The organism is Enterobacter sp. SENG-6, assembly GCF_001605945.1.
Taxonomy (GTDB): Bacteria; Pseudomonadota; Gammaproteobacteria; order Enterobacterales; family Enterobacteriaceae; genus Enterobacter; species Enterobacter cloacae.
In genome coordinates this window covers 115,344-173,014 of the sequence record NZ_LOMM01000076.1, presented here as the reverse complement: position 1 = coordinate 173,014, position 57,671 = coordinate 115,344, and the positions used below count along the sequence as shown (strand labels likewise).

General features: G+C 55.2%; 57 protein-coding genes and 1 other RNA gene (2 of these 58 cut by a window edge). 32 read left to right on the top strand and 26 right to left on the bottom strand.

Translation table 11 applies throughout. From position 1 onward, the window contains the following. The 3 genes from AX755_RS22460 to sstT all read left to right on the top strand — a co-directional run. Positions 1-978 carry the 3' portion of a Gfo/Idh/MocA family protein gene (locus AX755_RS22460; RefSeq protein WP_013098856.1) on the top strand. It extends 21 nt beyond the left edge of the window, so only the last 978 of its 999 coding nucleotides appear in the window; its start codon lies beyond the left edge, outside the window; it ends in the stop codon at positions 976-978. Between the two features lie 251 nt (positions 979-1,229). Continuing rightward, a complete protein-coding gene (locus tag AX755_RS22455; protein ID WP_013098857.1) occupies positions 1,230-2,195 on the top strand; it encodes a TerC family protein in 966 nt (321 codons plus the stop codon). Positions 2,196-2,405: 210 nt separating this feature from the next. Beyond that, complete coding sequence (gene sstT / locus AX755_RS22450; protein WP_062857477.1) at positions 2,406-3,647, top strand: serine/threonine transporter SstT; 1,242 nt, start codon at positions 2,406-2,408, stop codon at positions 3,645-3,647. Between the two features lie 91 nt (positions 3,648-3,738). Here the strand turns inward: sstT and AX755_RS22445 are convergent, their stop codons facing one another. Together AX755_RS22445 and uxaC are read right to left on the bottom strand one after the other, a co-directional pair. Further along, a complete protein-coding gene (locus tag AX755_RS22445) occupies positions 3,739-5,226 on the bottom strand; it encodes a UxaA family hydrolase (protein WP_045293610.1) in 1,488 nt (495 codons plus the stop codon). Positions 5,227-5,243: 17 nt separating this feature from the next. After that, positions 5,244-6,656 (bottom strand): glucuronate isomerase, encoded by a 1,413-nt coding sequence (gene uxaC / locus AX755_RS22440; RefSeq protein ID WP_038420676.1) that lies wholly within the window; start codon positions 6,654-6,656, stop codon positions 5,244-5,246. Positions 6,657-7,129: 473 nt separating this feature from the next. On the opposite strand from uxaC, the gene AX755_RS22435 reads away from it, so the two are divergent. The 11 genes from AX755_RS22435 (at position 7,130) to AX755_RS22385 (ending at position 14,453) form a co-directional block, all read left to right on the top strand. Next, positions 7,130-8,428 carry an MFS transporter gene (locus tag AX755_RS22435; protein WP_013098861.1) on the top strand — a complete coding sequence of 433 codons (1,299 nt, stop codon included), beginning with the start codon at positions 7,130-7,132 and terminating at the stop codon, positions 8,426-8,428. Between the two features lie 141 nt (positions 8,429-8,569). Further along, complete coding sequence (exuR, locus tag AX755_RS22430) at positions 8,570-9,346, top strand: transcriptional regulator ExuR (RefSeq protein ID WP_013098862.1); 777 nt, start codon at positions 8,570-8,572, stop codon at positions 9,344-9,346. A 343-nt stretch (positions 9,347-9,689) separates the two neighbouring features. Next, positions 9,690-10,352: a DedA family general envelope maintenance protein YqjA gene (yqjA, locus tag AX755_RS22425; RefSeq protein WP_013098863.1), complete on the top strand. Its 663-nt coding sequence runs from the start codon at positions 9,690-9,692 to the stop codon at positions 10,350-10,352. Positions 10,353-10,354: 2 nt separating this feature from the next. Beyond that, a complete protein-coding gene (mzrA, locus tag AX755_RS22420; protein ID WP_029883512.1) occupies positions 10,355-10,738 on the top strand; it encodes an EnvZ/OmpR regulon moderator MzrA in 384 nt (127 codons plus the stop codon). Positions 10,739-10,880: 142 nt separating this feature from the next. Continuing rightward, complete coding sequence (locus AX755_RS22415; RefSeq protein ID WP_020689388.1) at positions 10,881-11,249, top strand: DUF1090 domain-containing protein; 369 nt, start codon at positions 10,881-10,883, stop codon at positions 11,247-11,249. A 29-nt stretch (positions 11,250-11,278) separates the two neighbouring features. Beyond that, positions 11,279-11,584: a DUF883 family protein gene (locus AX755_RS22410; protein ID WP_013098866.1), complete on the top strand. Its 306-nt coding sequence runs from the start codon at positions 11,279-11,281 to the stop codon at positions 11,582-11,584. A gap of 1 nt (position 11,585) precedes the next feature. Beyond that, complete coding sequence (locus AX755_RS22405) at positions 11,586-11,984, top strand: phage holin family protein (protein ID WP_062857476.1); 399 nt, start codon at positions 11,586-11,588, stop codon at positions 11,982-11,984. After that, positions 11,981-12,277, top strand: coding sequence for a YqjK-like family protein (locus tag AX755_RS22400; RefSeq protein WP_013098868.1), 297 nt, complete (start codon positions 11,981-11,983; stop codon positions 12,275-12,277). The genes AX755_RS22405 and AX755_RS22400 overlap by 4 nt, the downstream gene beginning before the upstream one ends. Before the next feature lie 253 nt (positions 12,278-12,530). Further along, positions 12,531-12,923 (top strand): DoxX family protein, encoded by a 393-nt coding sequence (locus tag AX755_RS22395; RefSeq protein ID WP_013098869.1) that lies wholly within the window; start codon positions 12,531-12,533, stop codon positions 12,921-12,923. A 72-nt stretch (positions 12,924-12,995) separates the two neighbouring features. Then, complete coding sequence (locus AX755_RS22390; RefSeq protein WP_029883513.1) at positions 12,996-13,982, top strand: glutathione S-transferase family protein; 987 nt, start codon at positions 12,996-12,998, stop codon at positions 13,980-13,982. 105 nt (positions 13,983-14,087) lie between these two features. Continuing rightward, positions 14,088-14,453 (top strand): DUF805 domain-containing protein, encoded by a 366-nt coding sequence (locus tag AX755_RS22385; RefSeq protein WP_029883514.1) that lies wholly within the window; start codon positions 14,088-14,090, stop codon positions 14,451-14,453. A gap of 41 nt (positions 14,454-14,494) precedes the next feature. On the opposite strand, the gene AX755_RS22380 is transcribed toward AX755_RS22385, so the two are convergent. After that, entirely contained in the window at positions 14,495-15,397 is a 903-nt protein-coding gene (locus AX755_RS22380) for a LysR family transcriptional regulator (RefSeq protein WP_014885334.1), read from the bottom strand. A 104-nt stretch (positions 15,398-15,501) separates the two neighbouring features. On the opposite strand from AX755_RS22380, the gene AX755_RS22375 reads away from it, so the two are divergent. Continuing rightward, entirely contained in the window at positions 15,502-16,203 is a 702-nt protein-coding gene (locus tag AX755_RS22375) for a pirin family protein (RefSeq protein WP_062857475.1), read from the top strand. Positions 16,204-16,265: 62 nt separating this feature from the next. Here AX755_RS22375 and AX755_RS22370 read toward each other — a convergent pair whose 3' ends face one another. The 10 genes from AX755_RS22370 to garL all read right to left on the bottom strand — a co-directional run bounded on the left by AX755_RS22370 (position 16,266) and on the right by garL (position 28,912). Further along, positions 16,266-17,567 carry an L-cysteine desulfidase family protein gene (locus AX755_RS22370; protein WP_058681006.1) on the bottom strand — a complete coding sequence of 434 codons (1,302 nt, stop codon included), beginning with the start codon at positions 17,565-17,567 and terminating at the stop codon, positions 16,266-16,268. A 21-nt stretch (positions 17,568-17,588) separates the two neighbouring features. Further along, positions 17,589-18,920, bottom strand: a complete 1,332-nt coding sequence (locus tag AX755_RS22365; protein ID WP_062857474.1) for an amino acid permease — start codon at positions 18,918-18,920, stop codon at positions 17,589-17,591. 270 nt (positions 18,921-19,190) lie between these two features. Continuing rightward, entirely contained in the window at positions 19,191-21,485 is a 2,295-nt protein-coding gene (gene pflB, locus AX755_RS22360) for a formate C-acetyltransferase (protein WP_062857473.1), read from the bottom strand. Positions 21,486-21,500: 15 nt separating this feature from the next. Then, complete coding sequence (gene tdcD, locus AX755_RS22355; RefSeq protein ID WP_062857472.1) at positions 21,501-22,709, bottom strand: propionate kinase; 1,209 nt, start codon at positions 22,707-22,709, stop codon at positions 21,501-21,503. A gap of 30 nt (positions 22,710-22,739) precedes the next feature. Further along, complete coding sequence (gene tdcC / locus AX755_RS22350) at positions 22,740-24,071, bottom strand: threonine/serine transporter TdcC (protein ID WP_062857471.1); 1,332 nt, start codon at positions 24,069-24,071, stop codon at positions 22,740-22,742. Positions 24,072-24,080: 9 nt separating this feature from the next. After that, a complete protein-coding gene (tdcB, locus tag AX755_RS22345; protein WP_062857491.1) occupies positions 24,081-25,070 on the bottom strand; it encodes a bifunctional threonine ammonia-lyase/L-serine ammonia-lyase TdcB in 990 nt (329 codons plus the stop codon). Positions 25,071-25,188: 118 nt separating this feature from the next. After that, a complete protein-coding gene (tdcA, locus tag AX755_RS22340; RefSeq protein ID WP_023621426.1) occupies positions 25,189-26,109 on the bottom strand; it encodes a transcriptional regulator TdcA in 921 nt (306 codons plus the stop codon). 682 nt (positions 26,110-26,791) lie between these two features. After that, positions 26,792-27,170: RNase P RNA component class A (gene rnpB, locus AX755_RS22335), an RNA gene on the bottom strand. 59 nt (positions 27,171-27,229) lie between these two features. Continuing rightward, a complete protein-coding gene (gene garR / locus AX755_RS22330) occupies positions 27,230-28,120 on the bottom strand; it encodes a 2-hydroxy-3-oxopropionate reductase (RefSeq protein WP_062857470.1) in 891 nt (296 codons plus the stop codon). A gap of 21 nt (positions 28,121-28,141) precedes the next feature. Then, complete coding sequence (gene garL / locus AX755_RS22325; protein ID WP_013098883.1) at positions 28,142-28,912, bottom strand: 2-dehydro-3-deoxyglucarate aldolase; 771 nt, start codon at positions 28,910-28,912, stop codon at positions 28,142-28,144. Positions 28,913-29,264: 352 nt separating this feature from the next. Here garL and garD point away from each other — a divergent pair, with 352 nt between their 5' ends. From garD to AX755_RS22285, 8 genes are all read left to right on the top strand, one after another. Next, on the top strand, positions 29,265-30,836 hold the full coding sequence (gene garD / locus AX755_RS22320; RefSeq protein WP_062857469.1) for a galactarate dehydratase: 1,572 nt from the start codon (positions 29,265-29,267) through the stop codon (positions 30,834-30,836). 176 nt (positions 30,837-31,012) lie between these two features. After that, positions 31,013-31,867 (top strand): tagatose bisphosphate family class II aldolase, encoded by an 855-nt coding sequence (locus tag AX755_RS22315; RefSeq protein WP_061771564.1) that lies wholly within the window; start codon positions 31,013-31,015, stop codon positions 31,865-31,867. Positions 31,868-31,887: 20 nt separating this feature from the next. Beyond that, a complete protein-coding gene (gene gatZ, locus AX755_RS22310; protein ID WP_062857468.1) occupies positions 31,888-33,159 on the top strand; it encodes a tagatose-bisphosphate aldolase subunit GatZ in 1,272 nt (423 codons plus the stop codon). Positions 33,160-33,173: 14 nt separating this feature from the next. Further along, a complete protein-coding gene (gene gatA, locus AX755_RS22305; protein WP_062857467.1) occupies positions 33,174-33,641 on the top strand; it encodes a PTS galactitol transporter subunit IIA in 468 nt (155 codons plus the stop codon). Between the two features lie 27 nt (positions 33,642-33,668). Beyond that, entirely contained in the window at positions 33,669-33,953 is a 285-nt protein-coding gene (gatB, locus tag AX755_RS22300) for a PTS galactitol transporter subunit IIB (protein ID WP_058651412.1), read from the top strand. 4 nt (positions 33,954-33,957) lie between these two features. Then, positions 33,958-35,331, top strand: a complete 1,374-nt coding sequence (locus AX755_RS22295; RefSeq protein WP_062857466.1) for a galactitol-specific PTS transporter subunit IIC — start codon at positions 33,958-33,960, stop codon at positions 35,329-35,331. A 42-nt stretch (positions 35,332-35,373) separates the two neighbouring features. After that, positions 35,374-36,417, top strand: a complete 1,044-nt coding sequence (gene gatD / locus AX755_RS22290) for a galactitol-1-phosphate 5-dehydrogenase (protein ID WP_062857465.1) — start codon at positions 35,374-35,376, stop codon at positions 36,415-36,417. A gap of 110 nt (positions 36,418-36,527) precedes the next feature. Beyond that, the gene (locus AX755_RS22285) at positions 36,528-37,301 is read left to right on the top strand and encodes a DeoR/GlpR family DNA-binding transcription regulator (protein WP_020687328.1); all 774 of its coding nucleotides are present in this window, start codon (positions 36,528-36,530) and stop codon (positions 37,299-37,301) included. Positions 37,302-37,434: 133 nt separating this feature from the next. Here AX755_RS22285 and rsmI read toward each other — a convergent pair whose 3' ends face one another. Further along, positions 37,435-38,298: a 16S rRNA (cytidine(1402)-2'-O)-methyltransferase gene (gene rsmI / locus AX755_RS22280; protein ID WP_013098896.1), complete on the bottom strand. Its 864-nt coding sequence runs from the start codon at positions 38,296-38,298 to the stop codon at positions 37,435-37,437. Positions 38,299-38,360: 62 nt separating this feature from the next. On the opposite strand from rsmI, the gene AX755_RS22275 reads away from it, so the two are divergent. From AX755_RS22275 to dolP, 4 genes are read left to right on the top strand one after another with little or no spacing between them, the layout of a single operon-like run. Continuing rightward, positions 38,361-40,529: a penicillin-binding protein activator gene (locus tag AX755_RS22275; RefSeq protein ID WP_062857464.1), complete on the top strand. Its 2,169-nt coding sequence runs from the start codon at positions 38,361-38,363 to the stop codon at positions 40,527-40,529. Further along, on the top strand, positions 40,487-40,882 hold the full coding sequence (locus AX755_RS25510; protein ID WP_013098898.1) for a YraN family protein: 396 nt from the start codon (positions 40,487-40,489) through the stop codon (positions 40,880-40,882). The genes AX755_RS22275 and AX755_RS25510 overlap by 43 nt, the downstream gene beginning before the upstream one ends. 21 nt (positions 40,883-40,903) lie before the next feature. Beyond that, positions 40,904-41,494 carry a DnaA initiator-associating protein DiaA gene (gene diaA, locus AX755_RS25505; RefSeq protein WP_003861754.1) on the top strand — a complete coding sequence of 197 codons (591 nt, stop codon included), beginning with the start codon at positions 40,904-40,906 and terminating at the stop codon, positions 41,492-41,494. Positions 41,495-41,503: 9 nt separating this feature from the next. Further along, on the top strand, positions 41,504-42,079 hold the full coding sequence (dolP, locus tag AX755_RS22260; protein ID WP_038420691.1) for a division/outer membrane stress-associated lipid-binding lipoprotein: 576 nt from the start codon (positions 41,504-41,506) through the stop codon (positions 42,077-42,079). A gap of 49 nt (positions 42,080-42,128) precedes the next feature. Here dolP and AX755_RS22255 read toward each other — a convergent pair whose 3' ends face one another. After that, positions 42,129-43,166 (bottom strand): permease, encoded by a 1,038-nt coding sequence (locus tag AX755_RS22255; RefSeq protein ID WP_062857463.1) that lies wholly within the window; start codon positions 43,164-43,166, stop codon positions 42,129-42,131. 40 nt (positions 43,167-43,206) lie between these two features. After that, positions 43,207-43,851: an NAD(P)H-binding protein gene (locus AX755_RS22250; protein ID WP_013098901.1), complete on the bottom strand. Its 645-nt coding sequence runs from the start codon at positions 43,849-43,851 to the stop codon at positions 43,207-43,209. Between the two features lie 128 nt (positions 43,852-43,979). On the opposite strand from AX755_RS22250, the gene AX755_RS22245 reads away from it, so the two are divergent. Next, positions 43,980-44,498, top strand: a complete 519-nt coding sequence (locus tag AX755_RS22245; RefSeq protein WP_013098902.1) for a type 1 glutamine amidotransferase domain-containing protein — start codon at positions 43,980-43,982, stop codon at positions 44,496-44,498. Here AX755_RS22245 and AX755_RS22240 read toward each other — a convergent pair. After that, positions 44,478-44,912: a YhbP family protein gene (locus AX755_RS22240; RefSeq protein WP_013098903.1), complete on the bottom strand. Its 435-nt coding sequence runs from the start codon at positions 44,910-44,912 to the stop codon at positions 44,478-44,480. The two genes, AX755_RS22245 and AX755_RS22240, sit on opposite strands and share 21 nt — an antisense overlap. A gap of 14 nt (positions 44,913-44,926) precedes the next feature. Between AX755_RS22240 and AX755_RS22235 the strand changes: the two genes are divergently transcribed. Beyond that, entirely contained in the window at positions 44,927-45,256 is a 330-nt protein-coding gene (locus tag AX755_RS22235) for a GIY-YIG nuclease family protein (protein WP_020687335.1), read from the top strand. Here the strand turns inward: AX755_RS22235 and AX755_RS22230 are convergent. Together AX755_RS22230 and ubiT are read right to left on the bottom strand one after the other, a co-directional pair. After that, positions 45,243-45,746: a GNAT family N-acetyltransferase gene (locus tag AX755_RS22230; RefSeq protein WP_020687336.1), complete on the bottom strand. Its 504-nt coding sequence runs from the start codon at positions 45,744-45,746 to the stop codon at positions 45,243-45,245. The two genes, AX755_RS22235 and AX755_RS22230, sit on opposite strands and share 14 nt — an antisense overlap. Further along, a complete protein-coding gene (gene ubiT / locus AX755_RS22225; protein WP_038420959.1) occupies positions 45,740-46,264 on the bottom strand; it encodes a ubiquinone anaerobic biosynthesis accessory factor UbiT in 525 nt (174 codons plus the stop codon). Before ubiT ends, AX755_RS22230 begins: the two co-directional genes overlap by 7 nt. A gap of 211 nt (positions 46,265-46,475) precedes the next feature. On the opposite strand from ubiT, the gene ubiU reads away from it, so the two are divergent. From ubiU to AX755_RS22210, 3 genes are all read left to right on the top strand, one after another. Continuing rightward, on the top strand, positions 46,476-47,471 hold the full coding sequence (ubiU, locus tag AX755_RS22220; protein ID WP_062857462.1) for a ubiquinone anaerobic biosynthesis protein UbiU: 996 nt from the start codon (positions 46,476-46,478) through the stop codon (positions 47,469-47,471). 7 nt (positions 47,472-47,478) lie between these two features. Beyond that, positions 47,479-48,357, top strand: a complete 879-nt coding sequence (locus tag AX755_RS22215) for a U32 family peptidase (protein WP_062857461.1) — start codon at positions 47,479-47,481, stop codon at positions 48,355-48,357. A gap of 78 nt (positions 48,358-48,435) precedes the next feature. Further along, complete coding sequence (locus AX755_RS22210; protein WP_062857460.1) at positions 48,436-49,443, top strand: luciferase-like monooxygenase; 1,008 nt, start codon at positions 48,436-48,438, stop codon at positions 49,441-49,443. 85 nt (positions 49,444-49,528) lie between these two features. Here AX755_RS22210 and mtr read toward each other — a convergent pair whose 3' ends face one another. The 7 genes from mtr to truB form a co-directional block, all read right to left on the bottom strand. Further along, positions 49,529-50,773, bottom strand: a complete 1,245-nt coding sequence (mtr, locus tag AX755_RS22205; RefSeq protein ID WP_038420695.1) for a tryptophan permease — start codon at positions 50,771-50,773, stop codon at positions 49,529-49,531. Positions 50,774-50,914: 141 nt separating this feature from the next. Further along, positions 50,915-52,810, bottom strand: a complete 1,896-nt coding sequence (locus AX755_RS22200; protein ID WP_062857459.1) for a DEAD/DEAH family ATP-dependent RNA helicase — start codon at positions 52,808-52,810, stop codon at positions 50,915-50,917. Continuing rightward, positions 52,803-52,883 (bottom strand): protein YrbN, encoded by an 81-nt coding sequence (gene yrbN / locus AX755_RS25500; protein ID WP_097533792.1) that lies wholly within the window; start codon positions 52,881-52,883, stop codon positions 52,803-52,805. The genes AX755_RS22200 and yrbN overlap by 8 nt, the downstream gene beginning before the upstream one ends. Positions 52,884-52,991: 108 nt before the next feature. Further along, on the bottom strand, positions 52,992-53,876 hold the full coding sequence (gene nlpI / locus AX755_RS22195) for a lipoprotein NlpI (RefSeq protein WP_013098912.1): 885 nt from the start codon (positions 53,874-53,876) through the stop codon (positions 52,992-52,994). Positions 53,877-53,984: 108 nt separating this feature from the next. Next, positions 53,985-56,123 carry a polyribonucleotide nucleotidyltransferase gene (pnp, locus tag AX755_RS22190; protein ID WP_013098913.1) on the bottom strand — a complete coding sequence of 713 codons (2,139 nt, stop codon included), beginning with the start codon at positions 56,121-56,123 and terminating at the stop codon, positions 53,985-53,987. 242 nt (positions 56,124-56,365) lie between these two features. Further along, positions 56,366-56,635, bottom strand: coding sequence for a 30S ribosomal protein S15 (rpsO, locus tag AX755_RS22185; RefSeq protein WP_013098914.1), 270 nt, complete (start codon positions 56,633-56,635; stop codon positions 56,366-56,368). Between the two features lie 156 nt (positions 56,636-56,791). Beyond that, on the bottom strand, positions 56,792-57,671 hold the 3' portion of the coding sequence (gene truB, locus AX755_RS22180; protein ID WP_045902611.1) for a tRNA pseudouridine(55) synthase TruB. It continues 71 nt past the right edge of the window; the window shows 880 of its 951 coding nt (coding positions 72-951); its start codon lies beyond the right edge, outside the window; it ends in the stop codon at positions 56,792-56,794.

Below are 57,671 nucleotides of genomic sequence, written 5' to 3'. Positions count from 1 at the left end.
GGTACGAACTGGATCACGCGCCAGTTCGTCGACGCCGCCCACGAAACCGGCAAACTTAAGCTCACCGCCGTCTATTCCCGCAGCCTTGAACAGGCGCAGGCCTTCGCGAACGATTATCTGGTTGAACATCTGTTCACCTCGCTTGATGAGATGGCGCAAAGCGACGCCATTGACGCGGTCTATATTGCCAGCCCGAACGCCCTGCACTTCCCGCAAACCCGGCTCTTCCTCAGCCATAAAAAGCATGTCATTTGCGAGAAGCCGTTGGCCTCGAATATCGAGGAAGTGGAAGCCGCCATTCAGTGCGCCCGCGACAACCAGGTGGTGCTGTTCGAAGCGTTCAAAACCGCCAGCCTGCCGAACTTCCTGCTGCTACAGCAGTCTTTGCCGAAGGTGGGCAAAGTGCGCAAAGCCTTTATTAACTATTGCCAGTACTCGTCGCGCTACCAGCGTTATCTGGACGGCGAGAACCCGAACACCTTTAATCCGGCCTTCTCCAACGGCTCGATTATGGACATCGGTTTCTATTGCCTGGCCTCTGCGGTTGCCCTGTGGGGCGAGCCGCACGGCGTAACGGCCACTGCCAGCCTGCTGGAGAGCGGCGTGGATGCGCACGGTGTCGTGGTGCTGGATTACGGTGATTTCAGCGTCACGCTGCAGCACTCCAAAGTGAGTGACTCCGTCCTGCCAAGTGAAATTCAGGGTGAAAACGGATCGCTGGTTATCGAGAAGATCTCCGAATGCCAGAAGCTGAGTTTTGTGCCGCGCGGCGGTAAAGCGCAGGAGCTGACGCAGCCTCAGCATATTAACACTATGCTCTATGAGGCAGAGGTCTTCGCCCGTCTGGTGGAAGACAACGAAGTGAATCACCCGGGGCTTGCGATAAGCCGCACCACGGCGAAGCTGCAAACGGAAATCCGTCGCCAGACCGGCGTGGTTTTCCCGGCTGACGGCGTGAGCACAGAAGCTATCGCGTAAAGCTGTGTAATGAATGACTGAGGACCATTGACGAAACTGATGGTCTGACATATTTTGTTACGAGCAAAGGGGAGTAACTTCCTTGCCGGTGGATCGTCATTACGATGCGTGCAAAACCGCATCCGGTCGCCGGGCAACCTTCGTGGTTGTAAGTGAGACCTTGCCGGAAGGCGAGGTCTATGCATAAAAAGCTAACGGCTATCGTCTTCTGACCATGGCCGTTTTTGTTTTTTATGTGTAAGGAAAATAGTATGCATTCTGTCGGCACTCCAATGTTGTGGGGCGGATTCGCGGTTGTCGTGCTCATCATGCTGGCAATCGACCTCTTTTTGCAGGGCCGTCGCGGCGAGCACGGCATGAGCGTCAAGCAAGCCGCCGTCTGGTCGCTGGTGTGGGTATCCCTCTCACTCCTTTTCTGCGCCGCCTTCTGGTGGTATCTGGCCTCGACCGAAGGCCGTGCGGTGGCTGATCCTCAGGCGCTCGCCTTCCTCACCGGTTATCTGATTGAAAAAGCGCTGGCGGTTGATAACGTCTTCGTCTGGCTGATGCTGTTCAGCTACTTTGCCGTGCCTGCTGCCCTGCAGCGTCGCGTGCTGGTTTACGGCGTGCTGGGGGCAATCGTCCTGCGTACCATCATGATCTTCGCCGGTAGCTGGCTGATAACCCAGTTCGAATGGCTGCTGTACGTTTTTGGCGCGTTCCTGCTGTTCACCGGGGTTAAAATGGCGCTGGCGAAAGAAGACGAAACCGGTATTGGTGATAAGCCGCTGGTGAAGTGGATCCGTGGTCATCTGCGCATGACGGACAAAATCGAGAGCGAGCATTTCTTTGTCCGCAAGAATGGCCTGCTGTTCGCCACCCCGCTGCTGCTGGTGCTGATTCTGGTGGAGCTGAGCGATGTGATCTTCGCCGTGGACAGTATCCCGGCTATCTTCGCTGTCACCACCGACCCGTTCATTGTGCTGACCTCTAACCTGTTCGCTATTCTCGGTCTGCGTGCGATGTATTTCCTGCTGGCAGGCGCGGCTGAGCGCTTCTCAATGCTGAAGTACGGTCTGTCGGTGATCCTGGTGTTTATCGGTATCAAGATGCTGATTGTTGATTTCTACCATATCCCGATTGCCATCTCGCTCGGCGTGGTGTTTGGCATTCTGCTGGTAACGCTGATTATCAATACCTGGGTTAACCGCCAGCACGATAAAAAGCAGCAGGCGTAGTGCGTTTTGCCGGGTGGCGCAGCGCCACCCGGCACTTTCGTTAATCAATAGTTAAAAAACATGACGCAACACGTAAAATCCAGCATTTTACTCTTCCGCCTTTCCTCGCTTTCCCTGATACTCAACCAGGCAAACAAATACTTACATCCGGACATAAATGTGCCTTAGAGCACAGCCAGGATGGAACGCAATTTCACTCAGGAATAACGTATGAGCACACAATCACGCGGTCTGTTCGCGCGCCTGGCGCAGGGCAGCCTTGTAAAACAAATTCTGGTTGGGTTGGTACTGGGTATTCTGCTGGCAATGGTGTCAAAACCTGCTGCGGAAGCCACGGGGCTGCTTGGAACCCTTTTCGTTGGCGCACTGAAAGCCGTGGCACCGGTACTGGTTCTGATGCTGGTCATGGCGTCGATTGCCAACCACCAACACGGACAAAAAACCAACATTCGGCCGATCCTCTTCCTGTATCTTCTGGGCACTTTCTCCGCTGCCTTAACCGCCGTGGTATTTAGCTTCCTGTTCCCGTCTACGCTGCACCTGACCAGCGCGGCCGGTGATGTCACGCCCCCATCGGGGATTGTGGAAGTGCTTCGTGGTCTGCTGATGAGCATGGTCTCTAACCCAATCACAGCGCTGATGAACGCAAACTACATTGGCATCCTGGTCTGGGCAATTGGGCTGGGCTTCGCGCTGCGTCATGGTAATGAGACCACGAAAAACCTGGTTAACGATGTCTCGAACGCCGTGACCTTCATGGTGAAACTGGTGATTCGTTTTGCACCAATCGGTATTTTTGGTCTGGTCTCCTCTACGCTGGCAACCACCGGTTTTGACGCGCTGTGGGGCTACGCCCAGTTACTGGTCGTGCTGGTTGGCTGTATGCTGCTGGTGGCACTGGTGATTAATCCCCTGCTGGTGTTCTGGCAGATCCGCCGCAACCCGTATCCACTGGTGCTGACCTGCCTGCGTGAAAGCGGCGTGTACGCCTTCTTTACCCGCAGCTCCGCAGCTAACATTCCGGTTAACATGGCGCTGGCGGAGAAGCTGAATCTGGATCGTGATACTTACTCCGTGTCTATCCCGCTGGGTGCAACCGTGAACATGGCGGGCGCGGCGATCACCATCACCGTGCTGACCCTGGCGGCTGTGCATACGCTGGGTATTCCTGTGGATCTGCCTACGGCGCTGCTGTTGAGCGTGGTGGCCTCGCTGTGTGCCTGTGGCGCATCTGGCGTGGCGGGCGGCTCTCTGCTGCTGATCCCGCTGGCGTGCAATATGTTTGGTATTCCGAACGAAATTGCCATGCAGGTGGTCGCAGTCGGCTTCATTATCGGTGTGCTGCAGGATTCCTGTGAGACGGCGCTGAACTCTTCTACCGACGTGCTGTTCACCGCTGCGGCCTGTCAGGCGGAAGATGCGCGTTTAGCGAAGAACGCATTACGAGGTTAACAGCAAAACGGCAACCCTGAGGTTGCCGTTTTTAGTGTTTGTCCCCTCTCCCGTGGGAGAGGGTCAGGGTGAGGGCATCAGGCCGCACCGATTACAACGTCACACCACTCTTAAAGATCGCCAGCTCGCGGAAGTCGTTTTTCTCGTTGCAGGTCTGCTTGCCGTTGGCAAATTCCACAATACTGTCCACAAACTCCGTCAGCAATTCAGGCATTGCTTTACCGTGAATGAGCTGACCGGCATCAAAGTCGATCCAGTGCTTTTTCTTCGCCGCCAGTTCACTGTTGGTGGCAATTTTGACCGTCGGGACAAACCCGCCGTACGGCGTACCGCGGCCGGTGCTGAACAGCACCATGTGGCAGCCGGCACCGGCCAGCGCGCTGGTGGCAACCGCATCGTTCCCCGGGGCGCTCAGCAGGTTCAGTCCGTGGGTTTTCAGGCGTTCGCCGTAGCGCAGGACATCCACCACCTGGCTGGCGCCCGCTTTCTGGGTACAACCCAGTGACTTCTCTTCAAGCGTGGTGATCCCACCCGCTTTGTTACCCGGCGACGGGTTCTCATAAATCGGCTGGTTGTGAGCGATGAAGTACTGTTTGAAATCATTCACCATGGTGACCGTTTTCTCAAACGTCGCTTCATCACGGCAGTGGCTCATCAGGATACGCTCGGCACCGAACATCTCCGGCACTTCCGTCAGCACCGTCGTTCCCCCGTTGGCGATCACATAGTCCGAGAAGCGGCCCAGCATCGGGTTCGCGGTGATCCCGGAAAGACCGTCCGAGCCACCACACTCCAGCCCAAACTTAAGCTCGCTCAGCTTGCCTGGCTCACGTTTATCGTGGCGCATCGCCTCATACAGCTGGTGCAGTTGCTCAACGCCCGCTTCCACTTCATCATCCTGATGCTGACACACCATAAAGTGCACGCGCTCAGGGTCAAACTCGCCCAGCGTCTCCCGGAAGGCATCCACCTGGTTGTTCTCGCAGCCCAGGCCAATCACCAGCACCGCCCCCGCGTTCGGATGACGCACCATGTTTTGCAGCATGGTACGGGTGTTAATGTGATCGTCACCCAGCTGTGAACAGCCGTAGGTGTGGCTGAACAGGTGCACGCCGTCAATGCCTTCGGCATCGTGAGTCTCTTTCAGGAAACGCGTCTGGATTTGACGCGCGATCCCGTTCACGCAACCGACTGTCGGGAGGATCCAGAGTTCGTTGCGGATCCCTACCTCACCGTTGGCGCGGCGGTAGATCTGCACCTCACGATCTGCCGCCTGCTCCTCTTGCGCATGAAAATCAGGTTGATAGCTGTACTCGTCCAGATCGCTCAGATTGGTGCGGGTATTGTGGGAATGAATGTATTCACCCGGCGCAATATCCGCCAGCGCATGGCCAATCGGTAAACCGTACTTCACCACGTTATCCCCTTTCATAATGGGGATCAGGGCAAACTTATGTCCACGTCCAATGGCCTGGCGCAACGTGACCGATTGATTACCGAAAGTGACCTCTGTTCCTTCGGTCAGATCTGCCAGCGCGACGCCGACGTTATCCAGCGAATGGATTTTGATGTAGTGCATATCAACCTCAAACGGGCTTAGTTCAGTTCAATGGCGAAGTAGTCACGCGCATTGTTAAAGCAGATGTTTCTCACCATCTCGCCGAGCAGCTGGATATCCGCCGGTGCTTCGCCCGCGTGCACCCAGCGGCCAATCATCTGGCACAGAATGCGGCGGAAGTATTCGTGGCGGGTGTAGGAGAGGAAACTGCGGCTATCGGTCAGCATGCCGACAAAGCGGCTTAACAGACCCAACTGCGCCAGTTGCGTCATCTGACGCTCCATGCCATCTTTCTGGTCATTGAACCACCAGCCGGAGCCGAACTGCATCTTGCCCGGCATCCCTTCACCCTGGAAGTTGCCGATCATGGTGCCCAGCACTTCGTTATCGCGCGGGTTCAGGCAGTAGAGGATGGTTTTGGGCAGCAGGTTTTGCTCGTTCTGTTTGCTCAGCAGTTTAGAGAGCGCTTCGGCCAGCGGACGGTCGTTGATGGAGTCAAAGCCCACGTCCGCGCCCAGCAGTTTGAACTGACGCTGGTTGTTATTACGCAGCGCGCCAATGTGGTACTGCTGCACCCAGCCGCGACGGGCATATTCAGCGCCAAGGAAGACCAGTACTGCAGTTTTGAACTGGGCGACTTCATGCTCGCTCAGGGCTTCACCGGAGAGACGGCGCGCCAGAATGCTATCCAGCTCGGCTTCGTTAGATTCTGCAAACAGCACCACATCCAGGGCATGGTCAGAGACTTTACAGCCGTGTGCCGCAAAGTGATCCAGACGTTTGATCAGCGCGCTCTGCAGGTCCGCAAAACGACGAATGTCGGTGTCAGAAACCTCGCCCAGCTTCGCCATATAGTCGCTAAAGGTGTCGAGTTCGATGTTAAAGGCTTTATCCGGACGCCAGCTTGGCAGCACTTTGATATCAAACGCGGTGTCTTTTGCAATGACCGCGTGATGTTCAAGCGAGTCGATCGGGTCGTCGGTGGTGCCCACCATCTTCACGTTCATCTGCTTCATGATGCCGCGCGCGGAGAAGTTATCCTGTGCCAGCAAGTCGTTGCACTGCTCCCAAATCTCATCCGCCGTAGCCGGTGAAAGCAGCTTACCGGTAATGCCAAACGGACGGCGCAGTTCGAGGTGCGTCCAGTGATAGAGCGGGTTACCGATGGTCTGCGGCACGGTAGCCGCCCAGGCATCAAATTTCTCGCGGTCGCTTGCGTCGCCGGTACACAGGCGTTCAGCGACGCCGTTGGTGCGCATGGCGCGCCATTTATAGTGATCGCCCTTCAGCCAGATGTCATACAGGTTTTTGAAACGGTAATTGTCGGCAACCTGCTGCGGCGGTAAATGGCAGTGGTAATCAAAAATGGGCTGGTCTTTTGCGTAGTCGTGATACAGGCGGCGGGCAAATTCAGTGTCTAACAGAAAATCGTCGGTCATAAACGGTGTCATTATCGTCTTCCTCGTAACGGGAGCGGCAGAAAGCTTATGTTCAGATGCTGCAAAGTTATCACACCAATTTCCAGAGCCTGAGGTTTTTTTCGTGAGTTGGATCAATAAACCCGGACAAAAAAATTACCCCGAATGAGGTAAACCCTTCTGCAGGCCGCGTCAGAACTGGCTTCGCCTGCGCCAGATAATGCCCCTACAAAGAATCATACATTTGTGATGTCACTCACCTTTTAAAGTTGTATGACAAGTTATCTTTTCGCCGTCGCAAACACGCAGCCGACGGAATGCATTACCGGTGTCAGACATCGGATTTAACGGTACGGAAACCGACTTATGCACGCTTATTTATGGCAAGGTTCGGGCCGTTCCGGGACGTTCTCCCGGTTACGCCCCTCCCGTTACACAGCCCTCCCCCAAACCGGTGAGAGGTTGCCGTGCCCTGGCACGGAAATAACATAACGATGAGGTTTTAGATGCGTAAAATTAAAGGGTTACGTTGGTATATGATCGCACTGGTGACGCTCGGCACCGTGCTGGGCTACCTGACGCGTAACACCGTGGCAGCCGCCGCGCCCACGTTGATGGAAGAGCTGCACATCTCCACGCAGCAATACTCCTACATCATTGCCGCCTACTCCGCGGCTTATACCATCATGCAGCCTGTTGCAGGCTATGTGCTGGACATTCTCGGTACCAAAATCGGTTATGCCTTCTTCGCCATCGCCTGGGCGGTGTTCTGCGGTGCAACGGCGCTGGCAGGCAGTTGGGGTGGCCTGGCGCTGGCACGCGGCGCGGTAGGTGCGGCGGAAGCGGCGATGATCCCGGCAGGGCTGAAAGCCAGCTCTGAGTGGTTCCCGGCAAAAGAGCGTTCCATTGCGGTCGGTTACTTCAACGTCGGCTCGTCCATCGGGGCGATGATTGCCCCCCCACTGGTGGTGTGGGCCATCGTCATGCACAGCTGGCAGATGGCGTTTATTATCTCTGGCGTACTGAGCTTTGCCTGGGCCATGGCGTGGCTGGTGTTCTATAAACACCCGCGTGACCAGAAAAAACTGTCTGAAGAAGAACGCGAGTACATCATTGGCGGTCAGGAAGCGCAGCACCAGACCAACAACGGCAAAAAAATGTCCGTCTGGCAGATCCTGGGGACCCGTCAGTTCTGGGGTATCGCGCTGCCACGCTTCCTGGCTGAACCGGCCTGGGGCACCTTTAACGCCTGGATCCCACTGTTCATGTTTAAGGTCTATGGCTTTAACCTGAAAGAGATCGCCATGTTCGCCTGGATGCCCATGCTGTTCGCTGACCTGGGCTGTATCGTGGGTGGTTACCTGCCGCCACTGTTCCAGCGCTGGTTTGGGGTGAACCTGATTGTTTCCCGTAAGATGGTGGTGACCATGGGCGCGCTGCTGATGATTGGCCCGGGGATGATCGGCCTGTTCACCAGCCCGTACGTGGCTATCGCCCTGCTGTGTATCGGTGGCTTTGCTCACCAGTCGTTATCCGGTGCGCTGATTACCCTCTCGTCTGACGTGTTCGGCCGTAACGAAGTGGCAACGGCCAACGGCCTGACCGGGATGGCCGCCTGGACCGCAAGTACCCTGTTTGCGCTGGTGGTGGGTGCGCTGGCGGATACCATCGGTTTCAGCCCGCTGTTCGCGGTACTGGCTATCTTCGACCTGATGGGGGCAGTCGTTATCTGGACGGTGCTGAAAAGCAAATCTGCCGACGAACTGGCGAAAGAGTCCCTCGGGGGACCGGCGACGCAGAGTTAGCATTGCTGTGCCGGGTGGCGCTGCGCTTACCCGACCTATAAAACCAGCCGCCTCCGGGCGGCTTTTTTAATGGCAAAATCTGGAGAGTGGCATGCAAAAGTGGTATAACAAATCATCCGCCGTACCCTGCCTGGAGCGCATATGGAAATCACCGAACCACGTCGTTTATATCAACAACTTGCTGCCGAGCTGAAAGATCGCATCGAGCAAGGGGTCTATCTTGTCGGTGACAAACTCCCCGCTGAGCGCTTCATAGCCGATGAAAAAAACGTGAGCCGCACCGTGGTGCGTGAAGCGATCATCATGCTCGAAGTGGAAGGTTACGTTGAGGTTCGCAAAGGTTCCGGCATTCATGTGATTTCTAATCAGCCTAAACACTCTCCTGTTGCGGACGAAAGCCTGGAATTTGCCAGCTATGGTCCGTTTGAGCTGCTCCAGGCCCGCCAGCTCATTGAAAGCAACATTGCGGAATTTGCGGCAACCCAGGTGACCAAGCAGGACATCATGAAACTGATGGAGATCCAGGAGAACGCCCGCAAGGAAAAATGTTTCCGCGATTCGGAGTGGGATCTGCAGTTCCACGTTCAGGTGGCACTGGCAACGCAAAATACCGCGCTGGCCGCAATTGTAGAAAAAATGTGGACTCAGCGCGTTCACAACCCGTACTGGAAAAAACTGCACGATCATATCGATTCACGTACGGTGGATAACTGGTGTGACGATCACGACCAAATCCTCAAAGCGCTGATTCGTAAAGATCCCCACGCCGCGAAACTGGCCATGTGGCAGCACCTCGAAAACACCAAGCAGATGCTGTTCAATGAGACCAGTGACGACTTCGAATTTAACGCCGACCGTTATCTTTTTGCGGATAATCCTGTCGTTCACCTCGATACCGCGTCAAGTCAGGCAAAATAGTTTGCCTCCGTGCTGGCAGGCGCTTCGCTGCGCCTTCCCGCGCTTATGGGTAAGCAAAACATATATAGTGTCAGCCTTTGTAAATCCCCTCGCTCACTTCCAGGGCTTACGCCAAAATCATCACACCCTGCAAATTCTGTGACGCAGAACGTTGGGCTTTGTTACAATTGGATTCAATTCCTTATTTTGTAAGTTAGTGCTTGCTAACCAGCCAATTAACAGGGAACAGTGTTGGCCACACCGCAATGTGTCCGCGAGCGACCATAATGAAATCACAACAATGTCGCCGTGCTGTTTGTCCCGGATAACAGGCGTGACGTTAACCGATTTCCAGGAACACTGAATGGAACTTTTGACCCAACTACTGAATGCCCTCTGGGCTCAGGATTTCGAAACGCTGGCCAACCCTTCCATGATTGGCATGCTCTATTTTGTCCTGTTTATGATCCTGTTCCTTGAGAACGGTCTGCTGCCTGCGGCCTTTTTGCCCGGCGACAGTTTGCTGGTGCTCGTCGGCGTGCTGTGTGCCAAAGGGGCGATGGCGTTTCCGCAAACCATTTTTTTACTGACCGTCGCCGCCAGCCTCGGCTGCTGGGTGAGCTACATCCAGGGACGATGGCTTGGCAATACGCGGATCGTGCAGAACTGGCTTTCGCACCTTCCGGCACATTATCACCAGCGGGCGCACCATCTTTTCCATAAGCACGGTCTTTCCGCACTGCTGATTGGCCGCTTTATTGCGTTTGTACGTACTTTGTTGCCGACCATCGCGGGTCTGTCAGGTCTCAGCAGCACTCGCTTCCAGTTCTTTAACTGGATGAGCGGCCTGCTGTGGGTGCTGATCCTCACCACGCTGGGCTATGCGCTGGGTAAAACGCCGGTCTTCATGAAGTATGAAGATCAGCTGATGTCATGCCTGATGCTGCTGCCTGTCGTCCTGCTGGTCTTCGGCCTGATCGGTTCGCTGGTTGTCCTGTGGAAGAAAAAATACGGAGCCAGGAGCTAACCATGGTTATCTCAGCGCTCTCCCTGCGTCGTAGTGCGTACGCACTGATCGCCCTGGTGCTTATCAGCGCCATGCTTCTGATCTGGAGCGCGCTTTCGCATCAGGAATCTACGCTGGCCATTCGCCCGGTTAATCAGGGTGTCAGCGTACCGGATGGGTTTTCTGTCTGGCACCATCTGGATGCCAACGGGATCCGCTTTAAAAGTATCACCCCACAAAACGATGTGTTACTGATCAAGTTTGACTCTCGTGCGCAGAGCGCGGCCGCGAAAGTGGTGCTTGACCGCACGCTGCCGCAGGGATACATCATTGCCCAGCAGGACGATGACAGCCGGCCAGCGGCCTGGCTGTCGCTGATTCGCGATACGTCGCATCGATTTGGATAATTACCAGGATTCCGAATCTTTTCACTCACTTTGGTGAATCCCCCGTTTACTTACTATGCTTAAGTACGCGGAGCACCCCTCAAATGTTCTCCGCTTAGTCTGGATAGCGGCGTATGCCGCAACACAATGGAAGGTTTCGATAATGAAATTCCGCATTACTCTGGCTTTGGCCCTTTTATCTTTAAGCACTGCCTCCTTCGCCACTTCTCTCTGTCAGGAGAAAGAGCAGGATATTCAGCGTGAGATCGGTTATGCCGAAAAGCACAACAATCAGCATCGTGTTGAGGGGCTGAAAAAAGCGCTGAGCGAAGTGAAAGCGAACTGTTCAGACAGCCAACTGCGTGCCGATCACCAGAAAAAAATCGCTGAACAGAAGGACGAGATAGCCGAGCGTCGTCACGACCTGCAGGAAGCGAAAGAGAAAGGGGATGCGGAAAAAATTGCCAAGCGCGAGAGAAAGCTGAAAGAAGCGCAGGACGACCTGAAAGCGCTGGAAGCTCGCGATTATTGAGTTAACGGAAATCTCAACAGGAGAAAATCATGTCAAAAGATACGACGTCTGAACATCTGCGCGCTGAACTGAAATCCCTGGCTGACACCCTTGAAGAGGTGCTGAACTCCTCCGCCGATAAGTCAAAAGAAGAGGTCAGCAAACTGCGCAGTAAAGCGGAGCAAGCGCTGAAAGAGAGCCGCTATCGCCTGGGTGAAACCGGTGATGCGCTGGCAAAACAGACCCGTGAAGCCGCAGCGCGTGCTGACGAATATGTTCGCGATAATCCGTGGACGGGTGTCGGTATTGGTGCCGCAATCGGTGTGGTACTGGGCGTACTGCTGACGCGTCGTTGATATGGAAGATCCTCGTCACGCACAAGGGCCTGCTAACAACGTCCTCGGCATCGGCCAGCGTATCTTAACGACGCTGGTCGGGATTGCCGAAACGCGCGTCCGGCTGGCAGTGGTAGAGCTGGAAGAGGAGAAAGCCAACCTCTTCCAGATGCTGCTGATGCTTGGACTGACCATGCTCTTCGCCGCGTTTGGTCTGATGAGCCTGATGGTACTCATCATCTGGGCCATCGATCCGCAATATCGACTCAACGCGATGATTGCCACCACCGTCGTTTTGCTGGTTGCAGCACTGATTGGCGGTATCTGGACGATGCGCAAAGCGCGTAAGTCCTCTTTCCTGCGCCATACGCGCCAGGAGCTGGCGAACGATCGCGCCCTGCTGGAGGATGACAAGCCGTGAGCGATAAAGCCGAACGTGAAAAGCGAAAAGCCTTTCTGTTAAGTCAGATCCAGCAGCAACGGCTGGATCTGTCTGCCAGCCGCCGCGACTGGATTGACGCGACGCGTCGGTTTGACCGTGGCTGGAACACCTTCCTGAGCCTGCGTTCCTGGGCTCTGGTTGGCAGCAGTGTGATGGCAATCTGGACGATCCGTCATCCGAATATGCTGATCCGTTGGGCCCGACGCGGCTTTGGTGCCTGGAGCGCCTGGCGCCTGGTGAAAGCGACGATTCGCCAGCAGCAGCTTCGGTGATAAAAGCAAAACGGTAACCATGGTTACCGTTTTTTGTTTTTACGCCCTCTCCCTGTGGGAGAGGGTTGGGGTGAGGGCACCAGCGCGCTCCTGCCCTTACTCAATATCTTTGAAAAAGATTGACAGTTTTCCTTGCTAACAATCGCCAACCGTCACGTTTATGATGCTCTCCATCGACAGCAAAGACGCGGTATCTACCCGAATTTGCAGAGAAATAATGTTCAGCCGCTGATGTGGTTTCCTGGAGAGTAAAATGAAAAAATTAGAAGATGTTGGTGTACTGGTAGCACGTATTCTGATGCCAATTCTGTTCATCGTTGCAGGTTGGGGCAAAATCACCGGTTATGCAGGTACCCAGCAGTATATGGAAGCCATGGGCGTTCCGGGCTTTATGCTGCCACTGACCATTCTGCTTGAGTTCGGCGGCGGCCTGGCGGTACTGTTCGGCTTCCTGACCCGTACCACGGCGCTGTTTACTGCGGGCTTCACCCTGCTGACGGCGTTCATCTTCCACAGCAACTTTGCTGAAGGCGTGAACTCCCTGATGTTCATGAAAAACCTGACCATTGCGGGTGGCTTCCTGCTGCTGGCTGTCACCGGCCCGGGCGCATACAGCATCGACCGCGTTCTGAATAAGAAATGGTAAGCACGCTATACTGAATAAACACAAAGCGAGGAGACCTCTCCTCGCTTTTGCTATCTGACGGAGGAGAAAAAAATGGGACAACTCGTAGACGGCGTCTGGCAGGATGTCTGGTATGACACCAAATCCACCGGTGGACGCTTCAAGCGCTCTGTTTCGGCCTTCCGTAACTGGCTTACCGCCGATGGTGCTGCCGGCCCGAGTGGCGAAGGTGGCTTTGCGGCCGAGAAAGATCGTTATCACCTCTATGTTTCCCTCGCCTGCCCGTGGGCGCACCGCACGCTGATTGTGCGCAAGCTGAAAGGCCTCGAATCCTTAATTCCGGTGTCGGTGGTGAACCCGCTAATGCTGGAAAACGGCTGGACGTTCGACCGTGATTTCCCTGCTGCGACGGGTGATGAACTGTATCATCACGATTTCCTCTACCAGCTTTATCTGCGCGCCGACCCGCACTACACCGGGCGCGTCACCGTACCGGTTCTGTGGGACAAGAAAAACCAGACGATTGTCAGCAATGAGTCTGCGGAGATCATCCGCATGTTCAACACCGCCTTCGACGCCCATGGCGCGCGCGCCGGGGATTACTATCCGGTTGAGCTGCGAGACAAAATCGATGAGCTGAACAGCTGGATTTACGACAACGTTAATAACGGCGTTTACAAGGCCGGTTTTGCCACCAGCCAGGAAGCCTACGACGAAGCGGTCGGAAAAGTCTTTGAATCTCTTGAGCGTCTGGAGCAGATCCTCGGCCAGCACCGCTATCTGACGGGCGATCGTCTGACGGAAGCGGATATCCGCCTGTGGACGACGCTGGTTCGTTTTGATCCGGTCTATGTCACCCACTTTAAGTGTGACAAACACCGCATCAGCGATTATCTGAACCTGTATGGTTTCCTGCGCGACATCTACCAGATGCCGGGAATTGCCGAAACGGTCGATTTTGACCATATCCGCACCCACTATTTCCGCAGCCACAAAACCATTAACCCGACGGGTATTATCTCCATCGGGCCGTGGCAGGATCTGAATGAACCCCACGGGCGCGACGTTCGTTTTGGATAAATATTAAGGGCATCGTGAGATGCCCTTTTTTAATTCACAATCTCCATCTATCCTTACCTCGATCGCTTAGAAAACAAGTGATTGACTGATAAATGAGGCAAGGAAATGGATTGGTATTTAAACGTACTGCGCAATTATTTTGGTTTTGGTGGCCGCGCCCGCCGCAAAGAGTACTGGATGTTCATTCTGGTGAACTCCGTTCTTATTATGGTGCTGGGGATTGTGGATAAAATTCTTGGCTGGGAGGGCTCTAGCGGTGAAGGGATTCTTACAGCCATTTATAGTGTGCTGGTTTTGATACCGTCATGGGCTGTGCTATTCCGACGCCTGCACGACACCGATCGTTCCGCCTGGTGGTTACTGCTGCTGTTGATCCCGATTATTGGCTGGCTCATTATTTTAATCTTCAACTGTCAGAGCGGGACGCCGGGTGAAAACCGCTTTGGTCCGGATCCGAAGATCGGCGCGTAAATTTATGCCCGATGGCGCTTAGGCACATCGGGCTTACACTTTTATTTGTTGTGATGCGCAAAGAGCTTTGGAATTTCTCGCAAACACCACGATTTGGCTTCGCCCATGCTGTCGCGACGCCACGCCATAATGATATCCACTTCGCTGGTGTACTCCGGGCTGACGACGCGCAGACGCCCTTCAGCAATGTCTTTTTCAACAAACGGATACGGCATGGTCGCCACGCCCAGTCCTGCCAGCAATGCCTGGCGCTTATCTTCCAGCGATGTGACCGTCAGACGCGGCTGTTTATCCAGCAACTGCACCGTTAGCACCGGTCGTTCACGCGCGGTATCCGCAACCGCCACGCCCCTGTACTTCACGCGCGTCACTTCAGAAAGCGGCTCCGGCTCCTGGTGAATCGGGTGATTTGGCGCGGCGACGTAAACGTTCATCACGCTGTAGAGTTTGCGGGAGTTGATCTCTGACGATGAACGGAAGTGCATATCCGGCGCAATCACGATATCCGCCCTGCCCGTCTCCAGACGCTCCCACGCGCCTGCCAGCACCTCGGTGATGATCGAAAGCTGCGTGTTCGCTTTGTCTGCCAGCCTGTCCACCAGCGGGAATAACGCCTCGGTAGGCACCAGAGCCTCAGTGACCAGCGTCAGGTGGGTTTCCCAGCCGCGTGCCAGCGCCTCGGCGTCCGTCGTCAGTTTATCCGCCGCTTCCAGCAGTACGCGGCCACGTTCCAGCAGCATCCGTCCAACGTTCGTGAATTTTGTTCGATGACCGGAACGGTCAAAGAGCACCACGTCCAGCTCTTCCTCCAGCTTTTGCATGGTATAGCTGAGCGCAGACGGAACGCGCCCCAGTTCATCTGCCGCGGCGGCAAAGCTGCCACGCCTGTCAATCGCGTCCATGACGCGAAGCGCCTCAAGCGTCAATGCTCTCTCTTTAGCCATCTCGTTCTCATTCAGGAAATTTGAACATACCGGGCAGAATATCTGGCTAACAATGAAGCGTCCATACCTTTACCATTGTTTTAGTGTAAAGAGAGGTCAAGTTTATGATTACGACAAGAACAGCTAAACAGTGCGGACAAGCCGATTTCGGTTGGCTGCAGGCCCGCTACACCTTTTCCTTTGGACACTACTTTGACCCTAAACTCCTCGGTTACGCTTCACTGCGCGTGTTAAATCAGGAAGTGCTCGCCCCGGGCGCCTCCTTCCAGCCGCGTACGTATCCGAAAGTCGATATCCTGAACCTGATCCTGGAAGGCGAGGCAGAATACCGCGATAGCGAGGGCAATCATGTCCAGGCAAAGGCTGGCGAAGCGCTGTTAATTTCCACGCAGCCGGGCATTAGCTATAGCGAGCATAATCTCAGCAAAGACAAAACGCTGACCCGCATGCAGCTGTGGCTGGATGCCTGCCCTGAGCGGGAAAATCCGCTGGTGCAAAAAATCGATCTGCAGAGCGAAAAGCAACAGCTGCTCGCTTCTCCGGACGGGAGCAAAGGCAGCCTGCAACTGCGTCAACAGGTGTGGCTACACCATATCGAACTGAAGAAAGGTGAACAGGCGAGCTTCCAGCTTCATGGCCCACGCGCCTACCTGCAATCGATTCACGGTACGGTGCATGCGGTAACGCACACGGAAGAGAAAGAGGCGCTCACCTGCGGCGACGGGGCATTTATTCGTGATGAAGCGAATATTACGCTGGTGGCCGATACGCCGCTGCGTGCACTGCTGATTGATTTGCCGGTGTAGAGAATGCCCTCACCCTAACCCTCTCCCACAGGGAGAGGGAACCGATCGAGCCCCTGAACTCGCTACACCTTACTCGCCATAATCTCAATAATCTGCCGGTCCGTTGCCTGCATTGAGCGGCACGCTAACGCGCACAGGTTAGAGATAGACTGCTCCACATCGTGCGCCACAATCCCTTCATTGCCCGTCACGGCAGACTCATCCAGCGCCATCATCACCGCTTTCCAGGCACTGCTGACGCTGGTTGAGACTTTCATCGCGCAGCTGTTGGATGCACCGTCGCAAATCATCCCGCTGACGTCACCGATCATACTGCTGATGGCCATCGCGATCGTTTGATAGTTTCCCCCCATCAGCCAGGCCATGCCGGCTGCCGCCCCCATCGCTGCGGTTGTCGCAGCGCACAGCGCCGACAGGCGCGGAAGCTGGGCGTGGATATAGATCGCCGAAAGATGGGACAGCATCAGCGCTCTGGCCAGCCGTTCCTCATCAGCCTGAACGTGCTCCGCCACAACCACTACCGGCATGGTGGCGGTGATCCCCTGATTGCCGGACCCCGAATTGCTCATTGCCGGAAGCGTAGCACCGCCCATTCGGGCGTCAGAGGCCGCGCTGGTGCGGATAACAATGTCCGAGCCAACATCCTTCGCCATCCATCCGCGCATACGCTGCTTATTCAGCGTCGCGCCAATATGCAGCCCCCATTTTCCGCTCAGCCCTTCACGAGAAAGGGCATCGTTAAGCTGCCCCGCCTGCAGAATAAAGCGGATCGCCTCACACGGAACCTGCTCCACGAACGTGAGGATCGCCGACAGCGTGGTGTGAGAGAACACCTCCAGCGGATCGTCACCCGCCTCTCCCGGCTGTTCATCACGGGTGAAGCGTGTTTCGCCCTCACAGACCACCTCCACCACGCGAGTATGCCCGCCTGCGATGGTCACCATGGCCGAGGCCTCTCCGGCATAAACACAGGCGCGCGAATAGAGGATTTCCTCGCACGGCACCTGCAGTTTCACCTGGACCTGACCCGCGTTGAGCAGGGCTTTGGCGCGTTCCAGCGCATCGGCTGACGCCCCTTTTAGCACCTCCAGCCCGGCGCGGGCATTCCCGCCCGTCGCTCCCAGCGCCGCCGCAATGGGTAGCCCGACCATGCCGGTGCCGGGTACCGTTACGCCAAGCCCGTTTTTCATCAGATTGGGCGATACCCATGCTTCAATGCGCGTCACCTCACCGGGCAGGTGCTCAGCGGCTATCGCACAGGCCAGCGCCAGAGAGATAGGTTCAGTGCACCCCAACGCAGGTTTAACCTCTTCCTGCACCGCGCGAATAAAATGATTCCATAAAGGGTTAGTTTGCTCAGACATCGTTACGACCTTAATTGCTCCTCAGGAGAATGCGAGGAAAGGAGAAACACAAAGCAGCAGCCCGGTAATGATGATAATCACCAGTGATACGCCTTTATATTTATGCAGGGCGGGTACCTTGTAGACCAGCCATGCAGGGATCAGACAGCCCACCATGCCGAAGATGGGGCTGCAAATAGACGTGAAGCTCAGCACCGGCGCGTTTAACACAATCGCGCTCCAGGCCAGCAGGATGGCGAACAGCATAATCCCACGCTGGACGGTGTTTTCATTAATTTTCTCTGCCGGCATTTTGCGACGCAGAATGTTCATCACGATGCCCTGCGTGGCCTCGCGAAAGCCAAGATAGACGCCGAAGAACGCCGTCATAACAGCAAAGATATTGAGGATCACGCTGACGATTTTGACCCAGCCCGCACCCTCTCCGCTGATAAACTGCGCCGCAATCGCCAGGGCAGAGATGTTCTGCTCATAGGCTTTTACCGCTTCATCGTGCCCCATCGCCAGTGTGAAGGAGACGGCGTAGAAGAATACCGTCACAAACAGCACGCCAAAGGCGATATTCATGGCCCGCAGCGCTTTATGACGCGCCACCTCAACGGACTTTTCCCGTGAACGGTAGGAGATCACCATCGGGCTTAAGGTCTGAATAAACAGAATTGAGGTTAAGGTAAAGGGAAGCGTAATGATGGCATTTTTAATCAGCAGCCCCATCGGCGGCAGCATGCCTACGTTGGCTAAATGCCAGAGGCCAATCATCGACAAGCCCAGCGCGGCAACCACAAATAGCTTGGTCAACACCATCAGGCTGGAGACTTTAAACAGCAGCTTTTCACCGCGGGAAGAGATGGCCACCAGAATACAGATCAGCACTAACCCGTAGAACGGGTTTTCTGAGAGTAGCCCGTCGGTAACGCCAAAGGTCTGCAAATAAGAGGCGCTGTCGTTGGTAATGGCGGTGGAATAGACAAACATCCAGATGACCAGCATTACAAAATAGAGTGCGCCTAATAAGATGCCCCAGTTTTTCCCGAGATATCCGCTAATGACGCTCGGATAATCTTTGCATTCCGGTGATTCCGCCAGCGTATTAATAAACAGGCGCTGGAATAAATACATCGCCGGATATCCAATCACGGACGAGAGCAAAAAGACCCACAGCCCCATTAATCCGACCTGCACCGGGAGAAAAACAATCCCCGCGCCGATGGCCATCCCGATACTCATGATGACCCAGCCCGTATCGATACTGTCGAACTTGATCGCCTCGCGCCATTCGCTCTCACGCATTCCCGCCCGCCTTGCCGCGGGGGAATCATTCACAATCACACTGCTGTTTGTAGCCGTATCCATAAGGCACTCGCTTTTTTGTAGGGTAACTGATTAATTTTTATAGGTTTCCGTTCGCCAGCGATGGCAAGTCAGAGAGTGCAGGTGCTTGTTGTTAGTGTGAGAAAATCATAGCCGGAGAGAGGGAGAAAAAAGTCACAAAATAAATAGGGCTTTTCTAATGCTGGAGGAAGATTTGCTTTTGAAATACTCAATAAGGTGGATATTTTCTAAACGTGATGGCATTCACGAAATTAAAAGCCTCCCCAAAGGGGAGGCCCGCCTTAGCCTGGATTACATCACCTGCGTAAACGTCCTTGAAATCACATCCTGCTGCTGCTCGCGCGTCAGGGCATTAAACCGCACCGCATACCCCGAAACGCGGATCGTCAGGTTCGGGTAATTTTCCGGGTGCTCAATGGCGTCCAGCAGCATTTCCCGGTTCATGACGTTGACGTTCAGATGCTGCCCGCCCTCGATGGCTGTTTCGTGGTGGAAATACCCGTCCAGCAGCCCCACAAGGTTGGTTTTGCGTACCAGCTCATCCTTGCCCAGCGCCTGCGGCACGATGGAGAAGGTGTAAGAGATCCCATCCTTGGCGTAGGTGAACGGCAACTTGGCAACCGAGGTTAACGACGCCACTGCCCCTTTTCTGTCACGTCCGTGCATTGGGTTGGCACCCGGCGCAAACGGCGTGCCGCCCCGGCGTCCGTCTGGCGTGTTGCCGGTCTTCTGGCCGTACACCACGTTCGAGGTGATGGTCAGGATCGACTGGGTCGGCACCGCGTTACGATAGGTTGGTAACGCCTGAATTTTCTTCATAAAGCGCTCCACCAGGTCACAGGCGATGCTGTCCACGCGATCGTCGTTGTTACCGTACTGCGGATAATCCCCTTCAATGACAAAATCGACCGCCAGACCGGTATGGTCGCGCACCGGTTTCACCGTCGCATATTTAATGGCCGACAGGGAATCGGCGGCCACCGACAGTCCGGCGATACCGCAGGCCATGGTGCGGTAGACGTCCCGATCGTGCAGCGCCATCAGCGAGGCTTCGTAGCTGTACTTATCATGCATGTAGTGAATGAGATTCAGCGCGCTGATGTACTGTACCGCCAGCCAGTCCATAAAGTGATCCAGGCTCGCCATCACGGTGTCGTAGTCCAGCACCTCGTCCAGCAGCGGCGCGGTTTTCGGCCCGACCTGGATCTTCAGCTTCTCATCCACCCCGCCGTTGATCGCATACAGCAGCGTTTTGGCGAGGTTGGCGCGGGCACCAAAGAACTGCATCTGCTTGCCGATCACCATCGGGCTGACGCAGCAGGCAATAGCGTAGTCGTCGCTATTGAAGTCGGCACGCATCAGATCGTCGTTCTCATACTGCAGCGACGAGGTGACAATCGAGACCTGCGCGGCGTATTTCTTGAACGCGATCGGCAGTTGTTCAGACCACAGGATCGTCAGGTTTGGCTCTGGCGCAGGCCCCATGGTGTGCAGCGTGTGCAGGTAGCGGAAGCTGTTTTTGGTCACCAGCGTGCGGCCGTCCAGCCCCATCCCGCCGATCACCTCTGTCGCCCAGATCGGATCGCCAGAGAAGAGCGTGTCGAACTCCGGCGTACGCAGGAAACGCACCATGCGGATCTTCATGATGAAGTGGTCGATCAGCTCCTGGGCCTGTACCTCGCTCAGGCGTCCGGCCTGCATATCGCGCTCAATGTAGATATCGAGGAATGACGCGGTGCGCCCCAGCGACATCGCCCCACCGTTCTGGGATTTCACCGCGGCCAGGTAGGCAAAGTACAGCCACTGCACCGCTTCTTGCGCGTTCATCGCCGGACGCGAGATATCAAAGCCGTAGTTCGCCGCCATCTGCTGGATCTGCAGCAGCGCACGCTTATGCTCCGCCAGCTCTTCGCGCAGGCGGATCGTCGCCTCCAGATCCTCGCCGCGTTCCAGTCTCGGCTGCAGATCCGCGAACTGCAGTTCACGCTCACGCACCAGATAGCTGATGCCGTACAGCGCCACGCGGCGGTAGTCGCCGATGATGCGCCCGCGTCCGTAGCCGTCCGGCAGCCCGGTCAGTACGCCCGATTTACGGCAACGCATCATCTCCGGCGAGTAGACGTCAAACACGCCCTGGTTATGGGTTTTACGCAGGTCGGTAAACAGGTATTCGAACTGCGGATCCATCTCGCGGCCGTAGGCTTCGAACGAGCTGCGGATCATGTTGATCCCACCATACGGATGCAGGGCACGCTTGAGCGGCTTATCGGTTTGCAGGCCGACGATGGTCTCCAGCTCCCGGTCGATATAGCCCGGTCCGTGAGCGGTAATGGTGGTGGCGATGTTGGTATCGAAATCCACCGGGGCGTGGGTGGCATTTTCCTGGCGAATCCCCACCATCACCTTTTGCCACAGCGCCGTCGTTGCTGGCGTCGCCTGCGCGAGGAAAGTTTCGTCGCCTTCATAAGGGGTGTAGTTATGCTGAATAAAATCGCGCACGTTAACGGCGTCTTTCCATTCTTCACCGCGAAACCCGGCCCATGCGTCGCTGTAGGGCGCAACGCGCGTATCAATCATTACTTTCATGAGATTCTCGCTCTGTCAGGCGTAAGCCGCAGCCGGGGTAACCTTCCCAAGACGGAGGGCGTCCAGCGCGATCATTTTTTCTTCATTGGTAGGGATCACCGCACACGCCACGCGGGACGTATCGGCGCTGATGATGCGTTCACCCCCGCTGCCAGGCAGGGCGTTGCGGATCTCGTCGAGGATAATGCCAAAGACCTTGAGATGTTCTGCTACCAGCCTGCGGATGAGCGTAGAGTTCTCGCCAATCCCTCCGGTAAACACCACCCCGTCCAGGCGATGCAGCGACGCCGCGTGGCCGGCGATATGCCGTGCAATGCGGTGCACAAAGGTGTTTATCGCCAGCTGCGCCCGCGGGTTTGCCTCGCGCCAGGCTTTTTCCAGCGTCCTGAGATCGGCGGAAATCCCGGAGATCCCCAGCAAGCCAGATTCTTTGTTAACCACACGCTCCAGATCCTCGAACGACTGGCCGGTTTGCTGGGCAATCCACGCCATCGCGCCAAAATCCACGTCGCCACAGCGCGTGCCCATCATCAGCCCTTCCAGCGGCGTCATCCCCATCGAGGTATCGACGCTTTTGCCATTACGAACCGCGCAAATCGACGCGCCATTACCCAGGTGGGCAATCACTAACCCGCTGTCGTCCGGTGAAAGTCCGAGAAGCGCATGCGCCTGCCCGGCAACGTAGCGGTGGGAAGTGCCGTGAAAACCGTAGCGCCGCACGCCCAGCTCCTCAAAATAGCGGTACGGCAACCCGTAAAGATACGCCTGCGGCGGCAGCGTCTGATGGAAACTGGTGTCAAACACCGCCACCTGCTGAACGTTCGGGAACAGGCGTTCCGCCGCTTCCACACCGCTTAAGTTGGCGTAGTTGTGCAGTGGTGCCAGAGAAGAAACCTGGCGGATCTCGTTGATAACCTGCTCCGTGATAAGGGTCGACTCGCTGAAGCGTTCACCGCCGTGGGCTATGCGGTGGCCAATTAAGGCCACGCTGCTCATCAGGTCACGCTTCTCCAGCTCCAGGGCGATGGCAGCCAGCGCCCCTTCGTAGTCATGGTGAGCCAGTGTGGCTGGCTCACCCCCGTTCACGGAAATAAAGGCTTTTTCAGTGTTGATACCGTCGGCAATGCCCGTCATCAGGGCATCGCAGCTGCTGGCATCGAGCACTGAAAACTTAACAGAGGACGAACCGCAGTTAATAACCAGTACAACCGGAAACTCAATCATGGTGTGACTCCGCTCTTCCTGAGCATTGATTTAGAACAGTTTGTAAACGATGTTCAGAATGGTCAGCAGGCCGACAACGGTGATGAAGATGTTCTCGGGTCTGCCCTTATACTTCGCCATTGCCGGGGCTTTGCGGATGGCATACATCGGCAGCAGGCACAGCAGAGAAGCGATGATGGGTGCTCCCATGGCCTCAATAAGGTCCAGAATGTTCGGGTTGGCATACGCGACAACCCAGGTGGAGCCCATGATGAAGACCATGCTGATGGTGTTCAGTTTGCCCACCGAGACCTTCTTCTTATCGCCCTTGTACCCGAACTTCAGGATCAGGCCGTTCAGCCCTTCCAGCGTGCCCAGATAGTGGCCGAAGAAAGATTTGAAGATTGCGACCAGCGCGATGATAGAGGCGCCGTATTCCAGCACCGTCGCAAACGTCGATTTGGTGCCTGACATCGACGCAAAATGGTTCGCCAGATAAGAGAGCACCGGAATGTTCTGCGCTTTGGCATCAGCCATGTTCTGCGGAGAGAGCGTAAACAGGCAGCTAAAGGCGAAGAACATCACCACGGCGACCATCAGCAGGCTGGCGCGGCCGATGATTCTGGAACATTTCTGCTCGGTGAAGTCTTTACCGAACTCCGGTTCGTACTCTTCGCGCTTGGAGACCACAAACGAGGAGACAATCGGTGAGAAGTTAAAGGAGAAGACCATGATGGAGATCCCCAGCCACACCGTCACCAGAATGCCATCATGGCCGGTGAAGGCGATATCGCTCAGGTTAACCTGGTCGATCACCGCCGAGTTCCAGTAAGGGATCAGCGACAGGGAAATCAGCACCAGACTGGCGATAAACGGGAATACCAGATAGCTCATGACCTTCACCATCAGGTCTTTACCGAACCAGATCACAAAGGCCATCATCAGCAGCAGGAACAGCGCCACCACGCCGCGGTTTAGCGCCGGCATCTGGAGCTGGTTTTCCCAGAAGGTCATAAAGGTGTTGGTAATGGTGACGCCGTAAATCCACAGCAGCGGGCAAATGGCGAAGAAGTAGAGGAACGTGATGACCACTCCGCCTGTTTTACCAAAATGCTCCTCCACCGTTTCGGTGATATTGCCGGAAACGTTGCTACCGGACAGGCACAGACGCGCCAGCGCGCGGTGGCAGTAGAACGCAATCGGGAACGCGAGAAGCAGCATCAGCAGGATAGGGATCAAGCCGCCAAAACCTGCACGAATAGGGAAGAACAGCACGCCTGCGCCAATGGCGGTACCAAACAATCCCAGCGTCCAGGTGGTGTCTGACTTACGCCAGGAGGACGTTTTTGTCTGGCCAACGATAATGCTTTCAGTGTTGCTCATAGGTCATCCTTATGCGTCAACGAAGCCGGTAATTTGGGAAACACGAGAGAGATCGATATTGCCGCCGGAAATAATGCAGACGGTTTTGCGCCCATGAATATAATGGTCGAGCTTGCCGCTCAATAACGCCGCGCAGGCCAGCGCCCCCGCCCCTTCGGTCACCACTTTGTTTCGCTGAATTAACGCAATCATGCTGTTACGAATATCGTCTTCGCTGACCAGCACAATGTCGTCGACTAATTCACGAACAATTTCGAAGGTTAATTTACCCGGTCGAGAAACGTCGCAGCCGTCTGCTAATGTGCCGGTAACCCGATGGTTAATAATTTCACCCGCCTGATACGACGCCGCCATGCCGTGAACGTTTTCAGACTGTACGCCGATAATATTAATGGTCGGGTTAATCGATTTTATTGCCGTTGCGATGCCAGCAATTAACCCGCCACCACCGATGGGCACAATAACGTTATCCACATCGTATAAATCTTCGAGAATTTCGAGGCCGATCGTGCCCTGGCCGGCGATCACTTTCGGGTCATCGTAAGGCGGGATAAAAATACGCCCTTCCATCTCAACGATTTCGCTCACTTTGGCGATCGTGTCGTTGAAGTTCTCGCCGTGCAGCACCACTTCCGCCGAGTAGTCACGCGTGGCGGCAACTTTGGATTTTGGCGCGCCCATAGGCATCACCACTTTGCCGTCGATGCCGAGCATGGCACAGGAAAGGGAGACGCCCTGCGCATGGTTTCCCGCAGAGCAGGCCACAACCCCTTTACGTCTTTCAGCATCGGTCAGCGAGCTTAATTTATTAAACGCGCCGCGAATTTTGAAGGAGCCGGTACGCTGCATATTTTCAAACTTCAGAAAGATTTCACCCTTACAGCGTTCGCTGAGATAATTCGAGCGCGGCATGCCGGTTTTATATATCTTTCCTGCCAGTCGTTTTCTGGCGTCCTGAATATCTTCAATGGTTACCGGGAGATCGTAGGTAATATGCATAATATCCTCGTTATAATAATTCATTCTTTTCGGGCAAAGTCAGGGTATCAGAGCACAGCTAAAATAAGCTCTGGGGTGTTTTTCAAAAACAGGAATTACTTATTTGGAAATTAATTATTCATCGTCGTCGTTCACTGGTCAGTGACGCATATTGTTTCGCCAGCTCAACTAACACTGACGCTGATTTTTTAATTCTGTAATTTTTTGACCACACGGCGGCATAGCGTGCTACCGGTAATTCATCTTCCACTGGTAGCACAATAAACTGGTCTGAACCGAACGGCGCAATCATGTCGCGGGGGATCACCGTCAGGTAGTCGGCATTGAGGACAAGGTTATAAATGGTGACGACGGAATCGGTCTGGACGATGTTTTCAATACTGATGTGGTTGTCTTGCAGGGTGGTCAGAAGTTCTTTGTAGTAGCCCATGTCGGTTTGCGGCATCACCCACTGCTCATGGGTGAGCGATGCCAGTGTCGTCGGGGCGGTGCACGTTCGTGATTTGCTGACCACCAGCACAAATTCAGACTCGAACAGCGGCTCGACATGCAGATCCTGCAGCAGCATTTCATCACTCAGCGTGCCGATGGCAAAGTCCAGCCGCCCGTCACGAATGGCGGGAAGGAAAGAAGAGAGCTGTGCTTCATACATGGAGACCCGCGCTTTCGGGAATACTTCCTTGAATTTTTTGATCATTTCAGAGAGGAACGTGAAGCCAATCAGCGAGGGATAACCAAACGAGACGTCCATGACGGTGCTAAAACTGAGGCTGTTAATCTCGCTCACCATGTTTTTCATCTCACGGGTGATCGACTCTGAGTACGAGAGCAGAACCTGGCCCGCCGCCGTCAGTTTTACACCCGTGTTTTTACGTACCATCACTTCCACACCGAAGTAAGATTCGATGTCACTGATAATTTTGCTGACGGCGGGTTGCGTCAGACCCAGTTGTCTTGCTGCAGAACCTATGGAGCCACTTTTAATGACTTCCTGAAATACCACGAGGTGCTGTGTTTTCGGTAGAATAATAGTGTTCATAATATTCTGCGCTTATTTCCCTATGACGGGGTGGATTCTACTCAATATTGTTTCAGGGGGTATGTGCTGTTACTCACAATTTGCCTTTTCGCACCCTTACCAGGAACTACCAGATCCCATTAAAAACCTTTTAAATCAATAAAATACAACCAACCAAATACGCTATTACGCTGATATTGATCAACAAAAATGGCGGTAATAAATTTATTTTATGGCGATAACCCGGATAAATTTTGCTGCGTTTAAAAAATCAATAAAGACTATCTTTCAGGCAATTAAAGAACAATAAATAGCCATTATTCATGTGAAACATTCTTTCAGTTTTTCGAAATTTACGGGCGTAATTTGACAGAGGTTCGGGAAAGAGTGGAATACGTCACACATTCTTAGGGTGAATGTTTTTAATTTCAAAATATACATATCAAATATGAAAACATTCGGGATCATCCAGTTAACATTCATAACAAATTAATCATACTCAAAACTCAGGATTTTTTAGCGGTAAATTTTGTGATAACGATCAGGATTAGACAGCAGAGCGGAAATGAATGGAGAACACAGTGAAATGTGCTTAATGTCGCAAATATGAGAATTGGTGTCGTTTGGGGGCCGGGTGGCACTGCGCTTAACCTGCGTACATACCCATTAAGCAAAAACCCCGCCGAAGCGGGGTTTTCTAAGAAGTTGAAGCTGACCGATAAGCCGGGTTCTGTCGTGGACAGTCATTCATCTAGGCCAGCAATCGCTCACTGGCTCAAGCAGCCTACCCGGGTTCAGTACGGGCCGTACCATGTGAACCCCTATTTGGCCTTGCTCCGGGTGGAGTTTACCGTGCCACGGACTGTTACCAGCCGCGCGGTGCGCTCTTACCGCACCCTTTCACCCTTACCTGATCCCACTTGCGTGGGCCATCGGCGGTTTGCTCTCTGTTGCACTGGTCGTGGGTTTCCCCCCCAGGCGTTACCTGGCACCCTGCCCTATGGAGCCCGGACTTTCCTCCCCTCCGCCCGTCTCCACCCGAAGGTGGACGACGACGAAGCGGCGACTGTCTGGTCAGCTTCGGCGCGCAGTATAGTGGGTTTGCACGCCGCTGTCACCCTTGGTTGTAGGGAAGCCGAAATTAGCGGGAGACTTCCACCTTCGCCAGTTTTTCGTAGTAGCACGCAATGGCACTGTGGTCAGCGGTGCCCAGGCCATCAGCACGTAGCGCCTGCATCATCTCCATGACGGCGGCGGTCAGCGGCAGTTGGGCCCCTACGCCGTGAGAAGTGTCCAGCGCGTTAGCCAGATCTTTAATGTGCAGGTCGATACGGAAACCGGGTTTGAAGTTACGATCCATCACCATCGGCGCTTTAGCGTCCAGCACCGTGCTACCCGCCAGCCCACCGCGGATCGCCTGGTAAACCAGATCCGGGTTGACGCCCGCTTTGGTGGCCAGAGTGAGCGCCTCCGACATGGCGGCAATATTCAGCGCCACAATCACCTGGTTTGCCAGCTTGGTTACGTTACCCGCGCCAATCTCCCCGGTGTGCACCACGGAACCGGCCATCGCTTTCATCAGATCGTAGTATTTGTCGAAAATCGCCTTATCGCCGCCGACCATGACCGACAACGTGCCGTCGATGGCTTTCGGTTCGCCGCCGCTCACCGGGGCATCGAGCATCTCGACGCCTTTCGCTTTCAGCGCCTCGCTGATTTCCCGGCTGGCCAGCGGTGCGATGGAGCTCATGTCGATCAACACCAGACCCGGCTTCGCGCCTTCGATAATGCCGTTCTCACCCAGCGCGACCTCTTTTACATGGGGAGAGTTTGGCAGCATGGTGATAATGACATCGCACTGCTCGGCAATGGCTTTGGCTGTGGTGGCGGTTTCTGCGCCAGCCGCCATCACTTCGGCCACGGCCTGCGAATTATGGTCTGAAACCACCAGGGAGTATCCTGCTTTGATGAGGTTTTTACTCATTGGTTTGCCCATAATGCCGAGGCCAATAAAACCCACTTTCAGCGTCATAATCTGTTTTCCTCAAGATGGTTATTTTTTAAAAGCGTCCGCTAATTTCTGCGTCGCAGAACGGAATACGCCGAGGTCGCTGCCGACGGCAACGAAGGTCGCGCCCCACTCCAGATAGCGGCGTGCGTCTGCTTCAACCGGCGCCAGAATGCCACACGGTTTGCCGTGCGCTTTGGCGCGGGCAAAGATGTGCTGAATGGCGCGCTGCACATCCGGGTGACCCGCATTGCCCAGGTGCCCAAACGCGGCCGCCAGATCGCTTGGGCCGACGAAAATGCCGTCCACGCCCTCGGTGGCGGCGATGGCATCCACGTTATCGACACCCTGCTGACTCTCAATCTGTACCAGAATGGTGATGTTGCTGTTGGACTGCGCAAAGTAGTCCGGTACGGTGCCAAACATGTTGGCGCGATGCGAAACGGAGACGCCGCGGATCCCTTCCGGCGGATAGCGTGTTGACGCCACGGCCTGTGCCGCCTCCTCCTGCGTTTCGACAAACGGGATCAGGAAGTTGTAGAAGCCGATATCCAGCAGGCGCTTGATGATCACCGGCTCGTTCGTGGGGACGCGGACCACCGGCGCGCTCTGGCTGCCTTTGAGCGCCATCAGCTGCGGAATAAAGGTGCTGATATCGTTCGGCGCATGCTCGCCATCAAGCACCAGCCAGTCGAACCCCGCCAGACCCAGCACTTCGGTGCTGATTGGGTTTGCCAGTGCGGACCAGCATCCAATTTGAATCTGGTGCGCCGCAAGCGCCGCTTTAAATTTATTTGGGAAGATAGCGTTATTCATCGTATTTACCTTTTTAATTCCGCAGCCCTGGTCAGTATATTTATTACCAGCGTTATATTTACTCTCTATTTCGGCGTGATAAAATCGTCATTCAGTATAATCGCCACTTTCCGGCAGCACATTGTTTTAATGCTCAAGTGTTACGCTCTGTTTCAATAATATTTTGAGCATATGCACAAACCACTGGGCGCTGATGCACAGAATCAGCCATTACTGGTTCGGGAGCGATCGCGATCACATTCTCACGCTCTGTCTCCTGACATGCTCTATTTTCGCAAGCTGCGTTTTTATTTTTGCCATAAGAAAATTGGCTGTATTTATTATCAGATTCTTTGCTGGAGAATATTGAACAATGGCCGACATTGAAATTCGACAAGCGTTGCCGACGGCGTTCTATATAAAAGTTCACGACACGGATAATGTGGCAATTATTGTGAACGACAATGGCTTAAAAGCCGGAACCCACTTCCCGGATGGCCTGGAGCTGATTGAACATATTCCGCAGGGGCATAAAGTGGCGCTCGTGGATATCCCGGCTCAGGGTGAAATCGTGCGTTATGGTGAAGTCATTGGCTATGCCGTCCGTGCCATTCCGCAAGGCAGCTGGATTGATGAGTCTCTGGTTGAGCTGCCAGAAGCCCCACCGTTGAACACCCTGCCGCTGGCAACCCGCGTCCCGGAGCCGCTGCCACCGCTGGAAGGGTACACCTTTGAAGGCTATCGCAACGCAGACGGCAGCGTTGGAACCAAGAATCTGCTCGGCATTACCACCAGCGTTCACTGTGTGGCAGGCGTGGTGGATTACGTGGTGAAACTCATCGAGCGCGATCTGCTGCCAAAGTACCCGAACGTTGATGGCGTGGTGGGGCTGAATCACCTTTACGGCTGCGGCGTGGCGATCAATGCCCCTGCGGCCGTGGTGCCAATCCGAACTATCCACAATATCGCCCTGAACCCGAACTTTGGTGGCGAAGTGATGGTGATAGGCCTGGGGTGTGAAAAGCTACAGCCTGAGCGCCTGCTGCAGGGCACCGAGGATGTAAAAGCCATTCCGGCCGACGAGGCCAGCATTGTACGTCTGCAGGACGAACGCCACGTTGGTTTCCGTTCGATGGTTGACGATATCCTTGAGGTTGCAGAGCGTCATCTGGCTAAACTCAATACGCGTCAACGTGAGACCTGCCCAGCTTCCGAGCTGGTGATTGGTACACAATGTGGCGGCAGCGATGCGTTTTCCGGCGTGACCGCCAACCCGGCGGTGGGTTATGCCTCCGACCTGTTTGTTCGCTGCGGGGCCACGGTGATGTTCTCTGAAGTGACAGAAGTGCGAGATGCCATCCATCTACTCACGCCACGCGCCATCAACGAAGAGGTGGGCAAACGCCTGCTCGAAGAGATGGCCTGGTACGATAACTACCTCAATATGGGAAAAACCGACCGTAGCGCCAACCCGTCCCCGGGGAACAAAAAAGGGGGTCTGGCGAACGTGGTGGAAAAAGCGCTCGGCTCTATCGCCAAATCCGGTCAAAGTGCCATTGTAGAAGTCCTCTCGCCGGGCCAGCGTCCAACGAAACGCGGCCTGATCTACGCGGCAACCCCGGCCAGTGACTTTGTTTGCGGCACCCAGCAGGTGGCTTCCGGTATTACGGTGCAGGTCTTTACCACCGGACGCGGTACGCCGTACGGCCTGATGGCGGTGCCTGTGATTAAAATGGCCACCCGCACTGAGCTGGCTAACCGCTGGTATGACTTAATGGACATTAACGCAGGCACCATCGCCACCGGGGAAGAGAGCATAGAAGAGGTAGGCTGGAAGCTGTTCCACTTTATTCTGGATGTGGCAAGCGGCAGGAAGAAAACCTTCTCGGACCAGTGGGGGCTGCACAATCAGCTGGCGGTGTTTAACCCGGCGCCGGTGACGTGAGTTTACTGTAAAACCTCCCATAGCATGGCTTCGGCCATGCTTTTTTTTCTTTCGATTCTTTCGCATTCTTACCTTTCATTTCGATTCTTTCATTTTTAAGATACCAATCACAAAAAACCATTCCGAAACCCTATATTGTCTTTCGCCTATACAAAACGAAAGGTTTCGGAGGAAAGATGTATATCATCTCGTCGAAAGCGATGCTGATAAAGGCACAGCGTGAAGGTTACGCTGTTCCGGCATTCAATATTCATAATCTCGAAACGCTGCAGGTGGTCGTCGAAACGGCCTCTGAGATGCGAGCTCCCCTGATCGTCGCGGGTACGCCCGGTACGTTTAGCTATGCCGGAACCGGGAACGTGGTCGCCATCGCCAGCGATCTGGCCAAAACGTACAACCAGCCACTGGCGATCCACCTCGATCATCACGAAGATTTCGACGATATCGCGCAGAAAGTACAGAGCGGGATCCGCTCTGCAATGATCGACGGATCTCATCATCCGTTCAGTGAAAATGTGGCACTGGTGAAGAGAGTGACGGACTACTGCCACCGCTACGACGTTAGCGTGGAGGCCGAACTTGGGCGTTTGGGTGGTCAGGAAGATGACCTGGTCGTCGACAGTAAAGATGCGCTTTACACCAACCCACAACAGGCGCGTGAGTTTGTTGAACTCACGGGTATCGACTCGCTGGCTGTTGCCATCGGCACTGCGCACGGCCTGTACAAAGCCACGCCAAAGCTCGATTTCGAGCGCCTGGCAGAGATCCGTAATCAGGTTGATATTCCGCTGGTACTGCACGGTGCCTCAGGATTGTCGACAGAAGATATCCGTAAGGCAATTAGCCTCGGGATCTGCAAAGTCAATGTCGCCACAGAACTCAAAATCGCCTTCTCAAACGCGCTGAAAACCTATCTCGCTTCACATCCCGATGCCAGCGATCCGCGTCATTACATGGTACCAGCCAAAAGTGCCATGCAAGAGGTGGTACGCAAGGTGATTATCGATTGTGGTTGTGAAGGAAAACTCTAACGTCCTGACCCGGAGGAATTGTGAAAGATATTATTGCCCGCCATAAGGCGGGAGAACACCTCGGTATTTGTTCTGTCTGTTCAGCTCACCCGCTGGTCATCGAAGCTGCACTGCGGTTTGATTTGAACACCAACAATAAAGTGCTGATTGAGGCCACTTCGAATCAGGTGAATCAGTTTGGTGGCTATACCGGCATGACTCCTGCCCATTTTCGCGATTTTGTATTGAACATTGCCAAACACGTTGGTTTTCCACGAGAGCGCCTGATTCTTGGAGGGGATCACCTGGGGCCTAACTGCTGGCAAAACGAACCGGCGGAAGCCGCGATGGATAAATCCGTTGAGCTGATCAAAGCCTATGTCGCTGCGGGATTTACCAAGATCCATCTGGACGCATCCATGTCCTGCGCCGACGACGCCATCCCGCTAGCGCCAGTGGTGGTAGCACAGCGTGCTGCGCGGCTGTGTAAAGCAGCTGAAGAGACGGCTACGGAGGAACAAAAGGCGGCACTGACCTACGTCATTGGTACTGAAGTTCCCGTACCAGGTGGAGAAGCCAGCAGTATTAACAGCGTGCATGTTACCCGTGTCGAAGATGCTGCACAGACGCTGGACACCCATCGAGTAGCCTTTAGCGAGCTCGGTCTGGAAGACGCCATGACGCGCGTGATTGCTATCGTGGTGCAACCAGGCGTGGAGTTCGACCATACCCAAATTATTCACTATCAGCCCCACGCGGCAGAGGCGCTTTCCGGCTGGATCCGCCAGACACCGATGGTCTACGAGGCGCATTCGACCGATTACCAGACCCGCCAGGCCTATCGCGCCCTGGTACGCGATCACTTCGCGATCCTGAAAGTTGGCCCGGCGCTCACTTTTGCCCTGCGTGAAGCCATCTTTGCCCTTGCGCAAATGGAGAAAGAACTTATCGCTCCTGAGCAGCGCAGCCACGTGCTGGCGGTGATCGACGAAGTGATGCTGAACGAGCCGGACTACTGGAAGAAGTACTACCGCCCGACCTGGAGCCAGGCGATGGTGGATATTCATTTCAGCTTGTCTGACCGCATTCGCTACTACTGGCCGCATCCGCGTATCCGTCAGGGTGTGAAGAAATTACTCGCCAACCTGAGTAACACCCCACTGCCACTTGGGCTGATCAGCCAGTTTATGCCCGTTCAGTTCGAACGATTGTCGATGAATGAGATCGTTGCAACGCCGCAAAATCTCATCATCGACAAAATACAGGATGTATTACGCGCCTATCGATTTGGCTGTACCCCTGAATACGTCTGATGCCCGGAGAGTCTATGAGTCACGTTTTTGTCCGTACCGGAATTGAGTTTGAAAATAGCCAGCTTGCGCTGGCACATATTGGCGAGGAGATGCTGGCGAAAGGGGTTGTGCATGCCACTTACCCAGCCGCACTTCTCGAAAGGGAGCTCAACTACCCCACCGGCATTACCCTCGAACGCCATGCGGTTGCGATCCCGCATTGTGAAGCGGTACATGCCAAAAGCCCTGCGATTTACCTGATTCGCCCGGACAAACCGGTGAATTTTCAGCAGGCGGATGATGATGGAGAGGTCGCGGTTTCACTCATTATCGCGTTAATTGTTGAAAACCCTACGGCGCAAATAAAACTGCTGCGCCGTCTTTTCAGCGAGCTACAAAACCCGGACACGCTGGACATGTTGCTGACTACGCCAGCCGATCGCCTGGCCGAGCAATTCCGGGAGACTATCCTTGAGCCTGCCTCCTGTGCACAGGCTTCATAACATACTGATAATAAAAAGGAGTACCCTATGAAACGTAAAGTTATTGTTGCCTGTGGTGGTGCCGTAGCCACCTCAACCATGGCGGCTGAAGAGATCAAAGAACTGTGTGAAGCCCACAACATAACGCTGGATCTGGTTCAGTGTCGGGTGACCGAAATTGAAACCTATATGGACGGTGCAGACCTGATCTGCACCACGGCAAAAGTCGACAGATCGTTTGGTGACATTCCGGTAGTTCATGGGATGCCGTTTGTATCAGGCGTCGGTATCGAAGCCCTGCAACAAAAAATCCTTACTATCCTCGAGGGTTAAGATCATGTTTACCGAAATCATGCGGTATATCCTCGACCTCGGTCCCACCGTCATGCTGCCCATCGTCATTATTATCTTCTCTAAACTTCTGGGGATGAAACTGGGCGATTGCTTCAAGTCCGGCCTGCATATCGGCATCGGCTTCGTGGGAATTGGGCTGGTCATTGGCCTGATGCTCGACTCCATTGGCCCTGCAGCCAAAGCGATGGCGGAACAATTCCAGATTAACCTGCACGTGGTGGATATCGGCTGGCCAGGTTCTTCCCCCATGACCTGGGCTTCCCAAATCGCACTGGTGGCGATCCCGGTAGCCATTGGGGTCAATGTCATCATGCTGGTCACCCGTATGACCCGTGTAGTGAATGTGGATATCTGGAACATCTGGCATATGACATTCACCGGGGCAATGCTGCACCTGGCCACTGGTTCTTACTGGCTGGGGATCCTTGGCGTGGTGGTTCACGCGGCCTTTGTCTACAAGCTGGGGGACTGGTTTGCCAAAGACACGCGAGACTTCTTCGGTCTGGAGGGAATTGCCATTCCTCACGGCTCGTCGGCGTATCTCGGTCCTGTCGCGGTGCTGGTCGATACGATTATCAACCACATTCCAGGTCTGAAGCAGATCCACTTTAGCGCCGACGATGTGCAGAAACGCTTTGGTCCGTTTGGCGAGCCCGTCACCGTCGGTTTTGTCATGGGGCTGGTCATCGGCATGCTGGCAGGATACGACGCGAAATCCGTTCTGCAACTGGCGGTGAAAACCGCTGCGGTGATGCTGCTGATGCCGCGTGTCATCAAGCCGATTATGGACGGCCTGACGCCAATTGCTAAACACGCCCGCAAACGCCTGCAGGCCAAATTTGGTGGTCAGGAGTTCTTAATTGGTCTTGATCCCGCGCTGCTGCTGGGCCATACGTCAGTGGTCTCCGCCAGTCTCATTTTCATCCCATTAACAATTCTGATTGCGGTACTGGTGCCGGGTAACCAGGTGCTGCCTTTCGGCGACCTTGCAACTATCGGCTTCTTCGTGGCAATGGCGGTCGCGGTTCATCAGGGTAATCTGTTCCGTACTCTCATCTCCGGCGTCATCATAATGGGTATCACATTGTGGATCGCCACACAGACCATCGGCCTGCACACCCTGCTTGCACAGAACGCGGGGGCGTTAAAAGCAGGTGGGCTTGTGGCATCCATGGATCAGGGCGGTTCGCCGATCACCTGGCTGCTCATCCAGCTCTTTACCTGGCAAAACGTGGTGGGATTCATCGTGATTGGTGCGATCTATTTTACTGGCGTACTGCTCACCTGGCGACGTGCCCGGGCGTTTACGGCGGTGGAGAAAAACGCCGATAACCCGCAAAGCCAGACGGTATCTTAATATCCGGGGAGCCATGCTCCCCTTCTTTTTCTGGAGTGAATCATGAAATCAGTGGTAATTCACGCTGAGGGCAACGTGCGCGTTGAAGAACGCCCGGTCCCTCAAATACAGGATGCGGATGATGTTCTGGTACGCATCGTTTGCTCAGGATTATGCGGCTCAGACATCCCGCGTATTTTTGCCAAAGGGGCGCACTACTACCCGATCACCCTGGGCCACGAATTTAGCGGACACGTCGAAGCCTGTGGTACAGATATAAAGGATCTCCAGGCCGGAGATCCTGTAGCCTGCATTCCACTCCTGCCCTGTTTTTCCTGCCCGGAGTGTGAAAAAGGCTACTACTCGCTGTGTAAGCAGTACCAGTTTGTCGGCTCACGCAGTGACGGTGGCAATGCGGAATATATTGTCGTGAAGCGCGCGAACCTGTTCCGCCTGCCAGCAGAGATGGCGATCGAAGACGGGGCATTTATCGAGCCTATCACCGTAGGGCTGCACGCGTTCCATCTGGCTTCGGGCTGCAAAGATAAAAATGTCATTATCGTCGGTGCAGGGACGATCGGTCTGTTGGCGATGCAGTGCGCGCTGGCACTGGGGGCAAAGAGCGTGACTGCAATTGATATCAACGACGATAAACTCGCCCTGGCGACAACCTTGGGCGCGACCCAGGTGTTCAACAGCCGGACCCTTAGCACCGATGACATTCTCAACGCGCTGAAGGACAACCGGTTTGATCAACTCGTGCTGGAAACCGCTGGAACACCACAAACTGTCTCGCTTGCCATTGATATTGCCGGTCCTCACGCCCAGGTGGCGCTGGTCGGTACATTACATCATGACCTGAATTTACCTGCTGCAACCTTTGGCAAAATATTGCGTAAGGAGCTGACGCTTCTGGGTAGTTGGATGAACTACTCAGCACCATGGCCTGGGGAAGAGTGGGAAACGGCAGTCCGCCTGCTCACCGGGAAAAAACTGCAACTGGAGCCACTCATTGCCCATACCGGCGACAGTGAGAGCTTCGCTCAGGCCGTGCAGGCTCTGAACGGCGCACCGATGCAGGGCAAAATTATGCTGCGTTTCGCCTAATCCCTCGAGCCAGCAACCTGAGCTGGCTCACATTTACTTTCGAATATTGCCTTACACCTTTCGCATACCTTCGATTAGAATAGGGACAATTAATTATCAGGCAATTCAATATGAACTCATTTGAGCGAAGGAACAAAATCGTTGACCTCGTCAACGCTCAGGGCAGCGTGATGGTGCAGGATCTATCAAATCTGTTTGGCATCTCTGAAGTGACCATTCGAACCGACCTGCGTCTGCTGGAAGAAAAAGGGCTGGTCACGCGCTTCCATGGGGGCGCCGCAAAGCCGGGCAGTAACCTGGCTGAAAGTGAGAATCAGGAAGTCGTACTGGAGGAACGCTACCAGCTGGCAAGCGATCCGAAAAAACGTATTGCTCAGGCCGCCGCCGCCCTGATCGAAGAAGGGATGACGGTTATTTTAGACAGCGGCAGTACCACTATGCTGATAGCCGAAGCGCTGGTGAGGAAAGCCAATATTACCGTCATCACCAACAGCTTGCCCGCTGCGTTTGCTCTTTCGGAAAATAAAGATATTACGCTGGTGGTTTGCGGCGGCACGGTACGCCATAAAACGCACTCCATGCACGGAACCATTGCCGAGCGTTCGCTTGCAGGTATCAGCGCGGATTTGATGTTTGTTGGGGCTGACGGCATTGATGCAACAAATGGTATCACCACCTTCAATGAAGGCTACTCCATCAGCAGCGTGATGGCCGCTGCCGCCCATAAAGTGATTGCCGTACTGGATGCCAGCAAGTTTAATCGTCGCGGGTTTAATCAGGTGCTGCCGATGGAGAAGATTGACTGTGTGATTACGGATGATGGGATCGGAAAACACGATAAAGACCAGCTGAGCAAAACGGGTACTGAGATCATTACGGTTTAGCGAAAGACGCAGATCGCCGGATGACCTGCGCAATTTTCTTTTCCGACATTTTTACCGACATTTATTCCGACACTCTGGATTTTGTAGGCCGGGCAAGCGCAGCGCCGCCCGGCAAAAACAGGCGGAGTATGACTTACTCCCCCTGCTGCTCCAGCGCATATTTATAGAGCGCATTCTTCTTCACGCCGTGGATTTCTGCCGCCAGTGCTGCTGCTTTCTTAAGCGGCAATTCAGCCTGTAGCAGTGCCAGAGTACGCAGCGCATCGGCAGGCAGTGCGTCCTCCTCCGCTTTATGCCCTTCGACAATCAGCACCATCTCACCCTTGCGACGGTTTTCGTCCTCTTTTACCCACGCCAGCAGTTCGCCGACCGGCGCGCCGTGAATGGTTTCCCAGGTTTTGGTCAGCTCGCGCGCCAGCACCACGTAGCGGCTCTCTCCCCAGACGGTCACCATATCTTCCAGGCTTTCCAGCAGGCGATGCGTGGATTCGTAGAAAATCAGCGTACGCGGTTCAGCTTCCAGCTCTTTTAACACGTCACGGCGGCCTTTGGATTTGGCGGGCAGGAAACCTTCATAGCAGAAACGATCGGACGGCAGGCCCGCTGCGCTCAACGCAGCAATCGCAGCACACGGTCCTGGCAGAGGGACCACCCGGATCCCGGCTTCACGGCAGGTACGCACCAGATGGTAGCCCGGGTCGTTAATCAGCGGCGTACCGGCGTCAGAGACGAGCGCAATGTTCTGCCCCTCTTTGAGCTTCGCCACCAGCGTTTCTGCTTTTTGCTGCTCATTATGATCGTGCAGGGCGAAGAGACGAGCGTTAATCGCAAAGTGTTGCAGCAATAAACCGGTATGCCGGGTATCTTCAGCGGCAATTAAATCAACAGCTTGCAATACGGTCAGTGCACGTTGGGTAATATCAGACAAATTCCCGATAGGAGTAGGTACAATATAAAGCTGGCCTTGAGAATTCTCTGCCGTTTCGTGTTGTTTCATTGTTTCGTCCGTATTGCCGATTTAATATTGAGCATTGCGTAAAAAAAATCACTGGATACAGTATGGTACCGTTAACGTTTCTTCGAAAAAAAGCCACGCGCAGCGTGCCGCTTCTGCTGGCAGCCCTGATCTTTGCAGGCTGTGGCACCCAGGCACCTGACCAGAGCACGGCCCATCTGCAGGGATCCGCTCAGGCTGATTCTGGCTTTTATCTGCAACAAATGTCGCAAAGCTCAAATGATACCAGGATCAACTGGCAATTACTCGCCATTCGTGCACTGCTGAAAGAGGGCAAAACCCAGCAGGCCGCCGAACTGTTCAACCAGCTTCCGCACGAGCTTAACGATGCCCAGCGTCTTGAGCAGAGCCTGCTCTCTGCCGAGCTGAAAGTCGCGCTGAAAGATTATGCCGCCGCGAAAAAGATCCTTGGCGACATCGACGTAAGCGCACTGGATAAAAATCAGCAGGCCCGTTTCTGGCAGGCGGGTATCACCGCTGAGCAGGGACGTCCTTCCCTGACGCTGCTGCGGGCGCTGATCGCCCAGGAGCCGCTGCTCGGCGGTGCTGACAAGCAGAAAAATATCGATGCCACCTGGCAGGCGCTCGCTTCAATGACCCAGGAACAGGCGCAGGCGCTGGTCATCAATGCTGATGAAAACGTGTTGCAGGGGTGGCTGGATCTGCAACAGATGTGGTTTAACAACCGCAGCGATCCAAACATGCTGAAAGCCGGTATTACCGACTGGCAAACGCGCTACCCACAAAACCCGGGCGCGAAAATGCTGCCGACACAGCTGGTGAACGTGCAGAACTTTAAGCCTGCCTCCACCAGCAAAATCGCCCTGCTTCTGCCGTTGAACGGCCAGGCGGCGGTATTTGGCCGCACCATTCAACAAGGTTTTGAAGCGGCGAAGAACGGTACCACGCCAGTGACCGGCAGTGCAGTTCCGGCGCAGGCAGCTCAGGCCGCAAACGTGAACGACGTTGTCAGCCCTTCCGCCGCGGAAACCAGCGACCTGACCACAGCACAAACGCCGCCGCAGGGGACGATGCAGAACCCGGTGACGGCACCGACCGCACCGACCACACCAGCGGCCGCAGCACCCGCGCCTGCGACTCCGGTAGAGACACAATCCGCACCGGCGACGGAGCCTGCAACAGCGGAGCAACCTCAACCGCAGACCACTGAGCCCGCAGCACAACCTGCCGCTCAGCCTGCTGCCCAGCCACAGGCCGCAGCCACCACCAGCGCTAACCCGGGCGCTGAGCTGAAAATCTACGACACCAGTTCTCAACCGCTCGATCAGGTTCTGGCGCAGGTGCAACAGGACGGTGCCAGCATCGTTGTGGGTCCGCTGCTGAAAAACAACGTCGAAGAGCTGATGAAGAGCAACACTGCGCTGAACGTGCTGGCGCTCAACCAGCCTGAACAGGTTCAGAACCGCGCCAATATCTGCTATTTCGCCCTCTCTCCGGAAGATGAAGCCCGCGATGCGGCGCGTCATATTCACGAGCAAGGGAAACAGTCTCCGCTGCTGCTGATCCCTCGCAGTACGCTGGGCGATCGCGTCGCCAACGCCTTTGCCGAAGAGTGGCAGAAGCTGGGCGGCGGCATCGTGCTGCAGCAGAAATTCGGCTCCGTCTCTGAACTGCGCGCGGGCGTTAACGGCGGCGCGGGTATTGCGCTTAACGGCAGCCCGGTGAGTGCAAGCCTGCCACAGCAGCAGAGCGTGACGATTGGCGGTCTGACCATCCCTGCCCCACCTACCGATGCGCAGATTAACGGTGGCGGTAAAGTGGATGCGGCCTATATTGTCGCTACGCCGCAAGAGATTGCCTTTATCAAGCCGATGATCGCCATGCGTAACGGCAGCCAGAGCGGCGCCACGCTCTACGCCAGCTCTCGCAGCGCACAAGGCACCGCAGGCCCGGATTTCCGCCTGGAGATGGACGGCCTGCAGTACAGCGAAATTCCGATGCTGGCGGGCAGCAATCCGGCCCTGATGCAGCAGGCGCTGAGCGCAGTCCGTAACGACTACTCGCTGGCGCGTCTGTACGCGATGGGCGTCGATGCCTGGACGCTGGCGAACCACTTTACCCAAATGCGTCAGGTGCCGGGCTTTGAGCTAAACGGCAATACCGGCGATCTGACGGCCACTCCGGATTGCGTGATTAACAGGAAGTTATCATGGCTCAAATACCAGCAGGGACAAATCGTCCCGGCCAGTTAAGCCGTAAAGAGACCGGCGACGCCTGGGAATTAAAAGCGCGTCGCTGGCTTGAGGGCAAGGGACTGCGCTTTATCGCCGCTAACGTTCGCGGACGTGGCGGCGAAATCGATCTGATCATGAAAGAGGGTCAGGTCATTGTGTTTGTGGAAGTACGCTACCGACAGTCTTCCCGTTTTGGCGGTGCTGCCGCCAGCGTGACACCCGCCAAACAACATAAATTATTACAGACTGCCCACTTGTGGCTTGCCCGCCATAATGGGAGTTTTGATACTGTGGATTGCCGGTTCGATGTGTTAGCCTTCACCGGAAACGAGATCGAATGGCTGAAAAACGCTTTTGGCGAAGACGCATAATTAAGATTTAAAAGGGATAACGTGCTCGAAAGAATTAAAGTGTGCTTCACAGAAAGCATTCAGACTCAGATTGCCGCGGCAGAAGCCCTCCCTGACGCAATCTCTCGCGCCGCCATGACGCTGGTGCAGTCCCTGCTCAATGGCAACAAAATCCTCTGTTGTGGCAATGGCACGTCCGCTGCCAACGCACAGCATTTTGCTGCCAGTATGATCAATCGTTTTGAAACAGAACGCCCCAGTTTACCTGCCATTGCACTTAATACCGATAATGTGGTCTTAACAGCGATTGCTAACGATCGTCTGCATGACGAGATTTACGCTAAGCAGGTGCGTGCCCTGGGCCATGCGGGCGATGTGCTGCTGGCTATCTCCACGCGCGGCAATAGCCGTGACATTGTCAAAGCCGTCGAAGCCGCCGTTACCCGCGATATGACTATCGTTGCCTTAACCGGCTATGACGGGGGCGAGCTGGCGGGCCTGCTGGGGCCGCAGGATGTGGAAATCCGCATTCCGTCTCACCGTAGCGCACGCATTCAGGAGATGCATATGCTCACGGTGAACTGCTTATGTGATTTGATCGATAACACGCTTTTCCCTCACCAGGATGATTAAGGAGTTCTCATGAAGGCTTTATCGACCCTCGCAGTCCTTATGTCTGCATTACTGCTGCAGGGATGTATCGCTGCGGCTGTCGTGGGTACCGCTGCCGTCGGCACCAAAGCAGCGACCGATCCGCGCACCGTTGGCACCCAGGTAGATGACGGCACGCTGGAGCTGCGCGTCAACAGTGCGCTGTCGAAAGACGAGCAAATTAAGAAAGAAGCGCGCATCAACGTGACGGCTTACCAGGGCAAAGTGCTGCTGACAGGCCAGGCGCCAAATACTGACCTCTCCAGCCGCGCAAAACAGATCGCGATGGGCGTAGAGGGCACTGCGGAAGTCTTCAACGAAGTCCGTCAGGGGCAGCCAATCAGCCTTGGTACCGCCTCCAATGATACGTGGATCACCACCAAAGTCCGTTCCCAGCTGCTGGGTTCAGACCAGGTGAAATCATCCAACGTGAAAGTGACGACCGAAAACGGCGAAGTGTTCCTGCTGGGTCTGGTTACCGACCGTGAAGGGAAAGCGGCGGCCGATATCGCCAGCCGGGTGAGCGGCGTGAAACACGTCACCACCGCATTTACCTACATTAAGTAATTCCCACCTGACTGTAAGCCCGGTGAGCGCTCGCGCCACCGGGCTTTTTTCACAGAAGCGCAATACTCCCCACAATCACCCCACTCAACGCCACCAGCCCTGCGGTGAGCCACAGCGCTTTCGCCGGGAATGACTTACGCAGCATGATAAGCGACGGCAGGCTGATGGCAGGCAAGGTAATGAGCAACGCCAGTGCCGGTGCAGTGCCCATGCCGGCCAACATCATGGTCTGCACAATCGGAATTTCAGCGGCCGTTGGGATCACAAACAGACAACCGGCTACGGCCATCGCAATGACCCACATAAGGGTATTGTCAATGGTGCCGTCGGCATGCGGGAATAGCCAGACGCGTGCGGCCCCGAGCACCAGCACCGCCAGGATATACACAGGAATGGTGCTCCAGAAAAGCTGCCACAGAGCATTCCCCCAGCGCGCAAAGAAGCTTCCCTGTGGCTCGCTTACATCAAGCTCAATGGCGGCCGGTTCAACGGCGTTATCTTTCACCCATTTCTGCACCAGCGTTGCCACCACCAGCACCGTCAGCAGACCGGCCACCAGGCGGATAAAGGCGAAATGCCAGCCCAGCACACAGCCCATAAACACCAGCGTTGCCGGGTTTAACAGCGGGTTGCCCATCCAGAACGCCAGCGCACCGCCCATAGAGACTCGCTGACGGCGCATACCGGCGGCGACAGGCGCGGCACAGCACGAACACATCATGCCCGGCAGGGAGAAAATGGTCCCCAGCAGGGTGCCCTGAAAGCGTGGCTGCCCCAGGGTTTTCACCAGCCAGTGACGCGGGATAAGCACCTGAATCAACGAGCCCAGAATGACGCCTAATACGGCGGCTTTCCAGACGGCAAGGAAATAGACCATGGCATAATCCCACGCCGCGCGAAGCGGGCTGGAATCAGCGTGAGCGAGAATAGATTTACCGATGCTGTGCGTTTCGGCGGCAGTGAAGGCTTTACCGTAGTACGGCTGCCATTTCACATACCAGAGGCCGATAATGACCACGAGAAAGAAGAGCGCGGGCTTCCACCATTGGACAGGTGTTGCCGCCTGAGATGAAGACTGACCAGTCATAGCATTCCCCGGAGAGTGTTATTTAATTAGCCGGGGGAGTTTACGCCTCGCCCTGCGCGATTTCACGCAGTTTCGCCGAAGGGATGATATTCACTCCCTCCTGCGATGGTGACAGCCCCTCTTTTAACATCGCACGCGCCACATCGCGCGCCTCGATGGATTTCCAGTTACCGGGGAGAATGCGGAACAACGGGGCAAACATCGACTCGTTAAAACGACGCTCGTCGCGATGCCCCAGCAGCATGGAGGGACGGACTATTGTCAACCGCTCCCACTTCTGGGCAATCAGGGCCTCTTCCATCTCGCCCTTCACCTTGCTGTAAAAGAACGGCGAACGGGCGCTGGCGCCCAGCGAGCTGACCACCACAAAATGGGTGGCACCCAGCTTTTTCGCCGTTAGCGCCGTATCGACCACCAGCGTATAGTCAGCATGAACAAACGCCTCTTTACTGCCCGCCTCACGCCGCGTTGTCCCGAGGCAGCAAAAGGCGATATCGATGGGATCCTGCACCTGCGCCAGTGCGTCGGTCAGCTGTGGATCGTGAGGATTAAAAACGCCAGAAATGTCCGCCAGCGGTCGACGTGTCGGGGCCGCAATGTAGTTCACCCTGCGATCCTGGATCAGCAGCCGCAGCAGATGATCGCCCACCAGCCCGGTTGCCCCCGTAATCAGTACCTGACTCATTTCATCCCCTTTACAGAATAGTCCGTTTGCGAACTCAGCATGGTCAACCACACTTAGAAGTCTGTTACCGGTAAGTATTTACCACAAACGGGAAAAAAACAGTCTGAAGCGAAAACAACGGAGGAAGCATGGGTAAAAAAATCGCAGTCCTGATTACCGACGAGTTTGAAGATTCAGAATTCACCTCACCTGCTGAGGCGTTCCGCAAGGCGGGACATGAGGTCATCACCATTGAGAAAGAGGCGGGAAAAACGGTGAAAGGCCATAAGGGCGAGGCCAGCGTGACCATCGATGAGACCATCGATAACGTCAGCCCGTCTGATTTTGATGCCCTGCTGTTACCCGGCGGTCATTCACCGGACTCCCTGCGCGGCGACGAGCGCTTCGTAACGTTCACCCGCGATTTTGTCTCCACCGGAAAACCGGTCTTTGCTATCTGCCACGGTCCGCAACTGCTTATCAGCGCGGATGTGGTGCGCGGGCGTAAACTCACTGCCGTGAAACCGATCGTTGTCGATCTGAAAAACGCGGGGGCCGAGTTTTACGATCAGGAGGTGGTCAACGACAAAGACCAGCTGATCACCAGCCGAACCCCGGACGATCTGCCGGCGTTCAACCGCGAAGCGCTACGCCTGCTCGGCGCGTAGCCAGTGCAGCTTTTTGCCAAAGCCCAGCGTGTTGTCGGTAAATTTCAGCTCATCAAGGCGGATTTCCCACACCGGGGCTTTTAAAGCGGCGGCTACCGGAAAGCGGCGCGTGTAGTGCTTACGGCGCGCGTCGCTCTCTTCACCGTCCAGACGACGGATCTCCCCTTTAAACTGTACCCCACGGATCAGTGCCACCGTTTTAGGCTGACCGTTAACTGTCCCTGCCACCTTCGCCTGCTGACCGGTCATCTGCGCGTGGCGCGTTTTATCTTCACTCATCACATAAAACGCAACGCGCTCAGGGTCATAATAGTAAAACGCATTCGCGCACCACATTTCACCGTCGTCATACACGCACCAGGTGACAACATGCTGTTTTGCCAGCCAGCGGTTAATGGCAGCCAGAGTTTCCATTTTCGTTCTCTCTCATGCTATGGTGCGTTCACCTTAACATACTGAATCTGTTTACCGTGTGCTGGTTTCTCTATCTTGTCCGTACCGCCGATAACGCTCTCTACACCGGGATCACGACCGATGTGGCGCGGCGTTTTCTTCAGCATCAAACGGGAAAAGGGGCAAAAGCACTGCGGGGGAAAGGAGAATTGACGCTCGCCTTTTCTGCCCCCGTGGGTGACAGATCGCTGGCGTTAAGAGTGGAATACCGCATTAAGCAGTTGACGAAGCGCCAGAAAGAGCGCCTCGTCACCGGAGACGGATCGTTTGAGGCGCTGTGTGAAAGCCTGATTAGAAGCGATTAAAATGGTCGTGATACTCCACGAGGCCATTTACGCCGTTGAGCGCGTCATCCGCCAGACGGTGCACCTGGAAGGCAGTTTCGGTGCCCGGCCAGCGACAGCGGAGATCGTACTGCGCCGCCGGCTCGAAGCCCAGGCGACCATAGAAAGCAGGATCGCCCAGCGTCACCACCGCGGCATAGCCAAACTCATTGAGCGAGTCCAGCCCTTCATACACCAGCTGACGTGCCAGCCCTTGTCCACGATAGTGTTCATCTACCGCCAGCGGCGCCATTCCTACCCACTGTAATTCTTCACCCTGAACGGTTACCGGGCTGAAGGCAACATAGCCCACCACCTGACCTTCGTCATCGGTGGCAACCAGCCCCAGCGTGATCAGGCCGTCTTCGCGGAGATCGTGGACCAGTTGGGCTTCTGCGTCGCTCGCAAAAGAGCGGCGTAACAACGCATCGATACCCGGTGCATCAATCCCAATTTCGACTCGAATCAGCATGGCTCACCTACTGAAGTGTGTTTACTGTCAGGCGGGGTTTTCAGCCCGGCCTCAACGAAATCTGCCATTTGCATTAACATCACGCGCAGCGCTTTTGGCATCTGCTCCAGCTCAATGGCATCCATTAAATTTTTGACGTACAGACCCAGTTCCGTATCGCCTTCAATGACCAGACGGCGCTGGAAAAAGAGGGTATCCGGATCCTGCTTACGCGCGGCGATCATCAGCAGATCGCAGGCGTCGGCGCTAAAGCTCACATCCGCGTCGGCGGACTGGCGCACAATCAGCTGATCATTCTCGACGGAGGTAAACCAGCGCAGACCGATATCACGCACTTCAATGCTTAACCAGCGGCCTTCCAGGAACGCCAGTTCGCCTTCCTGCAGCGCCTGGCGGAACTGCCAGCTCAGGAGCTGCTCCAGCACCTGACGTTTAAGCGCGAACGGCGCCAGTTTTACCGGCACGCTCAGCATTGATGGACCAAATTGTACGAGACGTGAACGCAGTTTATCCAGCACGAGCTTTACTCCCTGATAGCGATAGTCCGGGTATTTTGCCATATCCGGAGGAGAACATAGCGGCGTAAATCAACAAACCGTCGTCCGGTGTACCTCATTATTGGTGCCATCAATACGCCATTAGCTGCCTTAAATCAAAAATTGTCGCGTATGGGTTAATTAAAATCCCAGCTCGTTAACATTTTTGCTCTCGACGACATCAGGATAAATTATGGAGCTGCTCTGCCCTGCCGGAAACCTTCCGGCGCTTAAGGCGGCCATCGAAAATGGGGCCGATGCGGTCTATATCGGGCTGAAAGATGATACTAACGCCCGCCATTTTGCTGGCCTCAACTTTACGGAGAAAAAGCTTCAGGAAGCCGTTAACTTCGTACATCAGCACCGCCGCAAATTGCATATTGCCATCAATACCTTTGCCCATCCTGATGGCTATGCCCGCTGGCAGCGCGCGGTGGATATGGCAGCACAGCTGGGTGCCGATGCGCTGATTCTGGCCGACCTCGCCATGCTAGAGTATGCGGCAGAACGCTATCCTCATATTGAGCGCCATGTCTCTGTTCAGGCCTCTGCCACCAACGAAGAGGCGGTACGTTTTTATCATCAAAACTTTGACGTGGCCCGGGTGGTTTTACCGCGCGTGCTCTCTATTCATCAGGTTAAGCAACTCGCGCGCGTCACGCCAGTGCCGCTGGAAGTTTTTGCCTTTGGTAGCCTGTGCATCATGGCTGAAGGCCGCTGCTATCTCTCCTCGTATTTAACCGGTGAATCCCCTAATACCGTTGGTGCCTGCTCGCCTGCCCGCTTTGTTCGCTGGCAGCAAACGCCACAGGGGTTGGAATCTCGCCTGAATGAGGTACTGATTGACCGCTATCAGGACGGTGAAAACGCTGGCTACCCGACGCTGTGCAAAGGCCGCTATCTGGTTGACGGCGAGCGTTATCACGCGCTGGAAGAACCCACCAGCCTCAACACGCTGGAACTGCTGCCGGAACTGCTGGCCGCTAATATTGCCTCAGTGAAGATTGAAGGTCGCCAGCGCAGCCCGGCCTACGTCAGTCAGGTGGCGAAAGTCTGGCGTCAGGCCATTGACCGCTGCATGGCAGATCCGCAGAACTACGCCCCGCAATCGGCCTGGATGGAGACGCTCGGCGCAATGTCTGAAGGCACCCAAACCACGCTTGGCGCGTATCACCGTAAATGGCAGTGAGATAACCATGAAATATTCATTAGGACCGGTACTCTACTACTGGCCAAAAGAGACGCTGGAAGATTTTTATCAACAGGCCGCGACCAGCAGCGCCGATGTGATTTACCTTGGCGAAGCGGTATGCAGCAAGCGCCGTGCCACCAAAGTGGGCGACTGGCTGGAGATGGCGAAAAGCCTGGCCGGGAGCGGCAAACAGGTGGTGCTCTCTACGCTGGCGCTGGTACAGGCCTCATCTGAACTGGGTGAGCTGAAGCGCTACGTGGAGAACGGCGAGTTTCTGCTGGAGGCCAGCGATCTTGGCGTGGTGAATATGTGCGCCGAACGCAAGCTGCTGTTTGTCGCGGGCCATGCATTGAACTGCTATAACGCCGTGACCCTGCGCCTGCTGCTGAAACAGGGGATGACGCGCTGGTGCATGCCGGTAGAGCTGTCGCGTGACTGGCTGGTAAACCTCCTGAACCAGTGTGACGAGCTGGGTATTCGCAACCAGTTTGAAGTGGAAGTGTTGAGCTATGGCCATCTGCCGCTGGCGTACTCTGCCCGCTGCTTCACTGCCCGCTCTGAAGATCGCCCGAAAGACGAGTGCGAAACCTGTTGCATCAAGTACCCGAACGGACGCAGCATGCTGTCGCAGGAGAATCAGCAGGTGTTTGTCCTGAACGGCATTCAGACCATGAGTGGTTATGTGTATAACCTTGGTAACGAGCTGGCGTCGATGGACGGACTGGTGGACATGGTGCGTCTGTCCCCGCTAGACACCAGTGTGTTTGCCATGCTGGATGCTTTTCGCGCCAATGAAAACGGCGCATCGCCGCTGCCGCTGACGGCAAACAGTGACTGTAACGGCTACTGGAAGCGGCTGGCCGGACTGGAGCTGCAGGCCTGAAAAAGGCTCACTTTGTTAACAACGGTTATCATTATTTAATGCAGTATTAAAGATTGACCGTCGACAAAGTGAGCTGTTATGACTGACAAAACCCTTCCGTTTTCGGTGCTGGATCTGGCGCCGATCCCACAAGGCTCCTCGGCAAGAGAAGCCTTTTCGCACTCTCTCGATCTGGCTCAACTGGCCGAAAAGCGTGGCTATCACCGTTACTGGCTGGCGGAGCATCATAACATGGTCGGCATCGCCAGCGCTGCCACCTCGGTGCTGATTGGCTATCTGGCCGCGAACACCACCACTCTGCACCTGGGATCCGGTGGCGTGATGCTGCCAAACCATGCGCCGCTGGTGATCGCCGAGCAGTTTGGTACGCTGAATACCCTCTACCCGGGCCGTATTGATTTAGGCCTTGGCCGTGCGCCGGGCAGCGACCAGCCCACCATGCGCGCCCTGCGTCGCCATATGAGCGGTGACATCGACGATTTCCCGCGTGATGTGGCTGAACTGGTGGACTGGTTCGATGCGCGTGACCCGAACCCGCACGTGCGCCCGGTGCCGGGCTATGGCGAGAAGATCCCGGTATGGCTGTTAGGCTCAAGTCTTTATAGCGCGCAGCTTGCTGCACAGCTGGGGCTGCCCTTCGCGTTCGCCTCCCACTTCGCACCGGATATGCTGCATCAGGCGCTGCATCTCTACCGCACGAACTTCAAACCTTCTGAAAGGCTGGAGAAACCGTACGCGATGGTGTGTATCAACATCATTGCCGCCGACAGCAATCGCGATGCGGAATTCCTGTTTACCTCCATGCAGCAGGCGTTTGTGAAGCTGCGTCGCGGTGAGACCGGCCAGCTTCCACCGCCGGTGGAGAATATGCATCAGCTGTGGTCAGCTTCCGAGCAGTATGGTGTTCAACAGGCGCTGAGCATGTCGCTGGTGGGAGATAAAGCGAAGGTGCGTCACGGGCTTGAGGCGGTGCTGCGCGAAACGCAGGCTGATGAGATTATGGTTAACGGCCAGATTTTCGATCATCAGGCGCGTTTGCACTCGTTTGAGCTGGCGATGCAGGTGAAAGAGGAGTTGGTGGGGTAGTTTTTTTGCCCGGTGGCGCTTCGCTTACCGGGCCTACGGGATCGCGTAGGCCGGATAAGGCGTAGCCGCCATCCGGCACAAAAACTTACTGATATACCGGCAACAGATTAAAGCTCGACAGCACGTGGACCAGCGCGTTACCAACACCAAACACCAGAATCAGTGCAATCATCGGTTTACCGCCCCAGACGCGGAATTTCGGGCTACCGAAGCGCTGACGGGATTTACGCGCCAGCAGCGCCGGCACAATTGCCGCCCAGATGGTAGCCGCCAGACCGGCATAACCAATGGCGTACAGGAAGCCGTTCGGCCACAGCAGGCCGCCCACCATCGGTGGCAGGAAGGTCAGCAGTGCGGTTTTGAAGCGCCCCATCGCGGAGTCATCAAAGCCAAACAGGTCCGCCAGATAGTCAAACAGGCCGAGCGTCACGCCGAGGAAAGAGCTCGCAACCGCAAAGTTGGAGAATACCACCAGCAGCAGATCCAGACTGCGGCTGTTCAGCACGCCGCTCAGCGCCTGCACCAGCACATCAATATTCCCGCCCTTCTGCGCAATACCGATAAACTCAGGACGCGGGATGTTGCCCATCGTCCCCAGCAGCCAAATCACATACAGCCCCAGCGCCAGCAGCGTACCGTAGACCAGACACTTGACGATTGTCCGCGGGTCTTTGCCGTAGTATTTCATCAGGCTCGGTACGTTGCCGTGGTAGCCAAACGACGCAAGACAGAACGGCAGGGTCATCAGCAGATACGGCGTATACGACGTATTGGTTTCAGCCACGTTAAACAGTGTTGACGGGGTAACGTGCCCCAGCAGGCTACCGAAGGTCAGGAAGAAAGTGATGACCTTTGCGCCCAGTACGATGGCCGTCATCCGGCTCACCGCTTTGGTACTCATCCAGACGATAAACGCGACACCCAGCGCAAAGCACAACCCGGCCAGACGCGCCGGAACGTTCAACGACATCTCCGAAAAGGTGTGATGCAGAATCGAGCCGCTTGCTGAGATGTACGCGTAGGTCAGGATGTAGAGCACAAACGCGATGGAAAGGCCGTTCACCAGGTTCCAGCCTTTACCCAGCAGATCTTTCGTGATGGTGTCGAAGCTGGAGCCAATGCGGTAGTTCAGGTTGGCTTCAAGGATCATCAGCCCTGAATGGAGCATACAGAACCAGGTGAAGACCAGCGCAGCCAGCGACCAGAAGAACCACGCACCGGACATGACCACTGGCAGGGAGAACATCCCGGCACCAATAATGGTTCCGCCGATGATCACCACGCCGCCAAGCAGCGAAGGTGACGTTTGGGTGGTGGTTAGTGTCGCCATACAGCCATATCTCCAGTCAAAAATGTGGTTTGCATTTTAATGCGCTGCACTGTACCAGTACAAGAGTACAAAGGGAATAAAAAAAGCCCCGATAGTCTTTATCGGGGCTGTATATATTACTTTACGTCAGAAACGAAAGGCTTACGCGTCACCAAAACGACGACGGCTGGTGCCTTCTTCACGACGTGGGCCACGGCTATCACGGCGTTCACCGGAGAAACGACGACCTTCACCACCGCGACCTTCGCTACGACCGCCTTCACGACGCTCGCCACCGAAACCGCGACCACCGCCACGACGTTCGCCGCCACGGTCAGGACGTGGCTGTGCATCGCCCAGCAGCTGCATGTTCATCGGCTTGTTCAGGATGCGGGTGCGAGTAAAGTGCTGCAGTACTTCGCCCGGCATGCCTTTTGGCAGCTCGATGGTGGAGTGAGATGCGAACAGCTTGATGTTACCGATGTAACGGCTGCTGATGTCGCCTTCGTTCGCGATCGCGCCAACGATATGACGAACTTCAACACCATCATCACGGCCCACTTCAATGCGGTACAGTTCCATTTCGCCAGCGTCACGACGCTCACGACGTGGACGGTCTTCGCCACCACGCTCTGAACGGTCACCACGTGTGCCACGATCGTTACGGTCACCACGGCGTTCGAAGCGATCGTCACGATCGCGGAACTCACGACGAGGACGCATCGGTGCATCTGGTGGCACGATCAGGGTACGTTCGCCCTGTGCCATCTTCAGCAGTGCTGCAGCCAGCGTTTCGATATCCAGCTCTTCGCCTTCAGCGGTTGGCTGAATCTGCGCCAGCAGCGCACGGTACTGATCCAGGTCGCTGCTTTCCAGCTGCTGCTGGACTTTCGCGGCGAATTTTTCCAGACGGCGTTTGCCCAGCAGTTCTGCGTTTGGCAGCTCCGCTTCCGGAATGGTCAGCTTCATGGTGCGTTCAATGTTACGCAGCAGACGACGCTCGCGGTTCTCAACGAACAGCAGGGCGCGACCCGCACGACCTGCACGACCGGTACGGCCGATACGGTGAACGTAAGACTCGGAGTCCATTGGGATGTCGTAGTTTACAACCAGGCTGATACGCTCAACGTCCAGACCACGTGCTGCCACGTCGGTTGCAATCAGGATATCCAGACGACCGTCTTTCAGACGCTCCAGCGTCTGCTCACGCAGAGCCTGGTTCATGTCGCCATTCAGCGCTGCGCTGTTGTAGCCGTTACGCTCCAGGGCTTCAGCCACTTCCAGGGTCGCGTTTTTGGTACGAACGAAGATAATCGCCGCATCAAAATCTTCCGCTTCCAGGAAACGCACCAGCGCTTCGTTTTTGCGCATGCCGTACACAGACCAGTAGCTCTGGCTGATGTCCGGGCGAGTGGTAACGCTGGACTGAATGCGCACTTCCTGCGGCTCTTTCATGAAGCGGCGGGTAATGCGACGGATTGCTTCTGGCATGGTGGCAGAGAACAGAGCGGTCTGGTGACCTTCCGGGATCTGCGCCATGATGGTTTCTACGTCTTCGATGAAGCCCATACGCAGCATTTCGTCGGCTTCATCCAGTACCAGACCGCTCAGTTTAGAGAGATCCAGTGTACCGCGCTTCAGGTGATCCAGCAGACGGCCCGGCGTACCGACAACAATCTGTGGGCCCTGGCGCAGGGCGCGTAACTGCACGTCATAACGCTGGCCGCCGTACAGGGCTACCACGTTTACACCGCGCATGTGTTTAGAGAATTCCGTCATCGCTTCCGCAACCTGAACCGCCAGTTCACGGGTTGGAGCCAGGACGAGGATCTGCGGTGCACGCAGGTCCGGATCAATGTTGTTCAGCAGCGGCAGCGAGAATGCTGCGGTTTTGCCGCTACCAGTCTGGGCCATGCCCAGCACGTCACGACCAGAGAGCAGATGTGGGATACATTCTGCCTGGATCGGAGATGGTTTTTCGTAACCGAGATCGTTAAGAGCTTCAAGGATAGGAGCCTTCAGGCCCAGATCTGCAAAAGTGGTTTCGAATTCAGCCATGTAGTACGAGTGCCTCAATGTCAATGGCGGCCAGTCTACTTAGCTCATCGTGAAAATGATCTGCAATTTTCATTGAAAAGTGTGAACCGGCTCAAATTAGGTGTATTGACGAACAACAACGCCCTCACCAGTGAAGGTGATGGCAATCAAAAAGATTACGGGCTGATGTTTATGTCGTCAGCTATTGCTGGTCCGATTCTGCCAGGTCATCTTGCTCCTGGCCCAAGAGCGATAATTCCAACAATGCATAACGGTGCTCAACGAAGTTGTGTACGTTGTTAGCAACCGCTAATTTGAACAGTGCCGTAGCGCTGTCCTTATCCCCCAGACTTAGGTAGTACTTACCTAAATAGAAGTTGGTTTCACTGAGATGCTCAGCGAGCGAGGTGTTATCCGTTGCGTCCGCCTTGAGGCGTTCCATCAGCGTTGCTTCGCTAATGTTGCCCAGGTAGAACTCGACAATGTTCCATCCCCACTGTTCCTTGTCCGATTTGTCGAAGCGCTGTTTCAGTGCCTCTTTTGCCTGCTTCTCATCGAGCTTCTGCTCAACGATGTAAAGCCACAGGCTACGGAAAGGATCATTAGGATCGTCTTGATAAAACGCCAGCAGATCATCTTGCGCTAACTTATCACGACCGCCGTAATACAATGCGATGCCGCGATTCAAGTGCGCGTAGTTGTAAGTTGGATCAAGCTCAAGTACAGAATCAAACGCTTCATAGGCAGCATCAAAATTGCCTGCCTGCGTTAAATAAATGCCTAAGTAATTGAATACTTCAGGCATATCAGGTCGGATAGCCAGCGCTTGTGAGAAATCATTTCGCGCTAATGCCCTCAGACCGAGACTATCATACAACACTCCGCGCTCATATAAAAGCTGTGCGCGTTCGTCATCGGTTAAAGCCCGACTGGCAAGAATTTGTTCCATGCGTGCCAGAATCACTTCCTGCTGCAAAGTCGGTTGCAATGGCACTGCGAGGACTTCGCTCTTACGCCAGGCAGAGTTGCTGCATCCTGCCAGCGTTAAAGCTGTCGCAACGAAACACCAGCGCAAAAAAGGCTTCATTTCCCACTCCCGAAGACAACTATTGGATGAACGTCCTGTCCCCCGGCGGCTTAACAAGGCGTCCTGCCTGATAATGGCCCTCCGCGATGCGGAGGGCAAATGGCAACCTTACTCGCCTTGCTGTTCTGCTGCCGGTGCTTCTGGCGCAGCAGCTGGCTGAGACTGCTCGGTTGCTTCTTTAATGCTCAGACGGATACGGCCCTGGCGGTCAACTTCCAGAACTTTAACCGGTACTTCCTGACCCATCTGCAGGTAATCGGTCACTTTCTCAACGCGCTTGTCAGCGATTTGAGAGATGTGTACCAGACCTTCTTTACCGCCACCGATGGCAACGAACGCGCCAAAGTCAACGATACGGGTCACTTTACCATTGTAGATACGGCCCACTTCGATTTCTGCAGTGATTTCTTCGATGCGACGAATCGCGAATTTCGCTTTTTCGCCGTCGGTCGCTGCGATCTTCACCGTACCGTCATCTTCGATTTCAATGGTGGTGCCGGTCTCTTCGGTCAGCGCACGGATCACGGAACCGCCCTTACCGATAACATCTTTGATCTTGTCTGGATTGATCTTGATGGTGTGAATACGCGGAGCGAACTCGGAGATATCACCGCGTGGCGCGTTGATAGCCTGTTCCATCACGCCCAGGATGTGCAGACGCGCACCTTTTGCCTGGTTCAGAGCAACCTGCATGATCTCTTTGGTGATGCCTTCAATTTTGATATCCATCTGCAGTGCAGAGATACCATCGCGGGAACCCGCCACTTTGAAGTCCATATCGCCCAGGTGGTCTTCGTCGCCCAGAATGTCAGACAGAACAACAAAGTTGTCGCCCTCTTTCACCAGACCCATTGCGATACCCGCAACGGCGGCTTTGATTGGCACGCCTGCATCCATCAGCGCCAGAGAGGCACCACACACGGAAGCCATGGAAGAAGAACCGTTGGATTCGGTGATTTCAGAAACCACACGAACGGTGTACGGGAATTTGTCTGCGTCTGGCATCACTGCCAGCACGCCGCGCTTCGCCAGACGACCGTGACCAATTTCACGACGCTTAGGCGAACCCACCATACCGGTTTCCCCTACGGAGTACGGAGGGAAGTTATAGTGGAACAGGAAGCTGTCAGTGCGCTCGCCCATCAGCTCGTCGATGATCTGTGCGTCACGTGCAGTACCCAGGGTCGCGGTAACCAGCGCCTGCGTTTCACCACGGGTGAACAGCGCAGAACCGTGAGTACGTGGCAGTACGCCAGTACGCACGTCCAGACCACGGATCATGTCTTTTTCACGGCCATCGATACGCGGCTCGCCAGCCAGTACGCGGCTACGAACAACGTTTTTCTCGATTGCGTGCAGAATTTCGCTCAGCTCGTTAGCGTCCAGCGTTTCGTCTTCAGCAACCAGCGTGGCGATGGTTTCGTCTTTGATCACGTCAACCTGAGCATAACGCTCCTGCTTGTCGGTGATACGGTATGCATCGCTCAGACGCGCTTCAGCCAGTGCAGCAACGCGTGCGTTCAGCGCGTCGTTAGCGGCTTCAGGCTGCCAGTCCCAACGTGGTTTACCGGCTTCTTTCACCAGCTCGTTGATGTTCTGGATAACAACCTGCTGTTGGTCGTGGCCGAAGACCACAGCGCCCAGCATCTGGTCTTCGCTCAGCAGCTCTGCTTCAGACTCAACCATCAGAACGGCGGCTTCCGTACCGGCAACAACCAGGTCCAGCTTACTTTCTTTCAGCTCTTCCTGAGTCGGGTTCAGCACGTACTGGTCGTTGATGTAACCAACGCGCGCGGCACCGATAGGACCATTGAATGGAATACCGGACAGAGACAGCGCAGCGGAAGCACCGATCATCGCAACGATATCCGGGTTAACCTGTGGGTTAACGGAAACCACGGTCGCGATAACCTGCACTTCGTTTACGAAGCCTTCCGGGAACAGCGGACGAACCGGGCGGTCAATCAGACGCGCGATCAGGGTTTCGCCTTCGCTTGGACGGCCTTCACGACGGAAGAAGCCACCCGGGATTTTACCGGCAGCGTAAGTACGCTCCTGGTAGTTAACGGTCAGTGGGAAGAAGTCCTGACCTGGTTTAGCTTTTTTCTGGCCAACAACGGTCACGAATACCGCGGTGTCATCCATGCTTACCATAACGGCAGCAGTAGCCTGACGTGCCATCATGCCGGTTTCCAGCGTGACGGTATGCTGACCATACTGGAATTTACGAACGATCGGATTCAGCAAAATTCTGTCCTTTCTTAAATGTTTGACAGCACACCACCGGTGTGCTGACGATTTAACCCGACCTTCTTCGCATCCTCGCGACTAATGACAACCAACACCCCCATGGGTGAAGCCTCTCATTAGCCGCGCGAACCTCTGCAAGGAAGATCATTTATAGCAACAATACAATAGTTTCCAGTGAATTGCTGCGGTCCGGTTGAAAAAAGGGGCCATCAGGCCCCCTTTTCTGAAACTCGCAAGACTTAGCGACGCAGACCCAGACGCTCGATCAGCGCGGAGTAACGTGCAACATCTTTACGTTTCAGGTAGTCGAGCAGTTTACGACGCTGAGAAACCATACGCAGCAGACCACGACGGCTGTGGTGATCTTTTTTGTGCTCTGCAAAGTGACCCTGCAGGTGGTTAATCTGTGCAGTCAGCAGTGCAACCTGAACTTCGGTAGAACCGCTGTCGTTAGTACCACGACCAAACTCAGAAACGATTTTAGCTTTAGCTTCAACGCTTAGAGACATTTTCAAACTCCAAAGTATAAAGAATGTAAGGATGCCGATCTCTAATTCAGCGATCCCCGTATACGCCCCGCAAAATTGTTAAACAATTTGCCGGACGTTAAGCCGCGATATTCTACTCGCCTCACCGGTTTACCGCAAGGTGAGCTGATATCGCCGTCAGCCTTCGACCGGGTATTCCACCACCAGACGGCGGGGCGCAACGCGTCCTTCACCGTCCATTTCACCCATGCCGATAAACTTACCTTCATCCCCTTCGGTCACGCGTACCAGGCCTTCCAGCGGTGCATTCGTGGTCCGAACCGGGTTTCCGTTCTTAAAGTAAACGGACGATGTTAAAGGAAGATTAACAACCGGGAAGTCGGCCGCCGGGCTATCCATCGGCATCAGCAGCGGGTCAAGCAAATCTGCCGCGGCAACACCCTGCGCTTGCGCCTGTTCAACCAGCGCGTGCAGATGCTCAAGGGTCACCATCCGCTCAACCGGATATTTACTGACGGCCAGGCGACGCAGGTAGATAACATGCGCACCGCAGCCCAGCTTCTCGCCCAGGTCGTCGATAATGGTGCGAATATAGGTGCCTTTCGAACAGTGCACTTCCAGCTCCAGTTCGTCACCCTCGTGGCGAATAAAGAGCAGTTCATACACGGTAATCGGGCGGGCTTCACGCGGCACTTCAATACCCTGGCGCGCATATTCGTAGAGCTTTTTACCCTGATATTTCAGTGCCGAATACATCGACGGCACCTGCAGCGTATCGCCACGGAAGCTCTCCAGCGCCGCATCCAGTTGCTCTGCGCTAAACGTCACAGGACGCTCTTCCACCACCTGACCATCGGCATCGGAGGTGTCCGTGCGCTGGCCCAGCCTGGCGATAACGCGATAACGCTTATCGGAATCCAGCAGGTACTGAGAAAACTTTGTTGCCTCCCCCAGGCAGATGGGCAGCATGCCCGTCGCCAGGGGGTCCAGCGCGCCTGTATGGCCCGCACGGTTGGCATTATAAATACGCTTCACTTTTTGCAGCACGTCGTTGCTG

Bases quoted from the DNA above. Each gene is read 5' to 3' on its own strand.
- AX755_RS22455 (WP_013098857.1), top strand. From the start codon at position 1,230: ATGCATTCTGTCGGCACTCCAATGTTGTGGGGCGGATTCGCGGTTGTC.
- sstT (WP_062857477.1), top strand. From the start codon at position 2,406: ATGAGCACACAATCACGCGGTCTGTTCGCGCGCCTGGCGCAGGGCAGC.
- AX755_RS22445 (WP_045293610.1), bottom strand. From the start codon at position 5,226: ATGCACTACATCAAAATCCATTCGCTGGATAACGTCGGCGTCGCGCTG.
- uxaC (WP_038420676.1), bottom strand. From the start codon at position 6,656: ATGACACCGTTTATGACCGACGATTTTCTGTTAGACACTGAATTTGCC.
- AX755_RS22435 (WP_013098861.1), top strand. From the start codon at position 7,130: ATGCGTAAAATTAAAGGGTTACGTTGGTATATGATCGCACTGGTGACG.
- exuR (WP_013098862.1), top strand. From the start codon at position 8,570: ATGGAAATCACCGAACCACGTCGTTTATATCAACAACTTGCTGCCGAG.
- yqjA (WP_013098863.1), top strand. From the start codon at position 9,690: ATGGAACTTTTGACCCAACTACTGAATGCCCTCTGGGCTCAGGATTTC.
- mzrA (WP_029883512.1), top strand. From the start codon at position 10,355: ATGGTTATCTCAGCGCTCTCCCTGCGTCGTAGTGCGTACGCACTGATC.
- AX755_RS22415 (WP_020689388.1), top strand. From the start codon at position 10,881: ATGAAATTCCGCATTACTCTGGCTTTGGCCCTTTTATCTTTAAGCACT.
- AX755_RS22410 (WP_013098866.1), top strand. From the start codon at position 11,279: ATGTCAAAAGATACGACGTCTGAACATCTGCGCGCTGAACTGAAATCC.
- AX755_RS22405 (WP_062857476.1), top strand. From the start codon at position 11,586: ATGGAAGATCCTCGTCACGCACAAGGGCCTGCTAACAACGTCCTCGGC.
- AX755_RS22395 (WP_013098869.1), top strand. From the start codon at position 12,531: ATGAAAAAATTAGAAGATGTTGGTGTACTGGTAGCACGTATTCTGATG.
- AX755_RS22390 (WP_029883513.1), top strand. From the start codon at position 12,996: ATGGGACAACTCGTAGACGGCGTCTGGCAGGATGTCTGGTATGACACC.
- AX755_RS22385 (WP_029883514.1), top strand. From the start codon at position 14,088: ATGGATTGGTATTTAAACGTACTGCGCAATTATTTTGGTTTTGGTGGC.
- AX755_RS22380 (WP_014885334.1), bottom strand. From the start codon at position 15,397: ATGGCTAAAGAGAGAGCATTGACGCTTGAGGCGCTTCGCGTCATGGAC.
- AX755_RS22375 (WP_062857475.1), top strand. From the start codon at position 15,502: ATGATTACGACAAGAACAGCTAAACAGTGCGGACAAGCCGATTTCGGT.
- AX755_RS22370 (WP_058681006.1), bottom strand. From the start codon at position 17,567: ATGTCTGAGCAAACTAACCCTTTATGGAATCATTTTATTCGCGCGGTG.
- AX755_RS22365 (WP_062857474.1), bottom strand. From the start codon at position 18,920: ATGGATACGGCTACAAACAGCAGTGTGATTGTGAATGATTCCCCCGCG.
- pflB (WP_062857473.1), bottom strand. From the start codon at position 21,485: ATGAAAGTAATGATTGATACGCGCGTTGCGCCCTACAGCGACGCATGG.
- tdcD (WP_062857472.1), bottom strand. From the start codon at position 22,709: ATGATTGAGTTTCCGGTTGTACTGGTTATTAACTGCGGTTCGTCCTCT.
- tdcC (WP_062857471.1), bottom strand. From the start codon at position 24,071: ATGAGCAACACTGAAAGCATTATCGTTGGCCAGACAAAAACGTCCTCC.
- tdcB (WP_062857491.1), bottom strand. From the start codon at position 25,070: ATGCATATTACCTACGATCTCCCGGTAACCATTGAAGATATTCAGGAC.
- tdcA (WP_023621426.1), bottom strand. From the start codon at position 26,109: ATGAACACTATTATTCTACCGAAAACACAGCACCTCGTGGTATTTCAG.
- garR (WP_062857470.1), bottom strand. From the start codon at position 28,120: ATGACGCTGAAAGTGGGTTTTATTGGCCTCGGCATTATGGGCAAACCA.
- garL (WP_013098883.1), bottom strand. From the start codon at position 28,912: ATGAATAACGCTATCTTCCCAAATAAATTTAAAGCGGCGCTTGCGGCG.
- garD (WP_062857469.1), top strand. From the start codon at position 29,265: ATGGCCGACATTGAAATTCGACAAGCGTTGCCGACGGCGTTCTATATA.
- AX755_RS22315 (WP_061771564.1), top strand. From the start codon at position 31,013: ATGTATATCATCTCGTCGAAAGCGATGCTGATAAAGGCACAGCGTGAA.
- gatA (WP_062857467.1), top strand. From the start codon at position 33,174: ATGAGTCACGTTTTTGTCCGTACCGGAATTGAGTTTGAAAATAGCCAG.
- gatB (WP_058651412.1), top strand. From the start codon at position 33,669: ATGAAACGTAAAGTTATTGTTGCCTGTGGTGGTGCCGTAGCCACCTCA.
- AX755_RS22295 (WP_062857466.1), top strand. From the start codon at position 33,958: ATGTTTACCGAAATCATGCGGTATATCCTCGACCTCGGTCCCACCGTC.
- gatD (WP_062857465.1), top strand. From the start codon at position 35,374: ATGAAATCAGTGGTAATTCACGCTGAGGGCAACGTGCGCGTTGAAGAA.
- AX755_RS22285 (WP_020687328.1), top strand. From the start codon at position 36,528: ATGAACTCATTTGAGCGAAGGAACAAAATCGTTGACCTCGTCAACGCT.
- rsmI (WP_013098896.1), bottom strand. From the start codon at position 38,298: ATGAAACAACACGAAACGGCAGAGAATTCTCAAGGCCAGCTTTATATT.
- AX755_RS22275 (WP_062857464.1), top strand. From the start codon at position 38,361: ATGGTACCGTTAACGTTTCTTCGAAAAAAAGCCACGCGCAGCGTGCCG.
- AX755_RS25510 (WP_013098898.1), top strand. From the start codon at position 40,487: ATGGCTCAAATACCAGCAGGGACAAATCGTCCCGGCCAGTTAAGCCGT.
- dolP (WP_038420691.1), top strand. From the start codon at position 41,504: ATGAAGGCTTTATCGACCCTCGCAGTCCTTATGTCTGCATTACTGCTG.
- AX755_RS22255 (WP_062857463.1), bottom strand. From the start codon at position 43,166: ATGACTGGTCAGTCTTCATCTCAGGCGGCAACACCTGTCCAATGGTGG.
- AX755_RS22250 (WP_013098901.1), bottom strand. From the start codon at position 43,851: ATGAGTCAGGTACTGATTACGGGGGCAACCGGGCTGGTGGGCGATCAT.
- AX755_RS22245 (WP_013098902.1), top strand. From the start codon at position 43,980: ATGGGTAAAAAAATCGCAGTCCTGATTACCGACGAGTTTGAAGATTCA.
- AX755_RS22240 (WP_013098903.1), bottom strand. From the start codon at position 44,912: ATGGAAACTCTGGCTGCCATTAACCGCTGGCTGGCAAAACAGCATGTT.
- AX755_RS22235 (WP_020687335.1), top strand. From the start codon at position 44,927: ATGCTATGGTGCGTTCACCTTAACATACTGAATCTGTTTACCGTGTGC.
- AX755_RS22230 (WP_020687336.1), bottom strand. From the start codon at position 45,746: ATGCTGATTCGAGTCGAAATTGGGATTGATGCACCGGGTATCGATGCG.
- ubiU (WP_062857462.1), top strand. From the start codon at position 46,476: ATGGAGCTGCTCTGCCCTGCCGGAAACCTTCCGGCGCTTAAGGCGGCC.
- AX755_RS22215 (WP_062857461.1), top strand. From the start codon at position 47,479: ATGAAATATTCATTAGGACCGGTACTCTACTACTGGCCAAAAGAGACG.
- AX755_RS22210 (WP_062857460.1), top strand. From the start codon at position 48,436: ATGACTGACAAAACCCTTCCGTTTTCGGTGCTGGATCTGGCGCCGATC.
- mtr (WP_038420695.1), bottom strand. From the start codon at position 50,773: ATGGCGACACTAACCACCACCCAAACGTCACCTTCGCTGCTTGGCGGC.
- AX755_RS22200 (WP_062857459.1), bottom strand. From the start codon at position 52,810: ATGGCTGAATTCGAAACCACTTTTGCAGATCTGGGCCTGAAGGCTCCT.
- yrbN (WP_097533792.1), bottom strand. From the start codon at position 52,883: ATGAAAATTGCAGATCATTTTCACGATGAGCTAAGTAGACTGGCCGCC.
- nlpI (WP_013098912.1), bottom strand. From the start codon at position 53,876: ATGAAGCCTTTTTTGCGCTGGTGTTTCGTTGCGACAGCTTTAACGCTG.
- rpsO (WP_013098914.1), bottom strand. From the start codon at position 56,635: ATGTCTCTAAGCGTTGAAGCTAAAGCTAAAATCGTTTCTGAGTTTGGT.